Source organism: Mycobacterium simiae (assembly GCF_010727605.1).
Classification (GTDB): Bacteria; Actinomycetota; Actinomycetes; order Mycobacteriales; family Mycobacteriaceae; genus Mycobacterium; species Mycobacterium simiae.
The window spans coordinates 514697-570199 of record NZ_AP022568.1 but is presented as its reverse complement, the minus strand read 5'-3'; the positions used below and the strand labels follow the sequence as shown (position 1 = coordinate 570199).

At 67.9% G+C, this 55503-nt stretch carries 59 protein-coding genes (2 of these 59 only partly in view); 31 read left to right on the top strand and 28 right to left on the bottom strand.

The features are described from left to right. Positions 1 to 1243: the 5' portion of a DUF349 domain-containing protein gene (locus tag G6N33_RS02580; protein ID WP_081662254.1), read on the bottom strand. The gene continues 98 nt to the left of window position 1, outside the view; only the first 1243 of its 1341 coding nucleotides appear in the window; its start codon is at positions 1241 to 1243; its stop codon lies off the left edge, out of view. A 411-nt stretch (positions 1244 to 1654) separates the two neighbouring features. On the opposite strand from G6N33_RS02580, the gene G6N33_RS27940 reads away from it, so the two are divergent. From G6N33_RS27940 to G6N33_RS02540, 9 genes are all read left to right on the top strand, one after another. Then, on the top strand, positions 1655 to 1807 hold the full coding sequence (locus tag G6N33_RS27940) for a hypothetical protein (protein WP_408632814.1): 153 nt from the start codon (positions 1655 to 1657) through the stop codon (positions 1805 to 1807). Positions 1808 to 1815: 8 nt separating this feature from the next. Further along, the gene (locus tag G6N33_RS27935) at positions 1816 to 1944 is read left to right on the top strand and encodes a hypothetical protein (RefSeq protein WP_408632782.1); all 129 of its coding nucleotides are present in this window, start codon (positions 1816 to 1818) and stop codon (positions 1942 to 1944) included. A 480-nt stretch (positions 1945 to 2424) separates the two neighbouring features. Beyond that, positions 2425 to 3360: a DMT family transporter gene (locus G6N33_RS02570; RefSeq protein ID WP_044511023.1), complete on the top strand. Its 936-nt coding sequence runs from the start codon at positions 2425 to 2427 to the stop codon at positions 3358 to 3360. 84 nt (positions 3361 to 3444) lie between these two features. Then, complete coding sequence (locus G6N33_RS02565) at positions 3445 to 4140, top strand: class III extradiol ring-cleavage dioxygenase family protein (protein WP_101528234.1); 696 nt, start codon at positions 3445 to 3447, stop codon at positions 4138 to 4140. A gap of 7 nt (positions 4141 to 4147) precedes the next feature. Beyond that, on the top strand, positions 4148 to 5089 hold the full coding sequence (gene miaA / locus G6N33_RS02560; protein ID WP_044513200.1) for a tRNA (adenosine(37)-N6)-dimethylallyltransferase MiaA: 942 nt from the start codon (positions 4148 to 4150) through the stop codon (positions 5087 to 5089). A gap of 15 nt (positions 5090 to 5104) precedes the next feature. Beyond that, positions 5105 to 5971: a diaminopimelate epimerase gene (dapF, locus tag G6N33_RS02555; RefSeq protein ID WP_044511025.1), complete on the top strand. Its 867-nt coding sequence runs from the start codon at positions 5105 to 5107 to the stop codon at positions 5969 to 5971. Positions 5972 to 6017: 46 nt separating this feature from the next. Next, positions 6018 to 7451: a GTPase HflX gene (hflX, locus tag G6N33_RS02550; RefSeq protein ID WP_044511027.1), complete on the top strand. Its 1434-nt coding sequence runs from the start codon at positions 6018 to 6020 to the stop codon at positions 7449 to 7451. 73 nt (positions 7452 to 7524) lie between these two features. Further along, positions 7525 to 8685, top strand: a complete 1161-nt coding sequence (locus G6N33_RS02545) for an acyl-CoA dehydrogenase family protein (RefSeq protein WP_044511030.1) — start codon at positions 7525 to 7527, stop codon at positions 8683 to 8685. A gap of 458 nt (positions 8686 to 9143) precedes the next feature. After that, entirely contained in the window at positions 9144 to 11411 is a 2268-nt protein-coding gene (locus G6N33_RS02540; RefSeq protein ID WP_408632760.1) for a sunset domain-containing protein, read from the top strand. Positions 11412 to 11450: 39 nt separating this feature from the next. Here the strand turns inward: G6N33_RS02540 and lexA are convergent, their stop codons facing one another. Further along, the gene (gene lexA / locus G6N33_RS02535; RefSeq protein WP_044511034.1) at positions 11451 to 12152 is read right to left on the bottom strand and encodes a transcriptional repressor LexA; all 702 of its coding nucleotides are present in this window, start codon (positions 12150 to 12152) and stop codon (positions 11451 to 11453) included. Positions 12153 to 12454: 302 nt separating this feature from the next. Between lexA and G6N33_RS02530 the strand changes: the two genes are divergently transcribed. The 3 genes from G6N33_RS02530 to G6N33_RS02520 all read left to right on the top strand — a co-directional run bounded on the left by G6N33_RS02530 (position 12455) and on the right by G6N33_RS02520 (position 14016). Then, positions 12455 to 12916 (top strand): LysM peptidoglycan-binding domain-containing protein, encoded by a 462-nt coding sequence (locus G6N33_RS02530; protein ID WP_101528233.1) that lies wholly within the window; start codon positions 12455 to 12457, stop codon positions 12914 to 12916. 149 nt (positions 12917 to 13065) lie between these two features. Next, a complete protein-coding gene (nrdR, locus tag G6N33_RS02525; RefSeq protein ID WP_044511035.1) occupies positions 13066 to 13530 on the top strand; it encodes a transcriptional regulator NrdR in 465 nt (154 codons plus the stop codon). Between the two features lie 3 nt (positions 13531 to 13533). Next, complete coding sequence (locus tag G6N33_RS02520; RefSeq protein ID WP_044511037.1) at positions 13534 to 14016, top strand: peroxynitrite isomerase; 483 nt, start codon at positions 13534 to 13536, stop codon at positions 14014 to 14016. 16 nt (positions 14017 to 14032) lie between these two features. Here the strand turns inward: G6N33_RS02520 and G6N33_RS02515 are convergent, their stop codons facing one another. The 3 genes from G6N33_RS02515 to G6N33_RS02505 are packed head-to-tail and all read right to left on the bottom strand — an operon-like array spanning position 14033 to position 16794. Then, positions 14033 to 14716 (bottom strand): PhzF family phenazine biosynthesis protein, encoded by a 684-nt coding sequence (locus G6N33_RS02515; protein ID WP_044511038.1) that lies wholly within the window; start codon positions 14714 to 14716, stop codon positions 14033 to 14035. Between the two features lie 33 nt (positions 14717 to 14749). Further along, positions 14750 to 15781: an alpha/beta fold hydrolase gene (locus G6N33_RS02510; protein WP_044511039.1), complete on the bottom strand. Its 1032-nt coding sequence runs from the start codon at positions 15779 to 15781 to the stop codon at positions 14750 to 14752. Positions 15782 to 15822: 41 nt separating this feature from the next. Next, positions 15823 to 16794, bottom strand: a complete 972-nt coding sequence (locus G6N33_RS02505; RefSeq protein WP_044511041.1) for a proteasome assembly chaperone family protein — start codon at positions 16792 to 16794, stop codon at positions 15823 to 15825. Between the two features lie 208 nt (positions 16795 to 17002). Between G6N33_RS02505 and G6N33_RS02500 the strand changes: the two genes are divergently transcribed. Beyond that, on the top strand, positions 17003 to 17818 hold the full coding sequence (locus tag G6N33_RS02500) for a trypsin-like serine peptidase (RefSeq protein WP_044511043.1): 816 nt from the start codon (positions 17003 to 17005) through the stop codon (positions 17816 to 17818). Positions 17819 to 17820: 2 nt separating this feature from the next. On the opposite strand, the gene sthA is transcribed toward G6N33_RS02500, so the two are convergent. After that, positions 17821 to 19236, bottom strand: coding sequence for a Si-specific NAD(P)(+) transhydrogenase (sthA, locus tag G6N33_RS02495; RefSeq protein ID WP_044511044.1), 1416 nt, complete (start codon positions 19234 to 19236; stop codon positions 17821 to 17823). 267 nt (positions 19237 to 19503) lie between these two features. On the opposite strand from sthA, the gene G6N33_RS02490 reads away from it, so the two are divergent. Then, positions 19504 to 20562 (top strand): DUF4192 domain-containing protein, encoded by a 1059-nt coding sequence (locus tag G6N33_RS02490; RefSeq protein WP_044513202.1) that lies wholly within the window; start codon positions 19504 to 19506, stop codon positions 20560 to 20562. Between the two features lie 4 nt (positions 20563 to 20566). Here the strand turns inward: G6N33_RS02490 and G6N33_RS02485 are convergent, their stop codons facing one another. From G6N33_RS02485 to G6N33_RS02475, 3 genes are all read right to left on the bottom strand, one after another. Then, the gene (locus G6N33_RS02485; RefSeq protein WP_044511046.1) at positions 20567 to 21256 is read right to left on the bottom strand and encodes a metal-dependent transcriptional regulator; all 690 of its coding nucleotides are present in this window, start codon (positions 21254 to 21256) and stop codon (positions 20567 to 20569) included. 144 nt (positions 21257 to 21400) lie between these two features. Further along, positions 21401 to 22360, bottom strand: a complete 960-nt coding sequence (sigB, locus tag G6N33_RS02480) for a sigma-70 family RNA polymerase sigma factor SigB (protein WP_044511047.1) — start codon at positions 22358 to 22360, stop codon at positions 21401 to 21403. A gap of 139 nt (positions 22361 to 22499) precedes the next feature. After that, complete coding sequence (locus G6N33_RS02475) at positions 22500 to 22964, bottom strand: DUF3099 domain-containing protein (protein ID WP_408632759.1); 465 nt, start codon at positions 22962 to 22964, stop codon at positions 22500 to 22502. A 56-nt stretch (positions 22965 to 23020) separates the two neighbouring features. On the opposite strand from G6N33_RS02475, the gene G6N33_RS02470 reads away from it, so the two are divergent. Further along, a complete protein-coding gene (locus tag G6N33_RS02470; protein WP_044511051.1) occupies positions 23021 to 23260 on the top strand; it encodes a DUF3039 domain-containing protein in 240 nt (79 codons plus the stop codon). Here G6N33_RS02470 and G6N33_RS02465 read toward each other — a convergent pair whose 3' ends face one another. Both G6N33_RS02465 and G6N33_RS02460 read right to left on the bottom strand, forming a co-directional pair. Next, a complete protein-coding gene (locus tag G6N33_RS02465) occupies positions 23261 to 24262 on the bottom strand; it encodes a YihY/virulence factor BrkB family protein (RefSeq protein ID WP_044511052.1) in 1002 nt (333 codons plus the stop codon). A 66-nt stretch (positions 24263 to 24328) separates the two neighbouring features. After that, positions 24329 to 24514, bottom strand: a complete 186-nt coding sequence (locus tag G6N33_RS02460; protein ID WP_044511054.1) for a DUF7455 domain-containing protein — start codon at positions 24512 to 24514, stop codon at positions 24329 to 24331. 167 nt (positions 24515 to 24681) lie between these two features. On the opposite strand from G6N33_RS02460, the gene G6N33_RS02455 reads away from it, so the two are divergent. Beyond that, positions 24682 to 25041 carry a DUF952 domain-containing protein gene (locus G6N33_RS02455; protein WP_044513204.1) on the top strand — a complete coding sequence of 120 codons (360 nt, stop codon included), beginning with the start codon at positions 24682 to 24684 and terminating at the stop codon, positions 25039 to 25041. A 253-nt stretch (positions 25042 to 25294) separates the two neighbouring features. Here the strand turns inward: G6N33_RS02455 and G6N33_RS02450 are convergent, their stop codons facing one another. From G6N33_RS02450 to ppgK, 3 genes are all read right to left on the bottom strand, one after another. Continuing rightward, positions 25295 to 25675 (bottom strand): RidA family protein, encoded by a 381-nt coding sequence (locus G6N33_RS02450; RefSeq protein WP_044511055.1) that lies wholly within the window; start codon positions 25673 to 25675, stop codon positions 25295 to 25297. A 6-nt stretch (positions 25676 to 25681) separates the two neighbouring features. Next, the gene (locus tag G6N33_RS02445; RefSeq protein ID WP_163771450.1) at positions 25682 to 27217 is read right to left on the bottom strand and encodes an RNA polymerase sigma factor; all 1536 of its coding nucleotides are present in this window, start codon (positions 27215 to 27217) and stop codon (positions 25682 to 25684) included. Between the two features lie 177 nt (positions 27218 to 27394). Beyond that, complete coding sequence (gene ppgK, locus G6N33_RS02440) at positions 27395 to 28204, bottom strand: polyphosphate--glucose phosphotransferase (RefSeq protein WP_044511057.1); 810 nt, start codon at positions 28202 to 28204, stop codon at positions 27395 to 27397. A gap of 127 nt (positions 28205 to 28331) precedes the next feature. Here ppgK and G6N33_RS02435 point away from each other — a divergent pair, with 127 nt between their 5' ends. After that, the gene (locus G6N33_RS02435; RefSeq protein WP_044511059.1) at positions 28332 to 29204 is read left to right on the top strand and encodes an inositol monophosphatase family protein; all 873 of its coding nucleotides are present in this window, start codon (positions 28332 to 28334) and stop codon (positions 29202 to 29204) included. A gap of 1 nt (position 29205) precedes the next feature. Here G6N33_RS02435 and cei read toward each other — a convergent pair whose 3' ends face one another. Further along, positions 29206 to 29859 carry an envelope integrity protein Cei gene (cei, locus tag G6N33_RS02430; RefSeq protein ID WP_061559106.1) on the bottom strand — a complete coding sequence of 218 codons (654 nt, stop codon included), beginning with the start codon at positions 29857 to 29859 and terminating at the stop codon, positions 29206 to 29208. Positions 29860 to 30041: 182 nt separating this feature from the next. Here cei and G6N33_RS02425 point away from each other — a divergent pair, with 182 nt between their 5' ends. Continuing rightward, a complete protein-coding gene (locus G6N33_RS02425; protein ID WP_036468275.1) occupies positions 30042 to 30344 on the top strand; it encodes a DUF4193 domain-containing protein in 303 nt (100 codons plus the stop codon). A 27-nt stretch (positions 30345 to 30371) separates the two neighbouring features. Here the strand turns inward: G6N33_RS02425 and G6N33_RS02420 are convergent, their stop codons facing one another. Next, on the bottom strand, positions 30372 to 30854 hold the full coding sequence (locus G6N33_RS02420; RefSeq protein WP_044511062.1) for a DUF3093 domain-containing protein: 483 nt from the start codon (positions 30852 to 30854) through the stop codon (positions 30372 to 30374). 25 nt (positions 30855 to 30879) lie between these two features. Here G6N33_RS02420 and dut point away from each other — a divergent pair, with 25 nt between their 5' ends. Together dut and G6N33_RS02410 are read left to right on the top strand one after the other, a co-directional pair. Next, on the top strand, positions 30880 to 31344 hold the full coding sequence (dut, locus tag G6N33_RS02415) for a dUTP diphosphatase (protein WP_044511064.1): 465 nt from the start codon (positions 30880 to 30882) through the stop codon (positions 31342 to 31344). A gap of 47 nt (positions 31345 to 31391) precedes the next feature. After that, on the top strand, positions 31392 to 32135 hold the full coding sequence (locus tag G6N33_RS02410) for a DUF3710 domain-containing protein (RefSeq protein ID WP_044511066.1): 744 nt from the start codon (positions 31392 to 31394) through the stop codon (positions 32133 to 32135). Positions 32136 to 32232: 97 nt separating this feature from the next. Here the strand turns inward: G6N33_RS02410 and G6N33_RS02405 are convergent, their stop codons facing one another. Further along, a complete protein-coding gene (locus G6N33_RS02405; protein ID WP_101528232.1) occupies positions 32233 to 32931 on the bottom strand; it encodes a hypothetical protein in 699 nt (232 codons plus the stop codon). A 137-nt stretch (positions 32932 to 33068) separates the two neighbouring features. On the opposite strand from G6N33_RS02405, the gene G6N33_RS02400 reads away from it, so the two are divergent. Both G6N33_RS02400 and G6N33_RS02395 read left to right on the top strand, forming a co-directional pair. Beyond that, positions 33069 to 33437: an OB-fold nucleic acid binding domain-containing protein gene (locus G6N33_RS02400; protein ID WP_044511067.1), complete on the top strand. Its 369-nt coding sequence runs from the start codon at positions 33069 to 33071 to the stop codon at positions 33435 to 33437. Beyond that, the gene (locus G6N33_RS02395; protein WP_044511069.1) at positions 33434 to 34108 is read left to right on the top strand and encodes a DUF3159 domain-containing protein; all 675 of its coding nucleotides are present in this window, start codon (positions 33434 to 33436) and stop codon (positions 34106 to 34108) included. Before G6N33_RS02400 ends, G6N33_RS02395 begins: the two co-directional genes overlap by 4 nt. Here G6N33_RS02395 and G6N33_RS02390 read toward each other — a convergent pair. After that, entirely contained in the window at positions 34105 to 34779 is a 675-nt protein-coding gene (locus tag G6N33_RS02390; RefSeq protein WP_044511071.1) for a potassium channel family protein, read from the bottom strand. The genes G6N33_RS02395 and G6N33_RS02390 overlap by 4 nt on opposite strands. 37 nt (positions 34780 to 34816) lie before the next feature. Further along, a complete protein-coding gene (locus G6N33_RS02385) occupies positions 34817 to 35500 on the bottom strand; it encodes a potassium channel family protein (RefSeq protein WP_101528231.1) in 684 nt (227 codons plus the stop codon). 133 nt (positions 35501 to 35633) lie between these two features. Between G6N33_RS02385 and G6N33_RS02380 the strand changes: the two genes are divergently transcribed. The 4 genes from G6N33_RS02380 to dxs are packed head-to-tail and all read left to right on the top strand — an operon-like array spanning position 35634 to position 42300. Then, positions 35634 to 37628, top strand: coding sequence for an APC family permease (locus G6N33_RS02380; protein ID WP_044511072.1), 1995 nt, complete (start codon positions 35634 to 35636; stop codon positions 37626 to 37628). A 23-nt stretch (positions 37629 to 37651) separates the two neighbouring features. Beyond that, complete coding sequence (locus tag G6N33_RS02375; RefSeq protein ID WP_044511074.1) at positions 37652 to 38878, top strand: class I SAM-dependent RNA methyltransferase; 1227 nt, start codon at positions 37652 to 37654, stop codon at positions 38876 to 38878. Beyond that, positions 38875 to 40338: a cation:proton antiporter domain-containing protein gene (locus G6N33_RS02370; protein ID WP_044513209.1), complete on the top strand. Its 1464-nt coding sequence runs from the start codon at positions 38875 to 38877 to the stop codon at positions 40336 to 40338. The genes G6N33_RS02375 and G6N33_RS02370 overlap by 4 nt, the downstream gene beginning before the upstream one ends. 48 nt (positions 40339 to 40386) lie before the next feature. Beyond that, complete coding sequence (gene dxs / locus G6N33_RS02365) at positions 40387 to 42300, top strand: 1-deoxy-D-xylulose-5-phosphate synthase (protein WP_044511075.1); 1914 nt, start codon at positions 40387 to 40389, stop codon at positions 42298 to 42300. Here the strand turns inward: dxs and G6N33_RS02360 are convergent. The 3 genes from G6N33_RS02360 to G6N33_RS02350 form a co-directional block, all read right to left on the bottom strand. Next, on the bottom strand, positions 42297 to 43610 hold the full coding sequence (locus G6N33_RS02360) for a ribonuclease D (RefSeq protein WP_101528230.1): 1314 nt from the start codon (positions 43608 to 43610) through the stop codon (positions 42297 to 42299). The two genes, dxs and G6N33_RS02360, sit on opposite strands and share 4 nt — an antisense overlap. A gap of 1 nt (position 43611) precedes the next feature. Beyond that, positions 43612 to 44244, bottom strand: a complete 633-nt coding sequence (locus tag G6N33_RS02355; protein ID WP_408632758.1) for a DUF3000 domain-containing protein — start codon at positions 44242 to 44244, stop codon at positions 43612 to 43614. 131 nt (positions 44245 to 44375) lie between these two features. Further along, complete coding sequence (locus G6N33_RS02350) at positions 44376 to 45197, bottom strand: enoyl-CoA hydratase/isomerase family protein (protein WP_044511078.1); 822 nt, start codon at positions 45195 to 45197, stop codon at positions 44376 to 44378. 82 nt (positions 45198 to 45279) lie between these two features. Here G6N33_RS02350 and hemE point away from each other — a divergent pair, with 82 nt between their 5' ends. The 4 genes from hemE (at position 45280) to G6N33_RS02325 (ending at position 49256) form a co-directional block, all read left to right on the top strand. Continuing rightward, positions 45280 to 46329, top strand: coding sequence for a uroporphyrinogen decarboxylase (hemE, locus tag G6N33_RS02345; RefSeq protein ID WP_044511080.1), 1050 nt, complete (start codon positions 45280 to 45282; stop codon positions 46327 to 46329). Then, positions 46326 to 47702, top strand: coding sequence for a protoporphyrinogen oxidase (locus G6N33_RS02340; protein WP_101528229.1), 1377 nt, complete (start codon positions 46326 to 46328; stop codon positions 47700 to 47702). The genes hemE and G6N33_RS02340 overlap by 4 nt, the downstream gene beginning before the upstream one ends. A gap of 5 nt (positions 47703 to 47707) precedes the next feature. Further along, the gene (hemQ, locus tag G6N33_RS02335) at positions 47708 to 48403 is read left to right on the top strand and encodes a hydrogen peroxide-dependent heme synthase (protein ID WP_044511084.1); all 696 of its coding nucleotides are present in this window, start codon (positions 47708 to 47710) and stop codon (positions 48401 to 48403) included. Positions 48404 to 48503: 100 nt separating this feature from the next. Then, positions 48504 to 49256 (top strand): class I SAM-dependent methyltransferase, encoded by a 753-nt coding sequence (locus G6N33_RS02325; protein ID WP_044511086.1) that lies wholly within the window; start codon positions 48504 to 48506, stop codon positions 49254 to 49256. 81 nt (positions 49257 to 49337) lie between these two features. Here G6N33_RS02325 and msrB read toward each other — a convergent pair whose 3' ends face one another. The 4 genes from msrB to G6N33_RS02305 all read right to left on the bottom strand — a co-directional run bounded on the left by msrB (position 49338) and on the right by G6N33_RS02305 (position 53606). Beyond that, positions 49338 to 49763 (bottom strand): peptide-methionine (R)-S-oxide reductase MsrB, encoded by a 426-nt coding sequence (msrB, locus tag G6N33_RS02320; RefSeq protein ID WP_044511088.1) that lies wholly within the window; start codon positions 49761 to 49763, stop codon positions 49338 to 49340. 73 nt (positions 49764 to 49836) lie between these two features. After that, positions 49837 to 51147, bottom strand: coding sequence for an arabinofuranan 3-O-arabinosyltransferase (gene aftC / locus G6N33_RS02315; RefSeq protein ID WP_044511089.1), 1311 nt, complete (start codon positions 51145 to 51147; stop codon positions 49837 to 49839). A gap of 37 nt (positions 51148 to 51184) precedes the next feature. After that, entirely contained in the window at positions 51185 to 52789 is a 1605-nt protein-coding gene (locus G6N33_RS02310; protein WP_044511091.1) for an alpha/beta hydrolase, read from the bottom strand. Between the two features lie 37 nt (positions 52790 to 52826). Next, positions 52827 to 53606, bottom strand: coding sequence for a pyrimidine reductase family protein (locus G6N33_RS02305; protein WP_101528228.1), 780 nt, complete (start codon positions 53604 to 53606; stop codon positions 52827 to 52829). 34 nt (positions 53607 to 53640) lie between these two features. Here G6N33_RS02305 and zapE point away from each other — a divergent pair, with 34 nt between their 5' ends. Continuing rightward, positions 53641 to 54717, top strand: coding sequence for a cell division protein ZapE (gene zapE / locus G6N33_RS02300; RefSeq protein WP_101528227.1), 1077 nt, complete (start codon positions 53641 to 53643; stop codon positions 54715 to 54717). On the opposite strand, the gene G6N33_RS02295 is transcribed toward zapE, so the two are convergent. Next, entirely contained in the window at positions 54614 to 55162 is a 549-nt protein-coding gene (locus tag G6N33_RS02295) for a GNAT family N-acetyltransferase (protein WP_231382717.1), read from the bottom strand. The two genes, zapE and G6N33_RS02295, sit on opposite strands and share 104 nt — an antisense overlap. A 47-nt stretch (positions 55163 to 55209) precedes the next feature. Beyond that, positions 55210 to 55503 carry the 3' portion of a hypothetical protein gene (locus tag G6N33_RS02290; RefSeq protein ID WP_044511094.1) on the bottom strand. 231 nt of this gene lie beyond the right edge of the window, so the window shows 294 of its 525 coding nt (coding positions 232-525); its start codon lies beyond the right edge, outside the window — the gene reads right to left on this strand; the stop codon is at positions 55210 to 55212.

Below are 55503 nucleotides of genomic sequence, written 5' to 3'. Positions count from 1 at the left end.
CCGTGGCCGCCTTGCGGGCCTGCTGCTCGTAATGCTCGGCGCGGGCGGCGAACTGTTCGGCGCGGGCCTGCGCCTCGGGGTCCGACCGATTCGCGTCGCCGGCGTCGCGCACCTTCTTCTCGATCGCGCGCAGCCGTCGCTCCAGGTCGGCGGACTTCTCCCGGGGGACCTTGCCGATCGCATCCCACTTGTCGGCGATCGCACGCAGTGCGGCCCGAGCCGCCTCGTGATTGCCGGTGTCGATCTTCTCGGCCTCGGCCAGCAGCGCCTCCTTGGCGGTGGCGTTCGCTTGCAACTCGGCGTCCTTCTCGGCCGTCGCGGCATTGCGCGCGCTGAAGAACGAATCCTGGGCGGCCTTGAAGCGCCGCCACAAGGCATCGTCAACCTCGCGGCTCGCCCGTCCGGCGGCCTTCCACTCGGTGAGCAGTTTGCGGAATTCCGCGCTCGTGCCGGCCCAATCCGTCGAGTCCGACATCTCCTCGGCGCGCTCGCAGAGCCGCTCCTTGGCCTGCCGCACGCCGGCGCGTTCGCGGTCCAGCTCGGCGAAATGCGACCCGCGCCGCCGATTGAACGCTTCCCGCGCGGCCGAGTAACGCTTCCACAACGCGTCGTCGACCTTGCGGTCCAGGCCGGTGATCGTCTTCCACTCGTCGAGGATCTCGCGCAGCCGGTCGCCGGCGACTTTCCAGTGCGTCGAGTTGGCGGCCAGGTCCTCGGCCTCGGCGGCCAGCGCCTCCTTACGGGCGGTCTGCGCGGCACGATGCTCGTCGCGCCGGGTCCGCTCGGCCGCGACCGTGGCCTCGGCGCGCTCTACCAGCGTGGCCAGTCGGCCGGCGAGGACGTCGATGTCGCCCAGCACGGAGGCCGTCGGCAACGTCTCGGCCAGCGCCGCCGCGTTGGTCTTGATTTTGCGGGCATCACCGCTGCCGGATGCCAGACGCTCCTCCATCAGCGTGACTTCGGTGTTCAGGTCGTCGAACCGCCGGCCGAAGTGGGCAAACGCCGCCTCCGCGTCGCCCGCCTGCCAGGAGCCGATGACGCGTTCGCCGGCCGAGCTGATCAACCAGATGGTGCCGTCGTCGTCGACGCGCCCGAACCGATGCGGATCGCTGGCCGGCGGCAACACCACCGCGTGCGCGCTGGGACGCGGTGTGGGCCCGGGGCCGGGACGAGGACCCGGACGTGGTCCGGGCCGGGGAGTGGGCTTGGGAGCATCGCTGGCGCGGGGCTCGTCATCGGTCATGTGCTCGTCACCTACCCTTCGCGCGGTCCATGTCCCGCGCACCTGCCGCGCGTAGCGGCACCCATACGGCCAGGAGAGCTGCTGCGGGTCTGCCGCGTCGACAGCTGCTCCGTCACCGATTCCACCAGTATTCAAGCAGCTTGGCGGGCCGAGCGCCGCAACCTTATGATCGCCGCTCGAGTAGCAACCGTCGAAACCGAGAGAACCGGATGGACACGGTGGATGATGCCGCGTTGCTCGCGTTGGGTTCGGCGCTATGGGTGGCGATCGGCGACGCGCTTCAGCAACGCGCGACGCATCGCCTCACCGACGCCTCGCTTAGCGGCGCGCAGCTGTTGGCGAGGCTGGCCCGCAACCCGCGCTGGTGCTGCGGCCCGCCGCGGTGCTGTTCGCCTTCATCTCCGGTTCGTTATGGGGGTTTTCGCCGTGCTCACCAAGGGCGTCGTGCATCGGCTGAGCGACGGCGGCTGGGGAGTGTTCGCCAGCGCGGAGCTATATGCCTGGCTGGCGGTCGCGATCGGGAAATCGGATGGCAACAGTCGGCGTTCCGGGCCGGCGCGCTGACGGCCTCCATGCCGACGCTGCAGGTTTCCCAGCAGGTCGTGGCGGGTTTGCTGGGTGTGGTTGTCCTCGGCGAGACGCTCGACACCGGGCGAGGCGGCAGATCGCGCTGGCGGTGGCGGCGTCGCTGGTGGTGGTAGCGGCCGCCGAGCGCGCCAGGGTGGACACCGTCGCGACTGGCCGGCGTGTCGCGGCGGCGCTCGGTGATGCCGCGGTGCAGACCGCCCCGCCGAGGCTGGGTCACAGTTCGATTCCACCGTTGCCCAGGCCATATTGCGACGTCGTATCCAGCGGGTACGGTTGTCGAGACGTGGGGGAATTGAGGCTGGAGGGGCCTTGAGGCACGTCAACGACGACGGGTCGGTGCCGGGGAAGCGTCCGGAGGGGCTTCTGTGACACCATTGGACGCGGGTTCGACGGTCCTACCGGATGTCACCGACCGGCCATAGCCGCGACACAGGTTGTACATAGGTTCGTGAACTTAGGTATTGCGCAGGGCCGTTTTCCGCAAGTAGCGCGGGGTAGTTGCTCCGTATCAGCGGGAGGCCCCGACAACGGGCAATGATTGCCCGGCGCAGGTCAGGGCCGATGTACTGTTGCGCCGGGGGAGGGGATCGCAGATGAATAAGACGGATGTCGCGGTTCTCCTAGCCCTGCTGGCCGCGTTTGCGTCGGCGCTGGGCAATGTCGTGCGTCAGCGGTCCGCGCAGGAGATCACGGACAAGCCGGTGGGCCATCTCGAGCTGTTCCGGCTGTCGGTACGGGACGCAAAGTGGTGGCTGGGCGCCGGCGGGGCGATCGCCAACTACGCGCTGCAGGCCGCCGCCTTGACGCTGGGCTCCGTCATGCTCGTCACCGCGCTGCAGGTCACTGCGCTGCTGTTCGCGTTGCCGATCTATGCCCGCATGACGCGGCGTGCGGTCAGCCGCTGGGAGTGGACCTGGGCGCTGCTGTTGGCCGCCGCACTGGCGGTGGTGGTCACTGTCGGCGACCCCGATGCCGGGGCCTCGCGCGGCAGCTGGCAGACGTGGTTGGTGGTGGCGTTGGTGATGGGCCCGGCCATGGTGTTCTGCGTGGTGGGCGCCCGGATCTGGTCTGGGGCGGTGGCCGCGGTGCTGCTGGCCATCGTCGCCGGGTCGTCGCTGGCACTGTTCGCGGTGCTCACCAAGGCGGTCGTCGAGGTGGTCGGGGATGGCGTCGGTGCGTTGCTGCAGACCCCCGAGTTCTACGCGTGGATCGCTGCCGCGCTGGCCGGAATGATCTTCCAGCAGTCCTCCTTCCGGGCTGGTTCGTTGACCGCGTCCCTGCCCACATCGGTCGTCGCCAAGCCGGTCGTTGGCTCGATTCTCGGCGTGGCGGTGCTCGGTGAGTACCTGGACTGCAACGGCCCGGCCAAGTTGGTGCTGGCCGCCGGCGTGGTGGTGGTGGTCGTCGCCACCGTGGCGCTGGCCCGCGGTGAAGCCGCGACCATGTCGAGCAAGGTCGCGGAGAAGCTGGCGAAAAAGGCACTGAAGAAATCCGCCGAGATGCGGCTTGCCGAGGTGGAGTGCCGCTGACCGCTGAGGTCGGCGGGTGTCTCCGAGGATCGGCGGGCGCGGCGTTCGGCCCGCGGCCCAACGGCCGTCGGTTAGTTTGGTGGCGTGTTGAGCGCCATCGCGATCGTGCCGTGCCCGCCGGTGCTGGTGCCCGAGCTCTCCGGTGCGGCGACGGTCGAGATCGCCGACCTGACCACCGCGGCGCTGGCCGCCGCGGCGCTGCTGCCGCCCCGGTGGATCGTCATCGGAACCGGCAGCGCGGATGCCGTGGTGGGACCCGACGGGGTCGGGACTTTCGCCGGGTACGGCGCCGATGTCCGGGTTCGGCTGGCACCCCGAGTCGGCGAAGTGACCGAGTCGCTGGCGGACTTCCCAATCTGTGCGTTGATCGCGGCCTGGCTACGCGGCCAGGCCCGTCCGGAGGCCAGCGCCGAGGTCCGCATCTACCGCGCCGATCGCGACCCTCGGGCCGCGCTGGTCCTGGGGCGGCAGCTGCGCGCCGAGATCGAGCAACTGCCCGAGCCGGTTGGCGTGCTGGTCGCCGCGGACGGCGCGAACACCCTGACCGCCAGCGCGCCCGGCGGTCACGACCCCGGCAGCGTAGCGGTGCAGCGGGTGCTGGACGACGCCCTGGCAGACGGGGATATCGCCGCGCTGACGCGGCTGCCGGCGGGAATCCTCGGCCGGGTTGGGTTTGCGGTGCTGGCCGGGCTGGCCGAGCCCGGCCCCCGTTCGGCCAAGGAGCTCTATCGCGGAGCGCCCTACGGCGTGGGGTACTTCGCGGGGGCCTGGCAGCTCTGAGGTGGCCGTGCGACCACTGGCGATCATCGGCCCCACCGGAACCGGCAAGTCGCAACTGGCTCTCGACGTCGCCGAGCGACTCAGCGGCGAGCGCGGCGCCGAGGTCGTCAACGCCGACGCCATGCAGCTGTATCGGGGCATGGACATCGGGACGGCGAAGCTGCCCGTCGACGAGCGTCGCGGCGTCCCACACCACCAACTCGACGTCCTGCACGTCACCCAGACCGCGACCGTCGCCCGCTATCAGCGGGCGGCCGCGACGGACGTCGAGGCGATCGCGGCGCGCGGCGCGGTGCCGATCATCGTGGGCGGGTCGATGCTCTACGTGCAGTCGCTGCTCGACGATTGGTCGTTCCCGGCGACCGATCCGGCGGTGCGGGCGCGCTGGGAGCAGCGACTCGCCGAGTCCGGGGTGGGCGAGCTGCACGCCGAGTTGGCCCGCCGCGACCCGGCCGCGGCTGCGGCCATCCTGCCCACCGACAGCCGCCGCACGGTCCGGGCCCTCGAGGTCGTTGAGCTCACCGGCCAGCCGTTCGCCGCCTCCGCGCCACGCATCGGCACTCCGCGCTGGGACACCGCCATCATCGGATTAGATTGCGACACAAGAATTCTGGACGAGCGGCTGGCCCAGCGCACCGACACCATGTTCGCCCGCGGCCTGGTCGAGGAGGTGCGCGCGCTGGTGGCCGAAGGCCTGCGCGAGGGGGTTACCGCAGCGCGCGCCCTCGGCTACGCCCAGGTGCTGGCCGCGCTCGACGCGGCCGACCCCGACGCCTTGCGCGATGCGCGCGAGCTGACCTACATCGGCACCCGGCGCTATGTGCGTCGGCAGCGGTCGTGGTTTCGCCGCGACCACCGGGTGCACTGGCTCGATGTCGGTACCGCCACCGAATCCGACCGCGCCCGCGTCGTCGCGGACAGCCTGCGGGCGTGGCGGCACGTAACCTGAACAGGTGATCCGCCCATGATCTTCGGTAAAGGGCACGGCACCCAGAACGACTTCGTCCTGCTGCCCGACGTCGATGCCGCGCTGTCGCTCACGCCGCAGCGGGTAGCCGCGCTGTGCGATCGGCGTCGGGGACTGGGCGCCGACGGAGTACTGCGGATCACCACCGCGAGTGCGGCGGTGGCGCTCGGCGTGCTCGACCGGCTGCCCGACGGCGTCGACGCGGGCGACTGGTACATGGATTACCGCAATGCCGACGGCTCGATCGCCCAAATGTGCGGCAACGGGGTCCGAGTGTTCGCGCACTACCTGCGCGCCAGTGGCATGGAATCCCGCGACGAGTTCGTCGTCGGCTCGATGGCGGGACCGCGGACGGTCACCCTGCACCACGCGGATGCCACCAACGCCGACGTCACCGTCGACATGGGGAAGGCGAACCGGCTGGGGAGCGGTGAGGCGGTGGTAGGCGGCCGGCGGCTGAGCGGGCTGGCGATCGACGTCGGCAACCCCCACCTGGCGTGCGTCGATCCGCAGCTTTCCGGTGACGAGCTGGCCACCCTGGACATCGCCGCACCGGTGCAATTCGATCCCGCGCAATTCCCGGAAGGGGTCAACGTCGAAGTGCTCACCGCGGCCACCGACGGTGTGGTGAGGATGCGCGTCCACGAGCGCGGCGTCGGTGAAACCCGGTCCTGCGGAACGGGAACGGTCGCGGCAGCGGTGGCCGCACTCGCCGACGCCGGGGCAGACACCGGGACGCTGACGGTACGCGTGCCCGGCGGTGATGTGGTGGTCACCATCACCGATGCGACCAGCTATCTGCGCGGCCCCTCGGTGCTGGTGGCACACGGCGAAGTGAGCGAGGCGTGGTGGCACGCCCAATAATTCGGATGCACGTCACGGACCTGGCGTGCACTATTGCTAGTTGGCTATGACATACCCAGATACCCCCAATGACCGTCCGCCGGTCGACACGCCGGAACCCAGCGTCGGTGAACTTGCTCTCGAGGACCGGTCGGCATTGCGTCGCGTCGCCGGGCTGTCGACCGAACTCGCCGACATCTCCGAGGTCGAGTATCGCCAGCTGCGCCTGGAACGTGTCGTGTTGGTCGGCGTGTGGACCGAAGGCAGCGCCGCCGACAACCAGGCCAGCCTGGCCGAACTCGCGGCGCTGGCCGAAACCGCCGGCTCGCAGGTGCTGGAGGGCCTGATCCAGCGTCGCGACAAGCCCGACCCGTCGACCTATATCGGCTCGGGTAAGGCGCAGGAGCTGCGAGACGTCGTCGTGGCGACCGGCGCGGACACCGTCATCTGCGACGGCGAGCTGTCCCCGGCGCAGCTCACCGCGCTGGAAAAGGCCGTCAAGGTCAAGGTGATCGACCGCACCGCGCTGATTCTGGACATTTTCGCCCAGCACGCCACCAGCCGGGAGGGCAAGGCGCAGGTGTCGCTGGCGCAAATGGAGTACATGCTGCCGCGGCTGCGCGGCTGGGGCGAGTCGATGTCTCGGCAGGCCGGTGGTCGCGCCGGCGGCAGCGGCGGTGGTGTCGGTTTGCGCGGCCCCGGTGAGACGAAGATCGAGACCGACCGGCGCCGCATCCGCGAGCGGATGTCCAAGCTGCGTCGCGAGATCAAGGACATGAAGCAGGCGCGCGACACCCAGCGCAGTCGCCGGTTGCACAGCGACATGCCGTCCATCGCGATCGTCGGCTACACCAACGCCGGCAAGTCCAGCGTGCTCAACGCGCTGACCGGCGCCGGGGTGCTGGTGCAGGACGCGTTGTTCGCCACCCTGGAACCCACCACGCGGCGCGCCGAATTCGAGGACGGTCGGCCGTTCGTGCTCACCGACACCGTCGGATTCGTCCGGCATCTGCCCACCCAGCTGGTCGAGGCGTTCCGTTCGACGCTGGAGGAGGTCGTCGACGCCGACCTGCTGGTGCACGTCGTGGACGGCTCCGACGTCAACCCGGTGGCGCAGATCAACGCGGTGCGCCAGGTGATCTCCGAAGTCATCGCCGACCACCAGGGGGATCCGCCGCCGGAGCTGCTGGTGGTGAACAAGGTCGACGCGGCCAGCGATCTGACCCTGGCCCAGCTTCGGCACGGGTTGCCCGGCGCGGTTTTCGTGTCCGCGCGCACCGGCGAGGGCATCGACGCGTTGCGCCGTCGCATGGCCGAACTCGCCGCGCCCGCCGACACCGCGGTCGACGTGGTCATTCCCTACGATCGTGGCGACCTGGTCTCCCGCGTGCACGCCGACGGTCGCGTGCAGCAGGCCGAACACAGCGCGGAGGGCACGCACATCAAGGCCCGGGTCCCGGTCGGCCTGGCCGCGAGCCTGCGGCAATTCGCCGCGGACTGACGCGGGGCCGCCGCCGACCAACCGTCTGGTTGGTATATGTTGGGCGGCAGAGTCGATGTCGCCGGAGGTAGTCATGAGCAGTGCCATCAGGTACCAGCGCACCCTGTTCGAACCCGAGCATGAATTGTTTCGCGAGTCCTATCGGGCATTTCTCGAGCGCCACGTCGCGCCGTACCACGACGAGTGGGAGAAGGCGAAGATCGTCGACCGCGGCGTGTGGCTCGAGGCCGGCAAGCAGGGCTTCCTGGGCATGGCGGTGCCCGAAGAGTACGGCGGCGGCGGCAACCCCGATTTCCGCTACAACACGATCATCACCGAGGAGACCACCGTCGGCCGGTACAGCGGTATCGGTTTCGGCCTGCACAACGACATCGTCGCCCCGTACCTACTGGAGCTGGCCAGCGACGAGCAGAAGCAGCGCTGGTTGCCCAAGTTCTGCACCGGGGAACTGATCACCGCCATCGCGATGACCGAGCCGGGCACCGGAAGTGACTTGCAGGGCATCAAGACTCGCGCGGTCAAGCAGGGCGACCACTACATCCTCAACGGTGCGAAGACGTTCATCACCAACGGCATCAACTCCGACCTGGTGATCGTGGTGGCTCAGACCGACCCCGAGAAGGGCGCGCAGGGGTTTTCGCTGCTGGTCGTTGAACGCGGCATGGAAGGCTTTGAGCGCGGCCGGCATTTGGACAAGATCGGTCTGGACGCGCAGGACACCGCGGAGCTGTCCTTCACCGACGTCAAGGTTCCGGTCGAGAACCTGTTGGGGGAGGAGGGCAAGGGCTTCATTTACCTGATGCAGAACTTGCCGCAGGAGCGCATCTCGATCGCGGTGATGGCGGCCGCGGCGATGGAGCAGGTTCTCAACCAGACCCTGCAATACACCAAGGAACGCAAGGCCTTTGGCAAGCCGATCGGCAGCTTCCAGAACAGCCGCTTCGTGCTGGCCGAGCTGGCGACCGAGGCCACGGTGGTGCGGATCATGGTCGACGAGTTCCTCCGCTTGCATTTGGACAAGAAGCTGACGGCCGAGCAAGCGGCGATGGCCAAGTGGTACTCCACCGAAAAGCAGGTACACCTCATCGACCGGTGCCTGCAGCTGCACGGCGGCTACGGCTACATGCGCGAATACCCGGTCGCGCGTTCCTATCTCGACGCCCGAGTCCAGACGATTTACGGCGGCACCACCGAGATCATGAAAGAAATCATCGGTCGGGGCCTCGGCGTTTAGCCGTCGATCGGCCCCTCGCCAATCGGCGCGACGGCGGTCAACCAATTCCGGTGCCACGCAACACCCGTCGCGGCGACGCGATGTTTGTGACACGACCGCCGCATAAATTGCCGGCTTACCCTGCGGTGGCCCGGGTATGGGGCAAGATGATCGGTGCCCATGAATTGCTTCTGCGAGCGAGTTCAGCGTCGGCGAACTGTTGGCGTCGAACAGGGCCAGCGCGTGGCTGGCTGGTCGCGACACGGTCGTCCGCCCGCATCATTTCGACATCAAAGCGGTATCCGTTTTCGTAATATTCGCGAATTGCCTTCGTATTTCTTGTTCGCTAGAGCAAAGTTGTGCGAGCCCGGCGATAATACGAACCCTGGTGGGGTTTGTGTCCCGCGTTCGGGCTATGCCCGCGCGCACGGTACGGGCACGGCCATGCGCAAGGGCATGTCCGCCGGCTGGGAGGCTTGGTGAACGGAGGAGGAGGTCAATTGCGCAGGCTCGCCGGGCGGGCGCTGATCAGCGTGGCGACCACAGCGTTGGCCGTCGTGCTGCTCGCACCTACCGCCTCAGCGTCTCCGATCGGCGACGCCGAAGCCGCCATCATGGCCGCGTGGGACAAGGCCGGCGGCGACACCTCACCCCTGGGACCTCGTAAGGGCGATGTCTATCCGGTCGCCGACGGCTTCGCCTGCGACTTCGACGGCGGAAAAATGTTCTTCACCACGGCCACGGGCGCGAAATTCGTGTACGGGCCGATTCTGGAAAAGTACGACATGCTGGGCGGTCCGGCAGGCAGCGATCTAGGTTTCCCGACCATCAATGAAGTGCCCGGACTGGCGGGGCCCGACAGCCGAGTGGTGACCTTATCGGCTAGCGACAAACCCGTGATCTTCTGGACGCCCGATCACGGTGCGTTCGTCGTGCGCGGAGCCCTGAACGCCGCGTGGGACAAGCTCGGCAGTTCGGGCGGCGTGCTCGGCCCGCCGGTCGGCGACGAGACCTACGACGGCGAGGTGTCCGCGCAGAAGTTCGCCGCTGGGCAGATCTCCTGGAACCGCAAGACCAAGGAATTCACCACTGAGCCAGCGGGATTGGCCGACCAGTTGAAGGGCCTGCAGGTGGCGATCGACCCCACCGCGGCGATCAACATGGCCTGGCGCGCGGCCGGCGGCGCCGGCGGTCCGCTGGGCGCCAAGCAGGGCGGTCAATACCCGATCGGCGGCGATGGCATCGTCCAGAACTTCGCCGGGGGCAAGGTGTTCTTCACCCCGGCGACCGGTGCGAACGCCGTCGAGAGCAACATCCTGGCGAAGTACGAATCGCTCGGCGGCCCGGTCAGCAGCGACCTGGGTTTCCCCATCACCAACGAGTCCGACGGCGGCGTCGGGCCGAACAGCCGCATCGTCACGTTCTCCGCGGCCGACAAGCCGGTGATCTTCTGGACCTCTGACCACGGTGCGTTCGTCGTGCGCGGCGCGATGAAGGCCGCCTGGGACAAGTTGCGCGGCCCGACCGGGAAGCTGGGCGCGCCGGTCGCCGATCAGACCGTCGACGGCGACGTGATCTCGCAGAAGTTCACCGGCGGCAAGATCTCGTGGAACCGCGCGAAGAACACCTTCTCCACCGATCCGGCCAATCTGGCTCCGTTGTTGTCCGGTCTGCAGGTGTCCGGCCAGAACCAGCCGAGCAGTTCGGTGGCGGCGCCGCACGCCAAGAATTGGTACACCTTCAACTGGTGGTATCTGCTGGCGCTGGTCCCGCTGCTGGTCTTGGTGCTGCTGGCGGTGTTCATGGCATTGCGGTGGCGACGCAACCGCGCCGAACGTAAGGCCGCCGCCCCCTACGGTTTCGACCGCGATGCCGATGTGGGCGGTTACGACGACGCCGGCGAACCGCGTTGGGAATCGGATTACCCGCCCGAATACACCGACGCCACAACCGAGCACCTGTCCTACGGTGACGTGCACCGACAGGACCACCCAGGTGGCCCGACCGCCGACGCGCCGCGGGTTCGGTGGCCGCACTCACCAGAAACGGCCGAGCCGGACGATGATGGTGGACTTGCCGTGGGTTACGACGATCGCTCGTCGCCCGAAGCGGAGGGGCAGTGGACGGGGGCGGAGGCCGACGAGCGCGACCCGGACACGGTCGACACCGATTCCATCCCCAAGGTGTCGGCGCAGGATCTGCGGGAGGCGGGCTACGACGACGAGCCCCCGGACGCCGGCTATCCGGACGTGGCCCAGGAAGTTGTCGTCCCGGAGGGCGCCTATCCGCACGGCACCGGCACCGAATACCTCGACGTCGCCGATCCGGATGCTATTGCCGAGGCCGGGTATCCGGCCGTCGCCGACGAGGATGCCGCGTATCCCGAGCCGGGTTATCCGATCGCCGAGGAGGAGGCGGCGGAACCCGAATATCCGGACGTCGCGGTGCGGCACACGCCTCCGGATGTCGAGGGCGCGCGCGGCGCGGCGGCGTCGAGAAGCGGGCGACACGCGGCCGCCGACGACGATGCCGACTTCGCGCCGGCCCTGGGGCCGGCTGGGCGGCCCACCATCCACATGCCGCTCGACGATCCGTACGAAATGCCCGACGGTTACCCCATCAAGGCCAGCGCCCGCTTCGGGTTGTACTACACGCCGGACAGCGATCTCTACCACGACACCCTCGCCGAAATCTGGCTGTCTAGCGAGGAGGCCGCGCTGGTCAACGGCTTCACGAAAGCCGACTAGCGCGCCGATTAGGGTCGGGTCGGCAGCGCAGCTTCGTCGCTACACCTTGCGGATCACGGTGACGACCTTGCCGAGCACGGTCGCCTCGTTGCCGGGAATGGGGTCGAACGCGGGGTTGTGCGGCATCAACCACACCTGGCCGTTGGCCCGCTTGAACGTCTTGACGGTCGCTTCGCCGTCGAGCATCGCGGCGACGATGTCGCCGTTGTCGGCGACATTCTGCTGTCGCACCACCACCCAGTCGCCGTCGCAGATCGCGGCCTCGACCATCGAGTCGCCGACCACTTTGAGCAGAAACAGCGTGCCCTCGCCGACCAGCTCGCGGGGGAGTGGGAAGACGTCCTCGACGGCCTCTTCGGCCAGGATCGGTCCACCGGCCGCGATGCGCCCGAGCACGGGCACGAACGTGGGTTCCGGCAACGTGTCGGAGCCGGCGACCTCGGTGACCGGCGCGGCAGGCGCGCCGTCGTCGGCGCCGCGCACATCCACCGCGCGCGGGCGGTTGGGGTCGCGGCGCAGATAACCTTTGCGTTCCAGGGTGCGCAGCTGATGAGCCACCGAGGAAGTCGACGTCAGGCCGACGGCGTCGCCGATCTCCCTGATACTCGGCGGGTATCCGCGGCTGGTCACCGATTCCCGGATGACGTTGAGGATGGTGCGCTGCCGCTGGGTAAGCGATGAATCCACGGATTGCAACCGATCTGCGGGGCCGGCTGCGGCGGGGTCGTTGCTGTCGCTCATGGGACGAATGTAGCCGCCCGCCGGTCGATAATCAAACATGTGTTCGACTGGCGTGTCGGGGTCTGCCGGCCCGGAAGCGACGCGGGAATAAATCGCATCACCTCGCGAATAACAATGGTGTAACTCTCGATCGGATCGGGTATTTGGGGCTCATGTCAGTGGTAGCGGCCAGCGGAACTTGTCGGTGGCGTGCCCTAGCGTTTTGCTCGTGCGACACGCTTCGCTCAAATGTTCGGAGTTCGAACACACGAGCGATAGTGTCGAACACACGAGCGAGGATTTAGTCGACCGGAGGAACGCACATGACGCTCATGCACACAGTCACACCGCGCACCGGCGGCGTCCGACGCCCCGTCGACGGGCTGGTCGCACGTCCTCGTTACAGCCACGAACGGCCGGCCGGCGCGCCGATGCGCTACCGCGGCACGGGCGTCACGATGTCCATGGCGCCGCACCGGCGGCGGCCGGTCACCGTGAAGACGACGCTGGGCCTGGCGTTGATGGCCGGGATCATCACGCTCTGGTTGGGCCTGATGGCCAACCTCGGGCAGATCGCCAACGGGGAACCCGCCAACGCAGCTGCTCCCGTCCCGGATCGGCTGTCGGTCGTGCAGGTCGAGCCCGGCGAGTCCCTGCAGGACCTCGCGCACCGGGTGGCACCGGCGGCCTCGGTCCGCCAGGTTGCCGACCGCATCCGCCAACTCAACAACCTCAGCTCCCCGGCGCTGGCCGCCGGCCAGACGCTGATCGCGCCCGTCGGCTGACGCCGGCGAAAGCTGCTGCGCGCCAGAGCGTCTCCACGCTCGACGCGCGGCGAGCGCGGGTACCGCAGCTGCATTGGCCGGGCGGCAGAGCACCCGGGTACGCTCGGAGTGTTCGCCGAGAGGCTGGCACAACGAAGGAGCGGCGGCCCATGCACTGTCCGTTCTGCCGCCATCCCGACTCGCGGGTGATCGATTCGCGCGAAACCGATGAAGGCCAAGCCATTCGGCGCCGCAGATCATGTCCGGAGTGCGGGCGCCGGTTCACCACCGTGGAAACCGCTGTTTTGGCCGTAGTCAAACGTAGCGGCGTTACCGAGCCGTTCAGCCGCGAAAAGGTCATCCGGGGGGTCCGCCGCGCCTGCCAGGGCCGCCAGGTCGACGAGGACGCCCTGAACCTGCTGGCCCAGCAGGTCGAGGACACGGTGCGTGCCGCCGGCTCACCCGAAGTCCCTAGCCACGAGGTCGGCCTGGCGATCCTGGGGCCGTTGCGCGATCTGGACGAGGTGGCCTACCTGCGGTTTGCGTCGGTGTACCGATCCTTTTCCTCGGCCGAGGATTTCGAACGCGAGATCGCGTCGCTGCGTCAGCACCGCAAGGTATCGACGCCCGGCTGATCGATGCCCGACCTGCATCCGGACCTCGAGGCGCTCGCGCCGCTGCTCGGCACCTGGGCCGGCCGTGGGGCGGGTGAATACCCGACGATCCAGCCCTTCGAGTACCTCGAAGAGGTGGTGTTCTCCCATGTGGGCAAGCCGTTTCTGGCCTACGCGCAAAAGACCAAGGCGGTGGCCGACGGCATGCCGCTGCACGCCGAGACCGGCTATCTGCGGGTGCCCGAACCCGGTCGCCTCGAATTGGTGCTTGCCCACCCCAGCGGCGTCACCGAGATCGAAGTCGGCTCCTACCAGGTGCGCGACGGTGTGATCGATATCGAGCTGGCCACCACGTCGGTGGGGCTGACACCCAGCGCCAAAGAGGTTTCCGCGCTGGAGCGTTCCTTGCGCATCGACGGCGACGAACTGTCGTACTCGATGCGGATGGGTGCGGTCGGTCAGCCCCTGCAGCATCATCTCGCCGCGGTACTGCGGCGCAAACCCTGACCCGCGCGCTGGTTTCCTACAGGTGTGTCACGCCGTCGGTGACGACCCGGCCACCGACGCGGACCCAGCCCTCGGGGCTCCATGTGGTTTGCAGTAACGAGCCCTTGCCCTGGATGATGCTCAGGTCGCGGCTGAGGTGGTCGGTGATGCGTATCGCCGCGGAGCCGGTCGCCTCGTCTTCGGGCACGCCGAGATGGGCCGCGAACATGCGTGAGCGCAGCGCACCGGCGGACCGGTCCAGCCATGTCCACAGATAATGCGCGGTGTTGTCGGCATATTCGCCGGGATCCTGGGCCAGAAGGTCATCGACAGAGTCGAATTCGTGCAGGGCGAATTCCGGCGCCCATTCCGATCGACCGCTGACGGCCACCACCTCGCCGTCGTCATGCACTTGCACGATTCCGGCGGGCACCGCAAGGGTGTTGACCGGCGTGCCGTTGGCTCGCAGCAACCACGCCGCGCCGACGCAGGGGTGCCCGGCGAACGGGATTTCGGTGCGCGGCGTATAGATGGCTGCGCGTGCGGTGGGCGAACCACCGATCGGCAGATTGACGAATATTGTTTCGCTATACCCTAATTCGCTTGCCAATCGCTGGCGATCGGCGGGCGCCACCTGGCTGGCATCCACCACGCCGAGCGGATTGCCGAATCTGCCGTCTTGGTCGGTGAAGACCCGCAACACCGTGACGTCGATGCCCATGAGCCGACTGTATCGACTCGGCCGCACGGCAGATTAGGTGGCGCTGCGCTCGTCGGAACCTATCGCGTTGAGCACCGCGACGCGTGTGTCATCCGAGCCGGTGACCGCGCGCTGAGCGCTGCCCGCACGCAGCAAGGCGCGCAGCGCCTCCTGGTCGTATGCCGCCGGCGCGGTGGTGTCGATGAACCGCTGTACGACTTCGATGAAGCGCGCGGGATCGTCGTGGAAGGGAAAATGGCCTGAACCTTCGAAGATCTCCAGACGCGAGCCGGGCATCGCGGCGTGGGCCATCCACGCGTGCCGGACCGGGACCACCACGTCCTTGGTGCCCCAGATGATCTGCGCCGGAATGGCTTCGGCCAAATAACATCGATCCAGGAAGGTGACGATCTGGCCGCGCCAATCCACCACGGCGCGCAGGGTGCGGCTGAACGCCGAGGAGGCCGTCGGTTCCGGCAGGTCGTCGAGGATGCGCAGCACGTTCGGTAAGTCCATGCCCAGCCCGGTCGAACCGATCGCCAGGCCTGCCAGCCGCCCGGCAAGCTGTACCGCCGGCAGCACCAGGGGCAACCGCAGTAGCGCCAGCGCCTCGCTGCCCATCGGCAGGGAGGCCAGCCGGAAGGCGACGTTGACGTCCTTGGTGACACCGCCGGCGGCGACCAGAATCAGCCGCTCGACCAGATGCGGGAACTGATAGGCGAATTGCATCGCCACACCACCGCCGAGGGAATGGCCGATGATGGTCACCCGCTCGATGTCGAGCACGGACAGCAGATCGCGCATGCCGTTGGCGTAGCCGGCCACCGAATAGTCCGCGCGCGGCTTGTCCGATCGGCCATGTCCGAGCAGGTCGGGGGCGATCACCGTGAAGCGCTGAGCGAGCTTGGCCTGCACCGTATTCCATGTGGTGGAGTTGTCGCCGATGCCGTGGATCAGCAGGATCGCCGGCCCGGAGCCGGCGATGCGGAACGCGCGCTTGTACCCGTGGATGGTGCGAAATTCCAGACGGGGGGCGGTCACTTCCCGCACCGGGCGCAGGTTGCTCTTGCGCTTTCGCTCGGTCATCTCGCCACCCTTGTTGTCTGCGCCGGCTGAGGCGTTGGCGTTTAAGCCGGATCGCCGTCGTCGCGCTTCTTTTCCGCCTGCTGCGCCAGAAAACGCTCAAACTCGGCGCCTAGCTCGTCGCCGCTGGGGAGGTCCTCGTCGTGGGTTAGTAACGACCTGTTCTCCTGAGCGTCGATGAAGGCATCGTACTGGCGCTCGAGGGCGGCCACCACTTGAGCGACCTCCGCGCTCGCCTGGACCTGCTCGTCGATTTTGGCCCGAATTTCCGCCGCCGCCTCAGTCAACGCCGACAGCGGCAAATCCAGCGCCGCCGTCTTGGCCACCTGCTCGAGCAGCGCCTGCGCGGCGGCCGGGTAGTCGGTCTGGGTTAGGTAGTGCGGGACGTGGACGGTGAAACCGACCACCTCGTGTCCATGTTGAGCCATCCGGTATTCCAGCAAATTCGATGCGCTGCCGGGGACTTGAATCTCGGAGATCCACGGCTGGAAATCGGCGATCAGGTCGCGGTTGTTGGAGTGCGCGGTCAGCGTGATCGGGCGGGTGTGCGGCACCGCCATCGGCACCGTGCCCAGCCCGATCGTTTGCCGCACTCCCAGCCGCTCGGCCAGCAGCCGCACCGCAGTGATGAAACGCTCCCATTTCAGGTCGGGCTCCAAGCCGGCCAGCAATAGGAACGGGGTGCCGACGCTGTCGCGCAGCGCGTACAGGCTCAGCTCCGGGTCGTCGTAGTTGGTGAAATGATCGGTCTTGAACGTCATCAGCGGGCGCCGGGAGCGGTAGTCCAGCAGCTCGTCGATCGCGAAGGACGCGACCAGCTCGGTGTCCAGGGCCGCTTTGAGGTGGTTCGTGGCCAGCCGTATCGCATGGCCGGCGTCGGAGAAGCCTTCCAACGCGTGCACCAGCACCGGACCACGTCCGTCCGACGTCACCAGCTGGGGCGCCGGAAACTCCAGCTCGTAGATGCCGGATTGCCCTGGCTCGTAGTACAGGTCGTCCTTGTGTTCGTCGGCCACCGGGTTCCCCTCCTCTCGCCGAGTTCTCCAGGGTGCCCTAACCAGTCTGCTCCGAATCGTCGGGCACCCATATCCGAAACAGGTTGACGCACGAACGTAATCCGGGCGGAATATTGCCGCGCGCACCGGATCTGCCAGCAAATCTACCGGCCCGGCGCCGGGCGCCGACTTCGGCTTCCACCGCCGCGGTCAGGCATGATGGGACCCGATGCGCGTCTCGATGCTGCTGCTCTGCCCGATTGTCGGCCTCGCGACGCTGCTGGCGTCGTGTGGCCGACCGGTGCTGCACGGTTCGGGGCAAACCACCCCGCCGCCGAAAACTAGCAAACCCGTACAGCATCTGGGCCAGCCCGATCCGCCGGCAGTGGCAACCCCGGTGGACCCGGACCGCCGGGTGGGTGCCATTTTCCTGGACGGCAGCACTCAGCACGTGTGCACTGGCTCGGTGCTGCATTCCACCACTGGAAACCTGGTACTGACCGCCGCGCATTGCTTGGCGGGCGCGGCACAGATCACCTTCGTGCCGGGCCTGTCCGGTGACGGGGCACCGCCGGATCTGTTCACGGCAGACAACGTCTACCTGGACCCGCGCTGGGTGGCCAGCAAAGATCCGCATGCCGATTACGCGATCGCACGGGTCAACGGGAAGCACGGTTCGGTGGAGGCGTCCGCGGGCTTGGCGCTGACCTTGGGCACGGCGCCGCCGCCGAGCAGTCGGGTCACCGTGGTGGGCTATCCGAGCGGCGTCGGTGGCTCGCCGATCGGCTGTCAGGGCAGGACCACGATGGCCGACGGTGGGTTCCCCGCACTGGCCTGCCAAGGGCTGGTTGGCGGTACCAGCGGTGCGCCCTGGGTCAGCGGTACCACCGTCGTCGGGCTGATCGGCGGGCTGGAACGCGGCGGGTGTGCCGAGGACGTGTCCTACTCGGCGCCGTTCGATGGACACATCGCCGAGCTGCTGACCCGCGCCGAGGCCGGCGGTCCGGGCGATCCGGTGCCCGTCGACATCGACGACACCTGTTGATTTCAGCGCCGGAACTGGTTGAGTGCCCGCACTTTGTTCATCACGTCCAGTGCGGCCACTTTGTAGGCCTCGGAGAACGTCGGGTAGTTGAACACTGCGTCGACCAGATAGTCCACGGTGCCGCCGCAGCCCATTACGGCTTGGCCGATGTGCACCATCTCGGTGGCGCTGGTGCCGAAGATGTGGACGCCGAGCAGCTTGAGATCGTCGGTGGACACCAGCAGCTTGAGCATGCCGTAGGAGTCGCCGGCGATCTGACCGCGGGCCAGCTCCCGGTACCGGGCCACGCCGACCTCGTAGGGGATCGAGTCTTTCGTCAGCTCCACCTCGGTGGCGCCCACGTAGGACACCTCGGGAATCGAGTAGATACCGATGGGCTGCAGCTCGGTGATGCCGTCGGTCGGTTCCCCGAAGGCGTGGTAGGCCGCCAGCCGCCCCTGTTCCATGGACGTGGCGGCCAGCGCTGGGAACCCGATGACATCGCCGACGGCATAGATGTGGGGCACCTTGGTCTGAAAGAAGTCGTCGACGTAGATCCGGCCCCGATTGTCGGCCTCGAGCTCGGCCTTGTGCAGATCGAGATGGTCGGTTTGGCCTTGCCGCCCAGCCGAATACATGACCGTCTCGGCGGGAATCTGCTTGCCGCTGGCCAACGTGGTGACGGTGCCCGCCGATCCGACGTCGACGGCGGTCACTTCCTCACCGAACCGGAACGTCACCGCCAGGTCACGCAGGTGGAACTTCAGCGCCTCGACAACTTCAGGGTCGCAGAAATCCAGCATGTCGTCGTGCTTTTCGACGACGGTCACCTTGGTGCCCAGTGCGGCGAACATCGAGGCGTATTCGATCCCGATCACACCGGCGCCGACGACCACCATCGAGGCCGGCAGTGACTTGAGATCGAGGATCCCGTCCGAGTCGAGCACCCGGTTCTCGTCGAACTCGACGCCGGACGGTCGCGCCGGACGGGTGCCAGTGGCGATGACGATGTATTTGCCACTGATGGTTAGTTTTTCGCGCCGCGTCGGGTCTTCGACCTCGATGGTGTGCGGATCGACGAAACGCCCGTGGCCGATCAGCAGGTCGATGCGGTTACGCATCAACTGATTGCGCACCACGTCGACTTCCTTGCCGATCACGTGTTGGGTGCGCGCCAGCAGATCGGCCGGGGTGATCTTCTGTTTGACGCGGTAGCTCGCGCCGTACAGTTCGCGTTGGCTCATCCCGGTCAGGTAGAGGACCGCCTCCCGCAAGGTCTTTGACGGGATGGTGCCGGTCTGGACGCACACGCCGCCGAGCATTTGGCCCCGTTCGACGACCGCGACCGATTTGCCCAACTTGGCCGAGGCGATGGCGGCCTTCTGGCCGCCGGGCCCCGAACCGATGACCACCATGTCGTACTCTTGCGCCGACCCCATGAGATAGACGATAAGGCTCGCAGCGCAGACTTTCTCGGCAGACGGTCCGCGCAGGCAACGTCCGCTCGGTGCGTGAGGGAACCGGCCGAGACGACGGACGGGTTGACGACCCCGTGTGCGCACCCGCAAACCCTGCTGCGACAGCGCCTTAACGTAGAACGCGACCGAATCGTCGGCTCCTCACAGTCGGGACTTTCTCCACAATCGGATGGGTCGATGGCGTCGCGCGTGCATAACCTGACGGTGGCGGCCAGCAGCGTTGGCCGCATGACGCCGCATTCACCCGATTTCGTACTTAACCGCCCCGGGGCACTGATCGCCGCCCTGCCTGCCGTCCTCGGCTTCGTTCCGGAGAATTCACTGGTCTTGGTGTCGGTGGATGCCGGCGAGCTGGGCGCGGTGCTGAGGGCCGATCTGTCCGAGGAACTCCTTGCCGGGGTCGATCACCTTGCCGAGGTCGCCGCCGCGGCCCAACCGCAGGCCGTGATCGTCGTGATCGTCAGCGAAGAGGGCGCGCGGTGTCCATGTTGCAACGACGAGTACCGACATTTGTGCGCGGCGCTAGTAGAAGCGTTGGCGCAACACCACATTGAACTGTATGCGGCGCACGTGGTGGACCGGGTGGCGCGCGGCGGGCGCTGGCATTGCGCGGACGGTTGCGGCTCGGTCGGCACGGTCGACGATCCGTCGGCCTCACCGCTGGCCGCCGCGGCCGTGCTGGAAGGGCGGCGGCTTTATCCGCGTCGCGCTGATCTGCAGGCCGTGGTCGCCGTCGAGGATTCGGGTCGCAGCGCAGCGCTGGCCGGTGCCCTGGCCCGTCAGGCGGCCACCCGGCAGCAGGCGCAGGACGCCGATCCCACCGGCTGCGCCCGTCGCGACGTGCGCAGCGCGCTGGCCGCCGCCGCTCGTGTCGGTCGGGGAGACGTGCTGTCCGACGCCGAGGTAGTCGCCGTGGGCTGTGCACTAACGGACGCGGCGGTTCGCGACACGTTGTACGCCCTGGCGATCGGCGAGACCGCCGGGGAGGCCGAGGCGCTGTGGGCAACGCTGGCACGCACCCTGCCGCCGCCGTGGCGGGTCGAGGCGCTGGTATTGCTGGCGTTCAGTGCGTATGTCCGCGGCGATGGCCCGCTGGCCGGGGTGTCGCTGGAGGCCGCGCTCCACTGCGACTCCGATCACCGCATGGCTTGCATGTTAGACACCGCGCTGCAGTCCGGCATGCGACCGGAGCAGATCCGGGAACTCGCGGTGACCGGCCGCCGACTGGCTCGACGCCTCGGCGTACGGCTGCCGCCGCAGCGAGCCTTCCGGCGTCGGGCGGGATAGGCGGTTAGACCTTCTCGACCTTGACCGCGTGTGCCATCTCGTGGGGCAGCGTGACGTTCTCGTGGCCCGGGATCAGGATGGTGACACCCGCGGGCCCGGTCTCGACGGTGACCCGGGCGTTGGGCACCACACCGGCGTCTTTGAGCCGTGAGATCAGGTCGATGTCGCCCTGCACGTGCTCGGTTAGCTGGCGGACGACGACCGCGACCGGTGAACCCGCCGGCAACTCGGTCAGCCGCACCAGGTTCACGTCCTCGGCGCCCGAGTCCGGACCCACGCCCAGATCCAGCAAACCGGGGATCGGGTTGCCGAACGGCGACGTGGTGGGGTTGTTGAGCACCTTCATCAGCCGGCGCTCGACGTCCTCGCTCATCACGTGCTCCCACCGGCAAGCTTCGGCGTGCACTTCCTCCCACGGCAGACCGATGACGTCGACGAGCAGCCGCTCGGCGAGGCGGTGTTTGCGCATCACGGAGATTGCCAGCGCCCTGCCCTTGTCGGTCAGTTCCAGGTGGCGGTCCCCGGCGACGTGGAGCAGTCCATCCCGCTCCATCCGCGAGACGGTCTGGCTGACGGTCGGCCCGCTCTGGTCGAGCCGTTCGGCGATCCTGGCACGCAGCGGCGTCACGCCCTCTTCCTCGAGGTCGTAGATGGTCCGCAGGTACATTTCGGTGGTATCAACCAGGTCGTTCATTCAGCACCCTCCATTGACGCCGAGTCTACTTGGCCAGCTGCCGAAACGGGCTTAACGCCTCCTAGGCAGAACAGTATGCCCGCCGCGGAACCGCGGCGGGCATACTGTCGTGTTTGTCGGCTGGTGGGCCGCCTGCTCGGCGGCTCAGCTGGCGTAGGAGCGCAGCCGGTCGGCGCGCTCGCCGTTGCGCAGTTTGGCCATCACATCGCGCTCGATCTGGCGAACCCGTTCGCGGGACAGACCAAACAGCTTGCCGATCTGATCCAGCGTCCGCGGCTGGCCGTCATCCAAACCGAAACGCAACCGGATCACCTGGTGCTCGCGCTCGTCGAGCGTGGCCAGCACGCTTCGAATGTCGGTGTGCAGCAGCTCGGCGATCACCGCGTTCTCCGCGGACATCGCCTCGGCGTCCTCGATGAAGTCGCCCAGCGGCGCCTCCTCCTCGGAACCGACGGGCATGTCCAGGCTTACCGGGTCGCGGCTGTGCTCGAGCAAGTCGTTGATCTTGTCGACCGGGATGCCCGACTCGGCGGCCAGCTCCTCGTCGGTTGCTTCACGTCCGAGGTTCTGGTGCATCTCGCGCTTGATCCGCGCCAGCTTGTTGACCTGCTCGACGAGGTGGACGGGCAGCCGGATGGTGCGGCTCTGGTCGGCCATGCCCCGGGTGATGGCCTGCCGGATCCACCAGGTGGCGTAGGTGGAGAACTTGAATCCCTTTGTGTAGTCGAACTTTTCCATCGCACGGATCAGCCCGAGGTTGCCTTCCTGGATCAGGTCCAGCAGCGGCATCCCGCGACCGGTGTAGCGCTTGGCCAGCGACACGACCAGTCGCAGGTTCGCTTCCAGCAGGTGCCGGCGCGCCGCCTGCCCGTCCCGTACGACGGCCGCGAGGTCGCGTTTGCGGTTGTCGCCGAGGCGCTTCCGCGTTGCGAGTAGATGCTCGGCATACAACCCGGCCTCGATACGCTTGGCAAGTTCGACCTCGTCTGCGGCGCTCAGCAACGCCGTCTTTCCGATGCCGTTCAGATATACGCGCACGAGATCCGCTGCGGGGCTCTGAGCATCTAGATCGCTGTCGATCCTGCCTGTGAAAGCGTTCGCCATGGCGGCCTCCCGGTTGGCTTGTAACTGTCATGGTGTTAAACGACAGATCAGCCCTGAGAGTTCCCACCGCTCCGTGATCTCACACGCCTTGACGTGCAGAAATGTCGCGACGACCTGAGAATGTCCTGAGAAGTGCGTCTTATGGCCAATTGGCCCGAGCAGACCCCGAACCGCTGTCGTAGCCGCGGCCCTTCGAGCCCGGGTGCGGTTGCGGCGGGTGGTGCGCCTCGATGGCGGGCCGTTCGGCCGTCGGGAACAAGGGGGTGCGGCGCACATTGTCGAATCGGCGGGGTTCGTCCGAGCGGCGGGGTGGCCGATCGTTGGCGATCAGCACGGCCATCCACGGCAGTGGCACCGACGCGCCGACGATCAGAAGTGAGATCAGGCCGTTGTGCCAGGCGCCGTAGGCGAGCGCCGCCAGGATCAGCGCGGGAATCCGGAATGCCATCAAAGTGAGGTACTTACGCACCCGCGCTCGATGTTGTTCTTCGTACGAAGGTTCGGCGGCCGTGATCAGTACCGGCCGGCCATGGTTGTGGTCGAAGTCGTCGAACCTGTCGAACCCCGAATCGGAGCCGCGCCTCATTCCTCCACTGTCCCACACCCGACGGATTCCGGCCCAGCCGGTTTTCGCCGCGCGGGCAGTGCACAATGTGACGTATGCAGACCCAGACGATCGAACGCACCGACACCGACGAACGCGTCGACGACGGGACCGGCAGCGATACCCCTAAGTACTTCCACTACGTCAAGAAGGACAAGATCGCCGAGAGTGCGGTCATGGGAACTCATGTCGTGGCGTTGTGTGGTGAGGTTTTTCCGGTGACGAAGGCCGCCAAACCGGGTTCGCCGGTCTGCCCGGAATGCAAGAAGATCTACGAGCGGCTCAAGAAGGGCTGATCAACTCGGTGGCTTCGCCGGCGCCGTGCCGCGTTCCTGCGTCGCGGGATTGGCGATCGGCGCCGACAGCGTCTCCACTGTGCGTTTGAGCCGCGGCGAGCGAGAGAACAGCCAGGCGCGCAGCCGGTGGGCGTGTGTGCGGGGCGCGGGGAACTCTTCCTGAATGGCGGCGTTGAGTTCGGCGCCCAGCATGATCGCGAAGCCGCCGAAGAATGCGAACAACAAGAACGCGATCGGGGTCGACAACGCGCCGTAGGTGTATCCCGTGCTGGTTATCCATCGCAGGTACACCCGCAGACCGAGCGTCGCGATCACGAATACGGCGGTCGCCAACACTGCGCCGACGATCAGCCGATGCGTCGGGAGCGGTTCCGGCAGCGCCACTCGGTACAGCACGACAATCCCGATCATCAGTCCCACGATCAGCGCGGGGTAGTAGCCGTAGCGCAGCATGTTGGCCAGGTTGTCGGGAATGTGTTCAGACACCGTGCGCGGGCCCACGACCAACACCGGCGCCGTCACCACTGCGGCAACTAGCCCTACCACGTAGAGGAACAGCGCAAAGAACCGCTGGCGCACTGGGTGACGCAACGGGGTCTGGTCATGCGCCTCGACCACCGAATCGACGAACGACGAGATGGCCGACGAGCCGGCCCACAACGACAGTACGAACCCGAGTGACACCACGTCGCCGCGCGCATGCGCGGTGATGTCGCGGACCGTCGGTTCGATGATCTCGGTGACCACGCTGCTCGAAAACAGTTTGTGCGCCGCCGAAATCGCGCTCTTCTCGATGCTGGGCAGTGCGTCCGGCCCGAATAGTGGGGCCACATAGGCCAGACTGCCCAGCATCCCCAACAACAAGGGGGGCGTCGACAGCGCTGACCAAAATCCGGCTTGTGCGGACTCGGCGAAAATCGAGTCGTCCCAACTCTTACTGAGGGCTCGGCGAATAATTCGCCAAATGTGATGGCGCGACGGTTTGGCGGTCTGCTCGCTCATATTGGTCCAGCATTACCGACGACTGCACCCACACCTCACATTCTGGATGGGTGAGTCCGGCTGGACCTAGCTCCCGCTGACCTCCAGCACCGCGGCTAGCTCAACCAGCTTTGCCTCGTGCTCGTTCGCGTGGTGTTGGCAGAAGAGGAGTTCGGCGCCAGAAGGCAGCTTGGCGCGCACACGAGCTGCTGCACCGCAGCGGTCGCAGCGGTCATGTTTAGTCAGCTCGGGACTTGTCAGAGTTGCATTCACTGGCTTCTCCGTTCTCGATGTATCCACTGTCTCAGACGTTTGGCGTTTTCGCGTTGTTCCCCGATCGTTATCGGGTGTGTCGTTTCTCACGGACTTCTCACGGGCGTAGTACCCCTTTATTCGGCCGCCTAAAGTGGGCCTTCGTGGCCTCGGCTTCGGACGTTTTGATGCATATCTGTTCGGTCGACGAGTGGTGTCGCGCCCGCGAACTAGGTGCGATCGAACCCTTGTCGCGTGGTGCAGGCGGCGACGAGGCCTTCATCCACTTGTCGGCACCCGAGCAGGTCCACCTTCCGGCCAACCGGCTCTTCCACGGCCGCCGGGACCTAGTTCTGCTACACGTCGACCCCGCGTTGCTGGACGCTCCCGTGCGCTGGGAGCAAGGCGTGCCGACCGATCCCACTGCAATGCTGTTCCCGCATCTGTACGGACCACTGCCGGTGCATGCTGTGAAAACCGTCACCGTTTATCTGCCGGGGCCCGACGGGTCCTTCGCCCCACTGACCGGCGCCGCGGACCCGACCTAGCCGCCGCGCCCAGTGTGGTGAGGCGGGCGAGACCGGTGAGCGGTTGGCTGGCATGCGCCTCACCGTACGGCGCCCGCGCGATCGGCGCAGCTGAATTTTCGGCGGCCGCCCGCAGTTGTCCGATGCGATGCAGCCGATGGCTGGCCGCCGCGAAAGTACTTGTGCAGCCGGTGCTTTCGCATCTATGCGGCCGGCTGCCGCGGCCGCGGTGCTGAGCGCGTCCCCAGCACCCACCGGAGCAGGACAGGCAGTGTCAGCCAGTTGACTCTTCGACGTAGGCGTCAGCTTCGATCTCAACCAGAAAATCCGGTTCGATGAGCGCCGCGACCTCGACCATGGTGGCCGCCGGGCGGACCGCCCCGAAGAACTCTTGGTGCACAACACCGACCTCCCGCCACTGCGAGATGTCCGTGACGAAGATCCGAGTACGGATCACATCGGACAGGTCGGCACCCGCCTCCTGCAGCGCTTTTTGTATGCGCTGCAACACATTTCGGGTCTGCTCGGCGATGTTGCCGCCAGCGGCCGTGGTGCCCGACACCGCAACGTTGTTTCCGGTGCGCACCGCGCGCGAATAGCCGACCAGCGCCTCGAACTCCGAGCCCGACGAGATCTTCACCCGCCGCGACGACATGGCGGACTAGTCCAGGTAGTCGCGCAGTACCTGAGAGCGGCTGGGGTGGCGCAACTTCGACATCGTCTTGGACTCGATCTGTCGGATGCGTTCCCGGGTCACGCCGTACACCTGGCCGATCTCGTCGAGGGTGCGAGGCTGGCCGTCGGTGAGGCCGAAGCGCAGCCGTACCACGCCGGCTTCGCGCTCCGAGAGCGTCTCGAGCACCGACTGCAGCTGGTCCTGCAGCAACGTGAAGGACACGGCATCCACCGCCACCACGGCCTCGGAATCCTCGATGAAGTCACCGAGCTGGCTGTCGCCCTCATCGCCGATGGTCTGGTCCAGCGAGATCGGCTCGCGGGCGTACTGCTGGATCTCCAGCACCTTCTCCGGCGTGATGTCCATTTCCTTGGCCAGCTCCTCAGGGGTGGGCTCGCGGCCCAGATCCTGCAGCAGCTCGCGCTGAATGCGGCCCAGCTTGTTGATCACCTCGACCATGTGCACCGGGATCCGGATGGTGCGCGCTTGGTCGGCCATCGCGCGGGTGATCGCCTGACGAATCCACCACGTGGCATAGGTGGAGAACTTGTAGCCCTTGGTGTAGTCGAACTTCTCGACCGCACGGATCAGGCCCAGGTTCCCTTCCTGGATCAGGTCCAGGAAGGCCATGCCGCGACCGGTGTAGCGCTTGGCCAGCGACACCACCAGCCGCAGGTTGGCCTCCAGCAGATGGTTTTTGGCCCGGTCGCCGTCGCGGCAGATCCACATCATGTCGCGCCGCTGGGCCGCGGGTAGCTTGTCCCCGCGCTCGGCCAGCTCGGCCATCAGTTGGGTGGCGTACAGGCCGGCCTCGATCCGCTTGGCCAGCTCGACCTCTTCCTCGGCGTTGAGCAGTGCCACCTTGCCGATCTGCTTGAGGTACGCGCGAACCGAGTCCGCCGACGCGGTGAGTTCGGCATCCTTGCGGGCCTGGCGCAGCGCTTCGGATTCGTCTTCGTCCCACACGAAATCGCCGGATGCTTTGTCCTTTTCGGACGGCTCGGCGATCTCCTCGTCGTCATCAGCGGGCGCCTTGGCCGCCGCTGGCTTCGCCGCAACGGCGCCTTCCTCGGCGTCGTCGGTGTCCTCGTCGCCCGCTTCGAGGTCGGCGTCGTCGGCGGCGACGTCTTCGTCTTCGAGGTCGTCGAGAACGAGGTCAGTGTCGATGTCGAGATCCTCACCGGGCTCACCTTCGAGATCGGGCTCGCCGTCCAAGTCCTCGGCGATGCCGTCGTCGACGGTGTCTAGATTCTCGTCGTCCTTGCCCTTACCGGCGGCCTTGGTACCGCGGCCGGAGGATGCCTTGGCGGCGGTCCGGGCCTTCTTCGCGGCGCCGGCCTCGATGCCGTCGTCGCCGGCGTCGAGGTCATCGGACTTGGTGGTCCGGCCTGCCGACTTCGTGGTGCGCTTCGCTGGTGCGGTGCCGTTGGCGGCTTTTGCCGCCGGCCGCTTGGCGGGAGCTTTCGTGGCGGTGCGCTTCACCGGCTCTTCGGTTGCCGGGCTGGTCTTAGTCGCTGCCACTTACACCCCTTCGGTTTGGACTCACTTTCGGTGGGTTTGGGCATGGTGAAACCGAAAGTGTCTGCTATGTCGAATGTCGGCGTTGGTATCAGCGTGACTCTCGCACGCTTTGTGTCGGGCGGTCGCCGTGACCCATTGTAACGACACTGCGCGCTTGTACCGGCCTAGCGGGCAAAATCAGTGCGTTACGTCGGCCGTCGCGGCCATCGCTGCGCCGACGATTCCCGCGGTATTGAGTAGCGCCGCCGGCACCACCGGGGTCCGGTTTGCCAGCAGCGGCACCCACTGATCGGCCTTTCGGCTGATTCCGCCGCCCGCGATGAACAGGTCCGGCCAAATCGCATTCTCGATTGCGATCAGCACCTTGGTCACCTCTTTGGTCCAGCGCCGGTAGCTCCATTCGTTCTTTTCTTTGACCGACGACGCCGCGCGCTTCTCGGCCTCTTTGCCGCCGACTTCCAGGTGCCCGAATTCGGTGTTGGGAATCAGCTTCCCGTTGTGGATCAGGGCCGATCCGATTCCGGTTCCGAAGGTGAGCAGCACTACCAGGCCGGAGTTGTTCTTACCGGCGCCGTAGCGTTCCTCGGCGAGTCCGGCGGCGTCGGCGTCGTTGAGGACGGTGACCTCCTGGCCGTCCAGGTTCGCGGTAATCACATCGCGGGCGTTGGTGCCGATCCATTGCTGGTCCACGTTGGCGGCGGTCTGCACGATGCCGTTGGTGACAACGCCGGGGTAGGTCACCCCGAGCGGGCCGGTCCAGCCGAATTCGCGCACGACCATGGCGATGGTCTTGGCGACGGCCGACGGGGTGGCCGGTTGCGGAGTCGGCAGTTTGACCCGGTCGCCGATCAGCATTCCGGTGTCCAGATCGACGATTCCGCCTTTGATTCCGCTGCCGCCGACGTCGATACCGAATCCGCGGCGCTGCGGCGGCCCGGCGGCCGCCTCGGGTACGGGCGTGTCCGTGGCCGAGTCGGTGCTGGTCATCGACGGCTCCTTGGTGAGATCTGGGCTGGTTCACACCTTAACCGGCGGCGGCGCGGTTGCGATCGTGGCAAAGCCGCGCGATGTGCGGTCTCTGCGGTGAGACCCGTCGTTGTGGTGCGATAGAGCGGTGACGCGACCCGAGGACCAAGCGGCGCCGCTGCGCTCGGTAGCCGAAACGCTGGCCGTCGAAGCCGCCCAATTCGTGCTGTCCCGGCGGGCCGAGGTGTTCGGTGCGGATGCGGGCCGGGCCGGCGATCCGGCGGTGCGCTCCAAGAGCACGCCGACCGACCCGGTCACCGTGGTTGACACCGAGACCGAACGGCTGCTGCGCGCTCGGCTGGCCGAATTGCGCCCTGGTGACCCGGTTCTCGGCGAAGAGGGCGGCGGGCCGGCCGAGGGCAGCACCGAGGCGGTCACCTGGGTGCTCGACCCGATCGACGGCACGGTGAATTTCGTCTACGGCATCCCCGCCTACTCGGTGTCGGTCGCCGCGCAGCGCAACGGCGTCTCGGTGGCGGGCGCGGTCGCCGACGTCGCTGGGGGCCGCGTCTATTCGGCCGCCCAGGGTCTGGGTGCGCACGTTCGGGACGGGCGGGGCACGCATGCGCTGCGCTGCTCCGCCGTCGACAAGTTGTCAATGGCCTTGCTGGGCACCGGGTTTGGGTATTCGCCTGCGCGGCGTGCCAAGCAGGCGGGCCTGTTGGCGGCGATACTGCCGGTGGTTCGCGACGTGCGCCGCATCGGTTCGGCGGCGCTGGACTTGTGCATGGTCGCGGCGGGCCGGCTGGACGCCTACTACGAGCACGGGTTGCAGGTGTGGGACTGTGCGGCGGGCGGGCTGATCGCCGCGGAGGCCGGGGCGCGGGTGGTGGTGCCACCGCCCGACGGGGCGGCGCCCGGATCGGCGGCCGCGCTGGTGCTCGCCGCCGCGCCCGGAATTTTCGACGAGCTGCTGGCGGCCTTGCAGCGCTACGGCGGGCTGGCTCCGATCGAAGACTGACTCAGCAGCTGCTGGCGTGAATCTTCTGCAGTAGCGAGGGATCTGGGGAACCGGTCGCTCCCGGACGCAGGCTCGCGAGCACCGAGTCGATGTCGTCGTTGTGGGCCAGCGCGGTGAACTCCGTGCCGATGGCCAAATCGACCGAGTCGTCGGCCCGGTTGTCGTTGAACAGCTCGCTGCACGGAGCGACCAGCCAGACCGCGGCGGCGGCGGCCTGTCCGGCCGTGCCGAACCGGATCTGGCCCTGACAGGTGAGCCGGGTGCCGGCGTAGATCGGGTCGTTGGCGGCGGTGGGCTGCGCGAAGCCGAGGTCCTTCATCGCCCCGGCGACGTCACCGGCCTGCCCGCCGCGGCCGCTGGCGTTGAGCACCCGGACCTTGGTGTCGCTGAGTTTGGCGGGGGTCACGTCGGCCATCGCGCTGCGCGACATTTGTTCGCCGAGTTGGGCCGGTGCCGCGCTGCCGGTCGGCTGGGGCGGTGGATTGCACACTTCGGCTTCACGCACTTTTGCGGGCCGCGTGAGCGCCACCGTCCATGCGGTAGCGGTGACCACAACGAGGAGAACGAGCACGATGATGGCCGGCCGGGGATTGCGGCGCCGAAACGGCCGACCGTGCTTGTCAAAGGCTGTACCCTCGGTGATTTGTGCGACCACAGCTGCACTCTAGCCGCACACTAAATCCACTGTTTAAAGGCAAATACGGGGGTTAATCCGGGGGTGTGAGGTAAATCACAACTCATCCAACCGGGATCCGGGCACGAATCGTTTGGTGGATGCGTTCGACGCTGGTACAAAGCGTTGCTTGAGGTAACGCAGGCATGTGAGGGGATTGGACAATGCCTACCGACTATGACGCTCCACGGCGTACCGAGACCGACGATGTTTCGGAGGACTCGCTCGAGGAGCTCAAGGCACGGCGGAACGAAGCCGCGTCGGCTGTCGTCGACGTGGACGAATCCGAATCCGCCGAGAATTTCGAACTGCCTGGCGCCGACCTGTCCGGGGAAGAGCTGTCTGTTCGGGTCATTCCGAAACAAGCCGACGAGTTCACCTGCTCCAGCTGCTTTTTGGTGCAACACCGGAGCCGGCTCGCCAGCGAGAAGAACGGCGTGATGATCTGCACCGACTGCGCGGCCTGACAGCTGCGCCGGCTTGTCATCGCCTTGTCAGGGGCCTGTCAGGGCCGACAGCACCCGATCGGGGTGCCGGCAGCTCACCAACCAGTACGGCGTGGGATCGTCGGGGTCGTCGAGGACAAGCAGAATCAACGGTGCCACCCATGCCCGATGGACGACGTAAGCCGCGGGATCGAGTTGACGTCCTAATGCCGCCGACTTGGCCGTCGGCGCTATCTCCGCGGATCGGGAGATCACGGTGACCGGCAGGTGGGCGTCGCCGGCCCACAGCTGGGCCGTACCGTCTTCGTCGGCGGTGACGCGGATTTCGACGCGGCCCAGCCACAGCAGCGCCCCGGCTGCCACGACGTACAGCAGCACGAACGGCAACCAGTCGGGGAGGGCACTGACGCCGAGATTGACCTCGACGGCGATCAGTGTTGCCAGCGCGAAGGCGGGCGGCCACCACCACCAGGGCACCCACAGCCGTTCGCGATATCGCACGTTGTGCGGCGCGATGCGCGTACTGGACACGCGGTCAAGGGTAGTCTGTGGCCCCGTGTCGACCAGTCTGGCGGTTATCCGCCTCGACCCCGAGCTTCCGCTGCCCAGCCGCGCCCACGACGGCGACGCGGGGGTTGACCTGTTCAGTGCCGAAGACGTCACGCTGGATCCCGGGCGCCGCGCCCTGGTCCGGACGGGCGTTGCGGTGGCCATTCCCTTCGGGATGGTCGGCCTGGTTCATCCCCGCTCGGGATTGGCTGCGCGCGTTGGCCTTTCGATCGTCAACAGTCCCGGCACCATCGACGCGGGCTATCGCGGCGAGATCAAGGTTTCGCTGATCAACCTCGATCCGACCGAGCCGATCGTCGTGCACCGCGGTGACCGCATCGCCCAGTTGCTGGTGCAGCGGGTCGAACTGGTCGAGCTGGTCGAGGTGTCTTCGTTCGACGAGGCCGGGCTGGCGGAGACATCCCGCGGCGACGGTGGTCACGGTTCCTCCGGCGGACACGCGAGTTTGTGAGGCGCCGGCGACGATGCACTGTGAAGCGATGAGAAGGGGCGGCGCCGATGGCTGCATTGGGTAAACGTTCGGGCGACGACGCGTCCGGCAGCGAGCCGGTCACCGAAGCGGCCGCCGACCCGGTCGACGACGAGTTCGAGGAAGAGCTGGAAGGCCCGTTCGACATCGACGACTTCGACGATCCAGCGGTCGCGGAGCTGGCGCGCCTGGATCTCGGTTCGGTGCTCATCCCGATGCCGGAAGCGGGGCAGCTGCAGGTCGAGCTGACTGAGGCCGGGGTGCCGAGCGCGGTGTGGGTGGTGACGCCGAACGGGCGGTTCACCATCGCGGCGTATGCCGCGCCCAAGACCGGCGGCCTGTGGCGGGAGGTGGCCGCCGAGCTCGCCGAATCGCTGCGCAAAGACTCCGCTCAGGTCAGCATCAAGGACGGCCCGTGGGGCCGCGAGGTGGTCGGCACGGCGTCCGGGGTGGTGCGCTTCATCGGGGTCGACGGCTATCGCTGGATGATCCGCTGCGTCATCAACGGCGCGCACGAGACCATGGAGGCGCTCGAGGCGGAGGCGCGAGCGGCGTTGGCCGACACCGTGGTTCGCCGCGGCGAGACCCCGCTGCCGGTCCGCACACCGTTGCCGGTACAGCTGCCCGAGCCGATGGCTGAGCAGCTACGCCAGGCCGCCATGCAGCAGGTCGCCCAGCAGGCCGGCACCGAGCAGCCGCCCAGTGAGCCGGCCGCTCGCCGTAGCGCGGAGGGCTCGGCGATGCAGCAGCTGCGCACCACCACCGGCGGCTAGCCCGCAGCAGTGTGCGTCCGCGGCTTTGACCGTGCGTTCACGTTGACGACACGCCGGGGAATGGCGCGGTGGGTGCACACCGAAGGCCGGCGGAGCACTACGCGTCGGCCAGGGCGGCCAGGCAGGTCGCCCCGAGCGTGGCGCTGTCCGCGCCGATCTGATCCAGCGTCACCGTGCGCAGGGCCGCGTGCGGCGCGGCGGCTACCCAATCCAGCCCGACCTGCAGCGGGTGAATCGGGTCGTCGACGGCGGCGACCACCCCCAAAGGGGCCGCGAGACTGTGTAGTTCGTCACAACTGGGCGCGATGTAGGCGGCCGCTTCGTCCATCGCGTCGGGCAAGGACGGCCACTGCGCCCGCCAGGACCGGGTAAGTTCCTCGGCCAGCCAGGACGGGCTGGACGCGCGCATCTGCGCGGTCGTCGCGGCCAGCCCGTCGACGCGCAGCGCCGACGCCGAATACCGCGCCGCGAGCGCGGCCGGCGCCGTGCCGGAAGGCCCGGTCCAGGCGGGCAGCGCGGCCAGTACGGCGACCGTGCGGTCGGGGTGTGCCAGCGCCCACGCTGCGGCGACGGCCGCGCCGAGGGAGATGCCGCCGACCGCGATGGGGCCTTCGCGGGCCGCGGCGTCCAGGGCCGACAGGTAACCGTCGACCAGTCGTTGCGGCCGCGGGGCAGGGGTTACCGGACGCGCTCCAGCGGCGCGCAGCGGGGCGCTGAATGCCCGCTCGACGTAGACGTCGTCGGACCCGGTTCCGGGTAACAGCACGGTCGTCACACCGCGCAGATCGACAGTCACGCTTCGATCCTGCCCGGGCCGCCGGGCGCCCGCGAATCCGAGTTTGGTTCGGTTGGCGGCGGGGAACCAACAGGTCTACGGTGTCCGTTGGCATAGATGAAAGCACCGCAGCTTTATCGGAATTGTCAGGAGTAGCCATGGGGGCTCAAGGGTATTTGCGCCGCCTCACTCGTCGGTTGACAGAGGACCCGGAGCAACGCGATTCCGAAGAGCTGTCCGACGAAGTCGCCAGTACCGGCGCGCAGCGGGTGATCGATTGCGAACGCGGCCAGGAGGTCACGATGGTCGGCACTTTGCGCAGCGTGGAATGTAACGGCAAGAACTGCGCGGGCGGAGTCAAGGCCGAGCTGTTCGACGGCAGCGACACCGTGACCCTGGTCTGGCTGGGCCAGCGCCGCATCCCCGGCATTGATTCGGGCCGCACTTTGCGGGTCCGCGGGCGGATGGGCAAGCTGGAGAACGGAACCAAGGCCATCTACAACCCGCACTACGAAATTCAGCGTTGAGTCTTCCCGATAACCCGTCTAATCGCTTCAGTCCGGATCGCCTGCTCAATCAGCTGGGCGGAGTGAGTGGTGTCGTCTACTCGTCGCTGCCCGTCGTCGTCTTCGTCGCCGTGTCCAGCGCCGCGGGTCTGGTGCCCGCGATCGGGTCGGCATTGGGCGTGGCCGGACTTGTGTTGGTGTGGCGGCTGATTCGACGTGATTCGACGCAACCGGCGTTCTCCGGATTCGTCGGCGTCGCGGTCTGCGCGCTGATCGCCTACGTCGTCGGCGCATCCAAGGGCTACTTCCTGCTCGGCATCTGGATCTCGCTGCTGTGGGCGCTGGTGTTCGCGGTATCCGTGGCGATCCGCCGGCCGCTGGTCGGCTACGCCTGGAGCTGGGCGGGCGGCCGTGACCGACGCTGGCGCAAAGTGCCGCGAGCCGTGTACGCGTTCGACGTCGCCTCGCTGTGCTGGGTGCTGGTCTTCGGCGCGCGGTTCGTGGTGCAGCGGCTGCTGTACGACGCCGATCAGACCGGCTGGCTGGCGGCCGCGCGTATCGGGATGGGTTGGCCGTTGACCGCCCTGGCGGGGCTGGTGACCTACGCGGCGATCAAAGCCGCTCAGCGGGCCCTGGCCGCCGCCGACACCGTCTTGGATCCGGCGGTTGAGGCCGACACCTTCGGCGATTAAGTCGCGGGCGGCGCGGACGGCAGCAGCAGCTTGCGCAGGTCCTCTTCGACCTCGGTGACCGCGACGAAGAGCAATTCGTCGCCGCCTTCCAACGGCTCGTCGTCCTCCGGCACGATGACCCGCGATCCTCGCAGGATGGTGACCAGCGCGGCGTCGCGCGGCAGATCGAGCCGGCGCACCGGCTTGCCACCCCACGGCGTGTCGTCGGGCAGGGTGATCTCGACCAGGTTGGCCTGACCCCGCCGGAATTCCATCAGACGCACCAAATCGCCTACGGCGACGGCCTCTTCGATCAGCGACGCCAGCATCCGCGGTGTCGACACCGCCACATCGACACCCCACGCGTCGGTGAACAGCCATTCGTTGCGGGGGTCGTTGACCCGGGCCACCACCCGCGGCACCGCAAACTCCGTCTTGGCCAGCAACGACAGCACCACGTTGGCCTTGTCGTCACCGGTCGCGGCGACCACCACGTCGAAACCCTCGAGGTGCACCGACTCCAGCAGGCTCAATTCACAGGCATCGCCGAGACGCCAGTGTGCGGCCGGAATCGCGTCCACATCGACGTGATCGGGATTGCGTTCAATCAGCGTCACGTCATGGTTGTTCTCGAGCAGCTCCCGGGTGACCGAGCGGCCGACCGCACCCGCCCCGGCGACAACTACCTTCATCTGCGCCGCTCCTTAGTCGCGGTCGGCCCGCCGGGGCTCAATGCCCCGCCCCCGAATCGATGTCCTCTGCGGGTGGCAGCGCCGCGATGGCCACCGCCTCGGCCGCACGGCCGGAGATCGCGGCGATGTAGACCTGATCACCGGCCTGAATGACCGTCTTGGGCTCCGGCAGGACGCCGGTGCCGAACCGGATCAAGAACGCCACTCGGGCGCCGGTGGCCTGCTCGAGATCAGTCGCGCGGCGCCCGACCCAGTCCTCGTGCAGGACGACCTCGGACACCGCGACGGTGCCGGTGGGGTCGCGCCACTTGGCGGTCTCGCTCTCCCGGGTCAGCGCATTGAGCAGGCGATCGGTGGTCCACGGCACGGTGGCGATCGTCGGAATGCCCAGCCGCTCGTACACCTCGGCGCGTTTGGCGTCGTAGATGCGGGCCACGACGCGCTTGACGCCGAACGTTTCGCGAGCCAGCCGCGCCGAGATGATGTTGGAGTTGTCGCCGGACGACACCGCCGCGAACGCGTCGGCCTCCTCGATGCGCGCCTTCAGCAGCACATCACGGTCGAATCCCTGACCCAGCACTCGCTCGCCGGCGAACTCGGGGCTCAACCGGTTGAACGCGGCACTGTCGCGGTCGATCACGGCCACATCGTGACCGATGCGGGACAAGCCGTCGGCCAAGGACGAGCCCACTCGGCCGCAACCCATCACAACCACCCGCACGTAAGGTCCTCTCGGCTGGGTCCTGTCTGTGTCATTCCATCGGCAAACTCAATTGGCCAGCCGATTTCCGTTGGGAACATTCTCGCTCACGGAACGCTACCGGCACGGCCCGTTACGCTTACTCTTGGCTCTCGTGTCCAAACTTTCAACCGCAGCGCGCCGGTTGCTGATCGGTCGGCCGCAGCGTAGCGACCGGCTGAGCCACACCCTGCTGCCCAAGCGCATCGCCTTGCCGGTGTTCGCCTCGGACGCGCTGTCCTCGGTGGCCTATGCGCCTGAGGAAATCTTTCTGATGCTCTCGGTCGCGGGGGCGGCCGCCTACGCGCTGACGCCGTGGATCGGGCTCGCGGTGGCCGCGGTCATGCTGGTCGTGGTGGCCAGCTACCGGCAGAATGTGCACGCCTACCCGTCCGGGGGTGGTGACTACGAGGTGGTCACCACCAACCTCGGCGAGACCGCCGGCCTGGTCGTGGCCAGTGCGCTAATGGTGGATTACGTTCTCACCGTTGCTGTTTCGACCTCATCGGCGATGGCGAACATCGGTTCGGCAGTTCCGACTGTGGCGAACAACAAAGTGTGGTTCTGCGTGGGCGCCATCCTGTTGGTGATGGCGCTGAACCTGCGCGGCATCCGCGAGTCCGGGGTGGCTTTCGCAATCCCCACCTACGCCTTCATCGTCGGCGTCGTGGTGATGATCGGCTGGGGTTTGTTCCGGATTTTCGTGCTGGGCAACCCGTTGCGCGCCGCCTCCGCGGGTTTTCAGATGCATGCCGAGCACGGCCAGATTGTCGGGTTTGCGTTTGCGTTCTTGCTGGCCCGTTCGTTCTCGTCGGGCTGCGCGGCGCTGACCGGTGTGGAGGCCATCAGCAACGGGGTGCCGGCTTTTGAAAAACCCAAGTCGCGCAACGCCGCAACGACATTGCTGATGCTCGGCGGGATCGCGGTGACGCTGCTGATGGGCATCATCGTGCTGGCTCAGCAGATACATGTGCAGGTGGTCGACGATCCCGCCACCCAGCTGAGCGGCATCCCGGCCGGCTACTTGCAGAAGACTCTGGTGACGCAGCTGGCGGAGACGGTGTTCGGCGACTTTCGCATCGGATTCCTGCTGATCGCCACGGTGACGGCGCTGATCCTGGTGCTGGCGGCCAACACCGCGTTCAACGGATTCCCGGTACTCGGGTCGGTGCTGGCGCAGCACAGCTACCTGCCTCGCCAACTGCACACCCGCGGTGACCGGCTGGCGTTCTCCAACGGCATCTTGTTCCTGTCGGCGGCGGCGCTGTCGTTCGTCATCGCCTTCCGCGGTGAGGTCACCGCGCTGATCCAGCTCTACATCGTCGGGGTGTTCATCTCCTTCACGCTGAGCCAAATCGGCATGGTCCGGCATTGGAGCCGGATGTTGCGCACCGAGACCGACCCCGCGGTGCGGCGCAAGATGATGCGCTCGCGCGTGGTCAACACGGTTGGCTTGCTGTCCACCGGTGCGGTGCTGTTGGTGGTCCTGGTCACGAAGTTCCTTGCCGGGGCGTGGATCGCGATCGTCGCGATGGGCGCACTGTTCGTCGTCATGAAGCTGATCCGCAAGCACTACGACACCGTCAACCGGGAGCTGGAAGAGCAAGCCGCCACCCAGCGCGACGTGGTGTTGCCCAGCCGCAACCACGCGCTGGTGCTGGTGTCGAAGTTGCACTTGCCGACGCTGCGGGCACTGGCGTACGCGCGCGCGACCCGGCCTGACGTGCTCGAGGCATTGACCGTCAGCGTCGACGACGCGGAAACCCGTAAGCTGGTGCACGATTGGGAGGAAAGCGAAGTCAGTGTGCCGCTCAAGGTGATTGCCTCGCCCTACCGTGAAATCACTAGGCCCATCCTTGATTACGTGAAACGGGTCGCCAAGGAATCCCCACGCACGGTGGTGACGGTGTTCATCCCGGAGTATGTCGTCGGGCACTGGTGGGAGCAGCTGCTGCACAACCAGAGCGCGTTGCGGCTCAAAGGCCGGTTACTGTTCATGCCCAACGTGATGGTCACTTCCGTTCCGTGGCAACTTAATTCGTCGGAGCGACTCAAGACGCTGCAACCGCATGCCGCGCCCGGCGACGCCCGCCGCGGGATCTTCGACTGACTCGGCTCGGCGAGGGATACGTAGTGCGGTCCGAAGGGTCAGTAGCGGAGCTTTCGCTGGTCACCGGCGCGCCCGCCAACGGCGGCAGCTGTGTGGCGCACCACGAAGGTCGGGTGGTGTTCGTGCGTTACGCCCTGCCCAACGAGCGGGTGCGGGTGCGAGTCACCGCGGACCGCGGATCCTATTGGCACGCAGAGGTTCTCGAGGTGATCGAACCGTCGGCGGATCGGATCGACTCGCTGTGTCCGATCGCCGGGGTGCACGGCGCCGGCTGTTGCGATCTGGCGTTCGCCAGGCCCGAGGCGGTCCGCGCGCTCAAAGCGCAGATCGTGGCCAACCAGCTGGAGCGGTTGGCCGCCCATCGCTGGAGCGGTGAAGCCGAACCGCTCTCGGACGGTGGCGCGACCGGCTGGCGCACCCGGGTGCGTCTGGAAGTCGGAGCGGACGCGCGGCCCGGCTTCCACCGTTACCACAGCGAGGAATTGGTCGCCGATCTGCGCTGCGCGCAACTGGTGCCGGGGATGCTGGACGGGCTGGTGCAGGCGTGCACGGCGGCGGATCTGACGCCTACCGCCCAGCTGCATGTCGCCGTCGACGACGACGACCGGCGCCATGTGGTGCGCACGCTGCGCCAGGGCGGGCGGACGGTGACCAATGTGGTGCAAGGCGACTACGAGGCAACCCAGCGGGTGAGCCAGCGGAGCTGGCAGGTCCCGGTGACCGCCTTCTGGCAGGCGCACCGCCACGCACCGCGGGTCTATAGCGGGCTGGTCGCCCAGTGGGCGCAGCCCGGCACCGGCATGCGGGTGTGGGATCTCTACGGCGGCGTCGGGGTCTTCGCCGCCACGTTGGCCGACGCAGTCGGGGAGTCCGGACGGGTGCTCACCGTCGACACCTCGCGAGCGTCGACCCGGGCGGCGCGGGCAGCGCTGGCCGATCTGCCGCAGGTGGACGTCGTCACCGACTCGGTGCGCCGTGCGATCTCGACGCAACCGGCCGGTGCCGACGTCGCAGTCCTCGACCCGCCCCGGTCGGGTGCCGGCCGCGACGTGATCGGCCTACTCGCCGCGTCCGGTATTCCACGGGTGGTCCACATCGGTTGCGAGGCAGCGTCTTTCGCCCGCGACATCGGCATCTACCTGGGTCACGGTTACACGGTCGAACGGATCAAGGTGTTCGATGCGTTCCCGCTGACCCACCACATCGAGTGCGTGGCGCTGCTCACCCGAGCACGGGTGTCCGCACCATGAATGAGACGCTGCGCTACGCGGCGCTCGTATTGTTCTGCAGTGCCGTCGGTTTGGCCGCTGTGCTGGCGAACCGCCTGACCGAGCGGGTGAAAATCCCAGTGCCGCTGCTGGTTCTCATCGGGGCCGCCGTCGCGGTGCACGCGCTGCCCGCCGTGCAAGCCCCGTCCGAGCTGGCGGTGGAGCGGGTCATGACCATCGCGCTGGTGTTGGTGTTGTTCGACGGGGGAATGCACATCGGGCCGTCGCGGTTTCGTGCGGCCGCCGTCCCGATCCTCTCGGTCGGCGTCGTGGGCACCGCGCTGACCGCCGCGGGGGCGGCGTTGATCGTCCATTACGTCTGCGGCATCGGCTGGTTTCCCGCGGTGCTGGTGGCCACAGCAGTGGCGCCCACCGACCCGGCCGTGGTGTTCTCGGTGTTGGGCAAACGGGAGATCAGGGGCCGCAGCAGCACCATCCTGGAGGGCGAGTCCGGCGCCAACGATCCGGTCGGCATCGCGTTGATGTCCAGCCTGATCGCCGCCGGCGGGCTGAGCGTGGCCGGATTCGCCAGTGTGGGAACGCAATTCCTCGCGCAGATGGTGGTGGGCCTGGCCGTCGGGGTACTCGGCGGGCGCGCGCTGCTTGTGTTCATGCGTCGGGTGGCACTGCCGAGCGAAGGCCTCTACGCGCTGCGCACGTTGGCGTCGTGTCTGATGCTCTACGGCATTGCCACGCTGGCGCACGGGTCGGGATACCTGGCGGTGTTCGTCGCCGGCATCGTCATCGGCGACGCCCGCGCGCCCTACAAGCCGGAAATCAAGCGGTTCCACGCCGCGTTGGCCGGGCTGGCCGAGATTGTCGCGTTCGCCGTGCTGGGGTTGACCGTCGACCTCACGGTGCTGGGCCGGCCGGACGTCTGGGTGCCCGGGGTCATCCTCGGCGTGGCCCTGACGGTGGTGATCCGGCCGTTGGCGGTGGGCGCCTGCCTGCTTCCGGTGCGGCTGCAGCGCAACGAACGCATCTTCGTTCTGCTCGCCGGGCTCAAAGGGGCGGTGCCGATTCTGCTCGGTGAGTTTCTGCGGGCCGCCCACATCGCCGACGCGGACCGGCTGTACGGGATCGTGGTGGTGGTCGTCATCTTTTCGGTGCTGGTGCAGGGCAGTTCGGTGCCGGGGCTGGCGCGACTGTTGCGGCTGCCCATGCGCACCGTGCAGACCCGGCCCTGGCAGATCGGTGTGCGCCTCGCCGACGAACCGGAAGGGGTCCATCGGTTCAGCGTGGCCCGGGGGTCGGCCGCCGAGCGGTGCACGGTGCAGGGTCTGGGCGACCGCGTCGGCGACATCTGGGTGAGCATTGTGGTCCGCACCACCGGGCTGGTGCCGGTGCGCGGCGACACCGAACTGCAGGCCGGGGACGAGGTCGTCGTCCTGGCCGATCCCGAGCTGCACGACACCCTGGCCGAACTCTTCGGCGGCCGGTAGGCCCCGCGCTTACCCGATGTTCCGGCGGGCGCTGCGTACACTGACGAGATGCTCGAACAGATCCGCGGGCCTGCTGATTTGCAGCACCTGTCGCAGCGGCAGCTTCGCGATCTGGCCCAGGAGATTCGCGACTTTCTCATCCACAAGGTGGCGGCTACCGGCGGCCACCTGGGTCCCAACCTCGGTGTGGTCGAGCTGACGCTGGCGCTGCATCGGGTGTTCGACTCGCCGCACGATCCGATCATTTTCGACACCGGCCACCAGGCCTACGTGCACAAGATGCTGACCGGGCGCTGCCAGGACTTCGAGACGCTGCGCAAAAAGGGCGGGTTGTCGGGGTATCCGTCGCGGGCCGAAAGCGAGCACGACTGGGTGGAGTCCAGCCACGCCAGCGCCGCGCTGTCTTACGCCGACGGCCTGGCCAAGGCGTTCGAGCTGACCGGGCACCGCAACCGGCACGTCGTTGCGGTGGTCGGCGACGGCGCGCTGACCGGCGGCATGTGTTGGGAGGCGCTGAACAACATCGCGGCCTCCCGTCGCCCGGTGATCGTCGTGGTCAACGACAACGGGCGCAGCTACGCGCCCACGATCGGCGGTGTCGCCGACCACCTGGCGATGCTCCGGCTGCAACCGGCCTACGAGCAGATGCTGGAAAAAGGCCGCGACGTGATGCGCGCGGTGCCGCTGATCGGTGAGATCTGCTACCACTTCATGCACAGCGTCAAGGCGGGCATCAAGGACTCGCTGGCGCCACAGTTGCTGTTCACCGACCTCGGGCTGAAGTACGTCGGCCCGGTCGACGGCCATGACGAACGCGCGGTGGAGGCCGCGCTGCGGCGGGCCCGCGGCTTCGGCGGCCCGGTGATCGTGCATGTCGCCACCCGCAAGGGCATGGGTTACCCGCCGGCCGAGGCCGACGAGGCCGAGCAGATGCACTCGACGGTGCCGATCGACCCGGCCACCGGGCAGGCGACCAAGATTCCCGGCCCGGGTTGGACGGCGACGTTCTCCGAGGCGCTGATCAACTACGCGAGGAAGCGTCGCGACATCGTGGCGATCACCGCGGCGATGCCCGGCCCCACCGGGCTGACGGCGTTCGGGCAGCGGTTCCCCGATCGGTTGTTCGACGTCGGCATCGCCGAGCAGCACGCGATCACCTCGGCGGCGGGGCTGGCGATGGGTGGAATGCACCCGGTGGTGGCCATCTACTCGACGTTCCTCAACCGGGCGTTCGACCAGATCATGATGGACGTCGCGTTGCACAAACTGCCGGTCACCTTCGTGCTCGATCGCGCCGGCATCACCGGGTCCGACGGCCCCAGCCACAACGGCATGTGGGACATGTCGATGCTGAACATTGTTCCCGGCATGCGGGTGGCCGCCCCGCGGGACGGCGCCCGGCTGCGTGAGGAACTCGGCGAGGCGCTCGACGTGAATGACGGCCCGACCGCGATACGGTTCCCTAAAGGCGATGTGGGCGAAGACATTCCGGCCCTCGAGCAGCGCTCGGGAGTCGACGTGCTTGCCGTGCCCGCCGAGGGGCTGAACCACGATGTGCTGTTGGTGGCAGTCGGCGCGTTCGCGTCGATGGGACTGCAGGTGGCCAAGCGGTTGCACAACCAGGGGATCGGCGTGACCGTGATCGACCCGCGGTGGGTGTTGCCGGTGTCGGACGGTGTCCTCGAACTGGCGGCGCAGCACAAGCTGCTCGTCACCTGTGAGGACAACGGCGTCAATGGCGGTGTGGGGTCGGCGGTTTCGGCCGCGCTACGCCGTGCCGAGATCGACATGCCGTGCCGTGACGTCGGCCTGAGCCAGGAGTTCTACGAGCACGCCTCACGCGGTGAGGTGCTCGCCGACCTCGGGCTGACCGACCAGGACGTGGCCCGCCGGATCACGGGTTGGGTTGCGGCACTGGGCAGTTGCGAATCTGAGACGGAGATCCGCGAACACCTCGACTAGGAGTCTTTGGCGTTGCGGGGCGGCTGCAGCGCGGTCGCCAGCACGGGGTCGACCAGTCCGCGTTGCCAGGCCCGCGCCTGGCCCGCACACAGGAATTCGTCGACGGCCTCGACCGGATCCGAAGCGTCCTCCCAGTCCCAGCACAGCCGTCGCACCAGGTCGGGTGCCACCAGGTTCTCGGTCGGCACGTGCACCCGCTCCGACAGCTTCGACAGCCCGGCCCTTGCCGCGTCCAGCCGGGCGGCCGCCTCGGGTTTGCGCCGGCTCCAGCGTGCCGGCGGGGGCGGCCCGTTCGGCGGTTCGGCGTCTTCCGGCGGCTCCGGGCTCTCGCGCGCGGCCTGCAGCGCGGCCAGCCACATCGCGGCGCTGCGCCGCTGGTTGCGCCCGCCGAACACCGGCAGGGCGATCAGGTCGTCGACCGTCTTCGGGTCGGCCAGCGCGGCGTCGATGATGGCCGAATCCGGCAGGATGCGGCGCGGCGCAATGTCGCGGCGCGCGGCGATGTTGTCGCGGGCCGTCCACAATTCGCGCACTGCCGCCAGGCCGCGACGGTCGCGGACCCGGTGGATGCCCGACGTGCGTCGCCAGCGGTCGCGCCGGGGTGCCGCCTCCCTGTCTGCGACGCTGCGCAGGTAGTCGAATTCCTGTGCAGCCCAATCGCTTTTGCCCTGTTCGGCCAACGCGGCCGCGACCGCCGCGCGCAACTCCACCAGCAGTTCGACATCCAGCGCCGCGTAGTTGAGCCACTCGGTCGGCAGCGGACGTTTGGACCAGTCGGCGGCGCCGTGGCCCTTGACCAAGCCGTGGCCCAGCAGCCGTTCGGTCATCGCCGCCAGGTTCACCCGCTCGAACCCGGCCAGCCGGCCGGCCAGCTCGGTGTCGTAGAGCGCGGGCGGGCGCATGCCGACCTCGGCCAGGCAGGGCAGGTCTTGATCGGCGGCGTGCAGGATCCACTCGTCGGTGCCCAGCACCTCGGCGACGGGCCGCAGCGCGGCCAGCGGATCGACACCGTGGCTGACCGGGTCGATCAGCACGGTGCCGGCGCCGGCCCGCCGGATCTGGATTAGGTAGGCCCGATTGGAATAGCGAAAGCCGGATGCCCGTTCGGCATCCACCGCGAACGGGCCGTGCCCGCGGTCCAGCTGGCGTGCGGCATCGGCTATCTGGTCGACGGTGACCGATAGCTCGGGTATCCCGTCGGCCGGGTGCAGCAGGGGAGCGGCCCCCGGTTCGAGCGCCGGCTCGAGCACGGTGTCGCCGGGGTCATCGGGCGCGGTGCCGTCGGGCCCGGGGGCCTCCGGTTCCCGCATGTCAGGCGCGTGACCGCGAGCTCAGGTCGGTGACCCCGGCCGGCGGTAGGCCTGCGGCATGCTCGAGCACCTCGCAGAACGCCTCGACATGCACCCCGACGGCCGGTGTGGTCGCCGTCCAGGAGGCTCGGAGTTCGAGTTGGTGGGCTCGTGGCGGCCCGGAGATGTCGCCGTAGCGCACGGACGTGGTCGCGGTGACGGTGCCGCCGAGCGCGGTCATCTGGTCGGTGCGCGATTCCAGCGCCTCGACCAACCAGCTCCACGCCACCTCGGGCAGCAGCGGGTCGACGGCCTCGTGCGAGTCCAGATCGGCCTGGATGTAGGCGACCAGGCGGATGGTGCCGTCCCAGGCGTCGGCGCCGTCCGGGTCGTGCAGCAGGATCAACCGGCCGAACGCGTCGCCCTCGGACCGTTCGGGCACGATGTCGAGATCGGGGTGCTTGACCTCGGCGCCCAGGGCGTAGCTGAACGGTGCCAGGCGCTGTGGGGGGCGGATGGGGCCCAGCTCGATCTCCGGGCGGGCGTGCACGGCGTTCATCGCCGCTACCGCCTCGCGGAACGGGGCCGGTTCGACTGAGGTCACTGCCGCCCCTCCTCTTCGCCTCCGGTCCGCATCGTCGTATGCGCGGGTCACAGGCATCGACGCTAGACCCATCGTCTGACCCGCCGCGACAGGCGCGCCGCTTTCAAACCCCGCGCGACCAAGCTGTTACCGGGGCTCCGCCGGTCCGTGACCAAACGCTGATGACCCTGATCAGACGGCATTCAGCTGGTAAACCGCGCCGGGCGTTTCTCGCGATGGGCGGCCAATCCTTCCTGCACGTCGGGGCCGCTGAAACTGAGGAATTCCAGGCCCAGCGACGTCTCGAAGGCCGGTGCGAACATGCGATACCAGTGGTTGAGGCTGTGTTTGGTCCAGCGGATGGCGTTCTGCGCGCCCTGGGCCAGGTCGCCGGCGATGCGGCTCGCGGTCGCCAGCACCTCGTCGTCGTCGACGCACACCGATACCAGGCCGATGCGTTCGGCTTCCTCGCCCAGCAACGTGTCGCAGGTCATCAGGTAGTACTTGGCCTTGGCCATGCCGACCAGCAGCGGCCAGCAGATCGCGGCGTGGTCGCCGGCCGCCACCCCGAGTTTGGTGTGCCCGTCGATGAGTCTGGCGGTCCGCCCGGCCACCGAGATATCGGCCAGCAGGGCCACCACCAGGCCGGCGCCGACGGCGGGGCCGCGGATGGCCGAAACCACCGGTTTGTCGAAGTTGACGATGTTGAGCACCAGGTCGCGGGCTTCGCGCATGATGCGCAGCCGGCCCTCGTAGTCGCCGATGGTCTCCGCGATCAGATCGAAGCTGCCGCCGGAGGAGAAGGCCTTGCCCTCGCCGCGGACCAGGACCGCGCGCACGGTGGGATCGCGATCGATCACCGGCCAGACATCGGCCAGGTCGCGGTGCATCTGCGGGCCGACCGAATTGAGCCCCGGGGCGTCCAGGACCAGCGTCAGCACACCGTCCAGGCCGGTGTCGTCGGCCGTCTCGAAGCGAAGGCTGGGGAATTCGTCGTAATTCACGGGGACAGGCGCTACGGGCACGGGCTCGATGTTACGCAGCGGGTCTGGGCCCGGGCGGCCGCCGCCGGGGCACCAAACCGGCAGCGTGGCAGCATTGTCTCCGATGAGTACGCGTCGTGAACTTCCCGAGTCGCCCTATCTGGCGGCGGTCACCGGCCGCAAACCCGGCCGGGTGCCGGTGTGGTTCATGCGGCAGGCGGGCCGCTCGCTGCCCGAGTACCGGGCGCTGCGCCAGCACCACACCATGCTGGCGGCCTGTCTCGAGCCCGATGTGGTCTGCGAGATCACCCTGCAGCCCGTTCGCCGCCACGACGTGGACGCCGCGATCCTGTTCTCCGACATCGTCGTACCGCTGCGCGCCGCCGGCGTCGACCTGGATATCGTTGCCGACGTCGGACCGGTGATCGCTCACCCGATCCGCACCGACGCTGACATTGCCGCTATGAAACCCGTTGATCCGCAAGCGATTCAGCCGGTCTGCCGGGCGGTCTCGTTGCTGGTCGACGCGCTGGGTGACGTCCCGCTGATCGGTTTCGCCGGTGCTCCGTTCACGCTGGCGTCGTATCTGGTCGAGGGCGGTCCCAGCCGCAATCACGCCCGTACCAAGGCGATGATGCTGGCCGCGCCGGCGAGCTGGCACGCGCTGATGTCGAAACTGACCGACCTCACGGTGGAGTTCCTGCGTGGACAGATCCACGCGGGGGTGGATGCCATCCAGGTATTCGACTCGTGGGCGGGGACGCTGTCGCTGGCCGACTACCGCCAATACGTGTTGCCGCACAGTTCCCGCGTCTTTGCGACACTGGCCGAATACGGCTTGCCGATGACGCATTTCGGAGTCGGGACGGCCGAGTTGCTGGGCGCGATGGGCGAAGCGGGCGCCACCGTCGTCGGTGTGGACTGGCGAACCTCGCTCACCGACGCGGCCGCCCGGGTGGGGGCCGGCACCGCATTGCAGGGCAACCTCGATCCGGTGGTGGCGCTGGCCGGTTGGCCGGTGGTGGAACGCGCGGCTCGCGCCGTCGTCGACGATGGCCGCCGCGCCGTGGATGCCGGAGCCGCGGGCCACGTCTTCAACCTCGGTCACGGAGTGTTGCCCGAGACCGATCCCGGTGTACTCACCGACCTGGTGTCGTTGGTCCACTCGCTATGACCGCTCGCTCGTATTGCGTTGTGGGCGGCGGGATTTCCGGCTTGACGGCGGCTTACCGGCTGCGCATGGCGGCCGGCGCCGATGCGAACATCGTGCTGTTCGATCCGGGCGAGAAGCTGGGCGGGATCTTGCGCACCGAACGGGTCGGCGGACGGCCGATGGATCTGGGCGCCGAGGCGTTCGTGCTGCGCCGGCCGGAGATGCCGGCGCTGCTGGCCGAGCTGGGCCTGTCCGACCGCCAACTCGGCACCACCGGGGCCCGGCCGCTGCTCTACAGCCAGCGGCGGCTGCATCCGCTGCCGGCGGGCACGGTGGTCGGGATCCCGTCGTCGTCGGCGGCGGTGGCCGCACTCGTCGACGACGCCACGGTCGCGCGGATCGACGCCGAGCCGGGCCGGCCGCTGGACTGGCGACCCGGAAGTGATCCCGCCACAGCCAATTTGGTCGGCGAACGGTTCGGCGAGCAGACTGTGGCCCGGTCGGTGGACCCGCTGCTGAGCGGGGTGTACGCGGGCTCGGCGGCCACCATCGGGCTGCGCGCCGCGGCCCCCAGTGTGGCGGCCGCGCTGGATCGCGGCGCCGCCAGCCTGACCGACGCGGTCCGCCAGGGGCTGCCGCCGGCGACGGGTGCTCCGGTGTTCGGCGCGCTGGACGGCGGCTACCGGGTGCTGGTCGACGAACTCGCCGCCCGCTCCGGGGCGCGCTGGGTGCCGGCGGCTGTCGACCGGCTCGACCGCGGCGAGCGGGGTTGGGTGCTGCGCGACGGTACCAGCGCGCACTGGGACGCCGACGCGGTGGTCCTGGCCGTTCCGGCTCCGCGCCTGGCGGGTCTGCTCGACGGGGTCGCCGCGCAGAGCTGCGCGGCCGCGCGGCGGATCGCCAGCGCATCGTCGGTGGTGGTCGCCCTGGCGGTGCCGGGTGACACGGCGTTTCCGGAATGTTCGGGTGTGCTGGTGGCCACCGGGGAAGCGTTGCGCGGCAAGGCGATCACGTTGTCGTCACGCAAGTGGGGGGTGCCGGGCGAGGTGCAATACCTGCGGTTGTCCTTCGGGCGGTTCGGCGACGATCTGGCCGTCACCGCGTCCGACGAGGAGCTGCTGGCGTGGGCGGCCGAGGACTTGGCCACGGTGTTCGGCCTGTACGTCGAGCCCGTCGATGCGCGCGTGCAGCGATGGGTCGACGCGATGCCGCAGTACGGCCCGGGGCATGCCGCGGTGGTCGACGAGCTGCGGGCCGGGCTGCCGCCGACGATCGCCGTGGCCGGCAGTTTCCTGGACGGGATCGGCGTGCCGGCCTGTATCGGCGCGGCGGGCAAGGCCGCCGAGCGGGTGATCAGGGCCACCGAGGGTTCGGACGCGGAAGTGGCACGATAGGTCTCATGGCCAAGATCGACTTTGACGCCCTGAACTCGACGATCCGTTACCTGATGTTCTCGGTGTTCTCGGTGGAGCCCGGCGAGTTGGGTGACCAGCGCGACGCCGTTATCGACGAGACCACCCGATTTCTCAAGCAGCAAGAAGAACGCGGCGTCGTGGTGCGCGGCCTCTACGATGTCGCCGGCCTGCGCGCCGACGCCGATTTTATGATCTGGACGCATGCCGAGCGTGTCGAGGCGCTGCAGGCGACCTACGCCGATTTCCGCCGGACCACCACGCTGGGGCAGCTCAGCTCGCCGGTGTGGAGCAGCGTGGCGTTGCACCGGCCGGCGGAGTTCAACAAGAGCCACATCCCGGCGTTCCTGGCGGGCGAGGAACCGGGCAATTACATCTGCGTCTATCCATTCGTGCGGTCCTACGAGTGGTACCTGCTACCCGACGAGGAGCGCCGCCGCATGCTCGCCGAGCACGGCATGGCCGCCCGCGAATACAAGGATGTGCGCGCCAATACGGTGCCGGCCTTCGCGCTAGGTGACTACGAGTGGATCCTGGCCTTCGAAGCGCCCGAGTTGCACCGGATCGTCGACTTGATGCGGGAACTTCGCGCCACCGATGCCCGCCGGCACACCCGCGAGGAGACACCGTTTTTCACCGGCCCCCGGGTGGCCGTCGAGCAGTTGGTGAATGCCCTGCCATGATCGCGCCGGCGACGATGCAGAGCGAAGCGATGGGGAGGAGTGGCGCCATGTCCGCGCCGGCGACGATGCAGAGCGAAGCGATGGGCAGGAGTGGCGCCAGGTGACGACCCCGTTCGATCCCCGCGACCCTGCCCGATTCGAGGAGGCGTACCGCGACGAGCGGACGTCGCGCGGTCTGCCCATCGCCACCCCGTGGGACATCGGCGGTCCGCAGCCCGTGGTTCAGCAACTCGTCGCGCTCGGCGCGATCAAAGGCGAGGTGCTCGACCCGGGCACCGGCCCGGGCCATCACGCGATTTACTATGCGTCCAAAGGCTATTCGGCGACCGGCATCGACGGGTCGGCGGCGGCGCTGGAGCGGGCCCGTGCGAATGCCCAAAAGGCCGGTGTGTCGGTCACTTTCGAGTTGGCCGACGCCACCAAGCTGGACGGGCTGGAGAACCGGTTCGACACCGTCGTCGACTGCGCCTTCTACCACACCTTCAGCACCGAGCCCGAGCTTCGGCAGTCCTACGTGCAGGCGTTGCACCGTGCGACCAAGCCGGGCGCACGGTTGTACATGTTCGAGTTCGGCGAACACAGCGTCAACGGCTTCAAGATGCTGCGGTCGTTGTCCGAGAACGACTTTCGCGACGTGCTGCCGTCCGGGGGGTGGGAGATCACGTATCTGGGCACCACGACCTACCGGGTCAACGTGAGCGTGGAGAGCATCGAGCTGATGGTCGCCCGCAATCCCGACATGGCCGAGCAGGCCGAGCAGTTGCTGGAGCGATTCCGGGTGATCGAGCCGTGGCTCGACGGTGCGCCGGCACACGCGCCGTTCTGGGAAGTGCACGCCACCCGCATCGACTGACGGCGCGGGCCCCGCCACACCACGCGACTTTCGGGCGGCGTGTCGTCGCAACTGGTTAAGGGTCGCGGCGGAACAAGAAAGCTAGCCTTCCGTCGGTACCAGGCGCAGCGAGATCGAGTTGATGCAGTACCGCTGGTCGGTCGGCGTCGGGTAGCCCTCACCGGCAAACACGTGACCGAGATGACTGTGGCAGTTCGCGCACAGCACCTCGGTGCGGGTGGTGCCGAACGAGTGATCGGGACGCAGGATCACCGCGTCGGATTTCGCCGGGTCGAAGAACGACGGCCAGCCGCAGTGTGAATCGAACTTCTCGGTGCTGCGGAAGAGTTCGGCCCCGCAGGCCCGGCATTGGTAGACGCCTTGAGTTTTGGTGTCGGTGTACTCGCCGGTGAACGGCCGCTCGGTGCCGGCGCGGCGTAACACCTGGAACTCCTCGGCGGTGAGCTTCTTGCGCCACTCGTCATCGGTCAGCTGGACCTTGGGCTGCGACAAGTCTGAGGAAGTCATCAGTCCACGCTAGCGCGAATGCCGGTGGCCCGCTGCGCCCGGCTCCGACGCGCTGGTGATCACCGCGTCGCGCTCAGGCTGCGCCGTCAACCACGTCGGGTTCACGCCGGAGCCAGAGCGGATCCAGGCCGTCGGCCAGCCGGTCGTCCGCCTTGGCGTCCAGGTACCGGAACAGCAGGACGGTGAACGCGACGATCAGCAGCAGCGACCAGCCGTAGGTGATCTTCAGATAGTGCAGTGCCCGCCCGTACCGCATGAACCGGTAGATCAGCCAGTCGTCCAGTGTCAGGAAGCCGTAGACACCCAGCCAGGCCGGCCAGTTGCGGATCAGCGAGTTCTGCAGCACCACCGTCATCAGGAACGGGAACAGCATCATCGAGTAGTAGCCCTGGGCCAGCGGCAGCACCAGCCAGGAACACAGCAGCAGCACACCCGAGGAGCTGGTGAACCAGAACAGTGGATCCCGGGTGCGGTAGTAGCGGTACAGCAGCCACAGTGCGCCGATCGTGAGCAGAACGAACAGAATTCGCAGGAACATGATCAGCCAAGTGGGCAGCCCGAAGTACACGCCGTTGCCCTCGATCGAGCTGTTGAAGTAGTCCCGGGTGCCACCGATGTACGGCAGTGTCTTGGTGACAAAGTCCATCGGATCGCTGACCAGTGGCCAGGCGACGACGTTGACGACCACGGGCACGACCAGAGCCGGGACCAGTGCCCGCCACTGCCGGTTGAGCAGGGGCAGCAGCAGCAGCGGACCCAGCACGGGTTTGAGGGTCAGGGTCAGACCGATTGCCAGCCCGGCCCACCACTGATGCCCGACCTTCCCGTCCAGCAGCCAGCGCAGGAACAACACCTCGGCCAGCAGGACGCAGCCGTTGATGTTGGTGAACACCAATGTGCTGGTCACGCTTTCAGTGCAGAACATGGCCAGCAGCAGGGCCGGCGCGGCCACCGACGAGAGCGTGTAGTTGAACAACCGCAGCAGCAGGTACCAGGCGATCAGGATGGCCACGGTGTTGATCAGGATGAACAGATACCGCGACGGGTTGAACGACAGATAGCCGAAGGGCGCCATCAGCAGGGTGCCGCCGGGCGGGTACAGGTAGTGCGGGTCGACGTAGTCGAAGTGCTCGTTGTAGATGTCCCAGCCGCGGCGGAAGTTGAGGACCGCCCGGTAGACCGGCTTGAAGTCGTCGGTGATGTTGCCGTTGAGCGTCAAGATGATGCTGCGGTGCAGGACCGAAAAGATGGCGATCGGCCACAGCGCGGACCGCAAAACCGTCGCCGCGCTGGGCGGTCCGGAGCGGGGACGGAAGGCGGCCAGCACCGAATCACGCAAGCCGGCCCGGGTCGAATCAGCTGCCGTCACCAGCGCACCGTACACCGCAGCGAGGCCGCGCCGACGAAACCCCCCGACCGTGTCAGGCGGGACAGTACGTGTCGGTTCCGGGTAGCTTGCCGCTGTTGAGATAGCCGACGAGCGGCGGAACCGCGCAGGGCGTGTAGATGCTGGCGCCGTGCCCGATGCCCTGCCACATCACCCGCCGGCTGGCCGCGCCGGCGTTGATGACGGTGGCCGCGGTCTGGGCGACGCCTTCGTTGCCGACGATCGGGTCGTTCTGCACGCCCAGCAGGACGACGTCCACTTTGAGGTCCTTCGGCGGCGCCGGCGGCGAGATGGTGGGCCAGTGTACGCACTTGACCAGGTTGAGTGCGGCCACGGTGCCGAACTGCGGATAGAGCTTGGCCCAGGCGACGACGAGTTCGCGGATCCGGTCCGGGGTCGGACGGTTGATCGTGTCGCTGCAGGAGTTGACGAACTGACCGTCGGTGTCGCGGGTGGCATCGGCGTGGTTGATCAGGCTGGTCAGCTGGTTGACATCGCCGGAGCGGGCGGCGGCCAGCGCGTTGGCCAGGCTGGTCGTCGCGTTCACCCGCGCGCCGGACGGGAAGCCCAGCGCGATGGTGATGGCGTTGACGAGCTCGGCCAGCGAGGCGCCGCCGGGGCCCCGGCCGGCCCGGGCGTCGGACAGCAGGTCGTTGACGGCGCCCTTGGGGTCGGCGCCCAGCGCGCAGTTCACCGCCACACACTGGGCGGCGAACGCGTCGAGCGCCGCCTGCTGGCCCTTGACTTGCTGCTCGGCCGCCGCTTCGGCATTGACTCCCAACGCGACCGGGGAGTCGAGGATTAGTCGGGCGACCTTGTCGGGCCGGGACGAGGCGTACGCCAGCGCGACCTGAGCGCCGTTGCCGATGCCCAGCAACGCCACCGACGGCACGTCCCACAGGCTGCGCAGCCGTTCGATGTCGGAGGCGGCGTGGGAATTGTCGTAAGCACTGTCGCCGGGCGCGATCGCGTCGGTGCAGTTGGTCGTCGCGGTGTTGGAGATGTCGGACAGATTGGCGACGGGGTCGTCGCCGCTTTGGAATTGCGCCTGATCGCGCATCGCCTGACGGTCGAAGTGGTCCCGGCAGTCGATCGGGCTGGACATGCCGATGCCGCGGCGGTCCACGGCGACGATCGGGTGGGCAGCCAACACGTCGCCGCCGGCCTGGGACAGCCACACCGGCAGCTGCTGCGACGACGGCAGGTCGGAGCCGGTGGTGAAGACGACGGGTCCGGCGTCCTTGGGTGTCTGACCGGACCGGGCGCGCACCACGCCGATGCTCACGGTTCCCGAGCCGCCGTTGACCGGATCGAGGTCGGCGTCGTAGTTGGCGCAGTCCAGTTGTATCCCGCCGGGTGCGGGCCGGATGCCGGCGTCGGTGAACACCTTCGAGGTGCAGTCGCGCCAGGGCAGATCGTTTTTGGGCGCGGCGATCGGCGGCGGGCCGGCCGGCGGCGGTTTGGTGGGGGCCGCGCCCTGGGGCCGTGCGCCGGAATTGGTCACGAAGCGCGGATCGGCGGGCAGCACCGGGATGCAGGCGCTCAGCAGCGTGGTCGCGACGACGGTCAACACGACGGTCAACGGGAGCAGCGCCGCTGCGGACCTGTTGTGCCGACTCATGCCGACTACAGTAGCCATCCCGCGTGGTCTGGCCCGGTAGGGCACGATGGCCCGGCTAACCCCGCATGTAGCGCGTGTACAGGTAGCCGGCCGCATCGGTCAGGATGTGGCTGCGGCTCATGGACGTGAGCGCGTGACCGGGACCCGTCGCGATGCGGGGTGCCTGCCCGCCGACGAGGTAGGGCGCGATGGTCAGGCACAACTCGTCGAGCATGCCGCGCCGCATCAGCGAGCCGAGCAGCATCGGGCCCCCCTCGGTCAGCACCCGGCGCATGCCGCGGTCCCGCAGCACGGCCAGCACGGCGGCCTCGTCGACCTTGCCTGGGTCCACGCCGGAGCAGTCGACGACCACGGCCAGGTCGCCGAGCAGCCGGCGGCTCTCCTGCGCCGCCGCCCTGCAGGTGAGCACCAGCGGGGGCACCTCGGTCCGGGTGAAGACGCCCATATCCCGTTCCAGCCGGCCGGATTTGCTGACGATGGCCAATTGCGGCACCTCGCTCTGCCCGCGGGCCTGCCGGCGCTGGCGTTCGGCGATGCCGGCGTGCGCGCCGGAATAGCCCTCTACCCGCACGGTGCCCGCGCCTACGACGATGACGTCGGCGAGTTCGCGCAGCAGGAAGAAGATCAGCCGGTCGCCGGGTCCGGCCATGGGGCCGGTCTTGCCGTCGGCGGCGGCCCCGCCATCGATGCTGGTGATGAAATTCGCCCGCAGCCACATGTCGTCGCCGTCCGGATAGGCGTAGAGCTGGGGGAGTTCGCCGTCGCCGACCGCGCGCCCCGATTCGAGCAGGGTCAGTACGGTCTCGACGGCTCTGCCGGTGCCGGAATCGGCCATGAGGACGATTGCAGCACGCCGTTAGGATTTTCGCATGCACGGGTCCACCTCGACGGGCGACAGCGCGCGTGTACAACATCTGGTGGACCGGCATCCGAGCGTGTCGCCGGAACGGCTCATCTCCCAATTACGGCCGCCCCCAACGTTTTCCGATGTGAGCTTTGCCACCTATCGCCCCGACCCGGCCGAGCCGACCCAGGCTGCCGCGTTGCAGGCATGTCAGGACTTCTGCCGCGCGGCCGAACAGCGGCGGGCTGGGCGGCGGAAGTTTTTCGGCCGCCGCGAGGCGTTGCCCGGCGTGGGCATCTACCTGGACGGCGGGTTCGGCGTGGGCAAGACGCATCTGCTGGCCTCGGTCTACTACCAGCTGCCCGGGTCGGGGCCCGGCGTCCCGGATCAACCGAAGGCGTTCGCCACGTTCGGCGAGTTGACCCAACTGGCCGGGGTGTTCGGTTTCACCGAATGCATCGAGCTGTTGGCCGATTACACGGCGGTGTGCATCGACGAGTTCGAGCTGGACGACCCGGGCAACACCACGCTTGTGTCGCGGCTGCTGTCGGCGTTGGTCGAGCGGGGTGTGTCGGTGGCGGCCACCTCCAACACGTTGCCCGAGCAGCTCGGCGAGGGCCGCTTCGCCGCGCAAGATTTCCTACGCGAAATCAATACGCTGGCAAGCATTTTCACCACGGTGCGGATCGACGGCCCGGACTACCGGCATCGGGGTCTGCCCCCGGCACCACCGGCGGTGTCGGACGAAGAGGTCGCCACCCGGGCCGCCGGAACCGACGGCGCGACGCTGGACGACTTCGACGCACTGTGCGCGCATTTGGCGACCATGCATCCGTCGCGCTACCTGACCTTGATCGAGGGCGTGACGGCGGTGTTCCTCACCGGCGTACACGGCATCGACGATCAGAACGTGGCGCTGCGGCTGGTGGCGCTGACGGACCGGCTCTACGACGCCGGCATCCCGGTGTTGGCCTCGGGGGCGAAGTTGGACACCATCTTCAGCGGGGAGATGCTGGCGGGCGGCTACCGGAAGAAGTATCTGCGGGCCACGTCGCGCCTATTGGCGCTGACCGCTGCCGCTCATCGAGTTCCCGAACCATGACGTAGTCGTTTTCGATCTGGGCGCCGACCTGAAATGTTCTGGTGCCGTTGATCCTGAATCCGCATTTAGCGTAAAAGCGTTGTGCTCGTTGGTTTTCCCGGTTCACTCCGAGCCAGATGCGACGAACGCGCCAGTCCCGGGCGATGTCCAGGGCTCGCTGCATCAGCGCCCAGGCGATTCCCGAGCCGTGCTGGTCGGGTAACACGTAGATCTTCGACAGTTCGGCACATGCATCGGCGTTGTCGTGAATGATCATGGCGTAACCCACCATTCGTCCGGACTGCGCCGCGGTGATGACGGCCCGGTCGGGGTCGGTGAGGTACTGCGCAAAACGCTCAGTCGAGAGGTTCGCAGCGATGAACGACGCGATGTTCTCCGCGGCCGCCGTGGGCGGGCACGCCAGCGGAAACGTCAGGGCGGCAACTCGGGCCAGTTCGTGGGCCAATTCGTCGGCCTGACCGGGCTCGGCCGTGGCGAGCTGGACGTCTGGTTTCAGAGGTTCCACTGTGCCAGGTGATGGCCCGTCTTGCGGTCCAGCAACACCACATTGGAGACCGGGTCGCGATAGGCGTCCCAGTACACCCCGCCGCGCACGATCGCTCCGTTCGGAGCGTTGACAAGCACGTTGTCCAAGTCGTCGGGGGCGTCAGTGGTTCGCGGTTTGTAGGCGTCGGCGTAAGGAGTCACCCCGGTGAAGCTGAACGCGGTGGCCATGATGAACGGATTGGGCACCCGGACCGCGCGCACGGTCACGTCGGCGCGGTTTGGGGTGCTGCCGGGGAAGCT

Coding starts and splice junctions, on each gene's coding strand:
- G6N33_RS27940 (WP_408632814.1), top strand. CDS start 1,655: ATGGGGGTTTTCGCCGTGCTCACCAAGGGCGTCGTGCATCGGCTGAGC.
- G6N33_RS27935 (WP_408632782.1), top strand. CDS start 1,816: ATGCCGACGCTGCAGGTTTCCCAGCAGGTCGTGGCGGGTTTGCTGGGT.
- G6N33_RS02570 (WP_044511023.1), top strand. CDS start 2,425: ATGAATAAGACGGATGTCGCGGTTCTCCTAGCCCTGCTGGCCGCGTTT.
- dapF (WP_044511025.1), top strand. CDS start 5,105: ATGATCTTCGGTAAAGGGCACGGCACCCAGAACGACTTCGTCCTGCTG.
- hflX (WP_044511027.1), top strand. CDS start 6,018: ATGACATACCCAGATACCCCCAATGACCGTCCGCCGGTCGACACGCCG.
- G6N33_RS02545 (WP_044511030.1), top strand. CDS start 7,525: ATGAGCAGTGCCATCAGGTACCAGCGCACCCTGTTCGAACCCGAGCAT.
- lexA (WP_044511034.1), bottom strand. CDS start 12,152: ATGAGCGACAGCAACGACCCCGCCGCAGCCGGCCCCGCAGATCGGTTG.
- G6N33_RS02530 (WP_101528233.1), top strand. CDS start 12,455: ATGACGCTCATGCACACAGTCACACCGCGCACCGGCGGCGTCCGACGC.
- nrdR (WP_044511035.1), top strand. CDS start 13,066: ATGCACTGTCCGTTCTGCCGCCATCCCGACTCGCGGGTGATCGATTCG.
- G6N33_RS02520 (WP_044511037.1), top strand. CDS start 13,534: ATGCCCGACCTGCATCCGGACCTCGAGGCGCTCGCGCCGCTGCTCGGC.
- G6N33_RS02515 (WP_044511038.1), bottom strand. CDS start 14,716: ATGGGCATCGACGTCACGGTGTTGCGGGTCTTCACCGACCAAGACGGC.
- G6N33_RS02510 (WP_044511039.1), bottom strand. CDS start 15,781: ATGACCGAGCGAAAGCGCAAGAGCAACCTGCGCCCGGTGCGGGAAGTG.
- G6N33_RS02500 (WP_044511043.1), top strand. CDS start 17,003: ATGCGCGTCTCGATGCTGCTGCTCTGCCCGATTGTCGGCCTCGCGACG.
- sthA (WP_044511044.1), bottom strand. CDS start 19,236: ATGGGGTCGGCGCAAGAGTACGACATGGTGGTCATCGGTTCGGGGCCC.
- G6N33_RS02490 (WP_044513202.1), top strand. CDS start 19,504: ATGACGCCGCATTCACCCGATTTCGTACTTAACCGCCCCGGGGCACTG.
- G6N33_RS02485 (WP_044511046.1), bottom strand. CDS start 21,256: ATGAACGACCTGGTTGATACCACCGAAATGTACCTGCGGACCATCTAC.
- sigB (WP_044511047.1), bottom strand. CDS start 22,360: ATGGCGAACGCTTTCACAGGCAGGATCGACAGCGATCTAGATGCTCAG.
- G6N33_RS02470 (WP_044511051.1), top strand. CDS start 23,021: ATGCAGACCCAGACGATCGAACGCACCGACACCGACGAACGCGTCGAC.
- G6N33_RS02465 (WP_044511052.1), bottom strand. CDS start 24,262: ATGAGCGAGCAGACCGCCAAACCGTCGCGCCATCACATTTGGCGAATT.
- G6N33_RS02455 (WP_044513204.1), top strand. CDS start 24,682: ATGCATATCTGTTCGGTCGACGAGTGGTGTCGCGCCCGCGAACTAGGT.
- G6N33_RS02450 (WP_044511055.1), bottom strand. CDS start 25,675: ATGTCGTCGCGGCGGGTGAAGATCTCGTCGGGCTCGGAGTTCGAGGCG.
- ppgK (WP_044511057.1), bottom strand. CDS start 28,204: ATGACCAGCACCGACTCGGCCACGGACACGCCCGTACCCGAGGCGGCC.
- G6N33_RS02425 (WP_036468275.1), top strand. CDS start 30,042: ATGCCTACCGACTATGACGCTCCACGGCGTACCGAGACCGACGATGTT.
- G6N33_RS02410 (WP_044511066.1), top strand. CDS start 31,392: ATGGCTGCATTGGGTAAACGTTCGGGCGACGACGCGTCCGGCAGCGAG.
- G6N33_RS02400 (WP_044511067.1), top strand. CDS start 33,069: ATGGGGGCTCAAGGGTATTTGCGCCGCCTCACTCGTCGGTTGACAGAG.
- G6N33_RS02390 (WP_044511071.1), bottom strand. CDS start 34,779: ATGAAGGTAGTTGTCGCCGGGGCGGGTGCGGTCGGCCGCTCGGTCACC.
- G6N33_RS02370 (WP_044513209.1), top strand. CDS start 38,875: ATGAATGAGACGCTGCGCTACGCGGCGCTCGTATTGTTCTGCAGTGCC.
- dxs (WP_044511075.1), top strand. CDS start 40,387: ATGCTCGAACAGATCCGCGGGCCTGCTGATTTGCAGCACCTGTCGCAG.
- G6N33_RS02360 (WP_101528230.1), bottom strand. CDS start 43,610: ATGCGGGAACCGGAGGCCCCCGGGCCCGACGGCACCGCGCCCGATGAC.
- hemE (WP_044511080.1), top strand. CDS start 45,280: ATGAGTACGCGTCGTGAACTTCCCGAGTCGCCCTATCTGGCGGCGGTC.
- G6N33_RS02340 (WP_101528229.1), top strand. CDS start 46,326: ATGACCGCTCGCTCGTATTGCGTTGTGGGCGGCGGGATTTCCGGCTTG.
- hemQ (WP_044511084.1), top strand. CDS start 47,708: ATGGCCAAGATCGACTTTGACGCCCTGAACTCGACGATCCGTTACCTG.
- msrB (WP_044511088.1), bottom strand. CDS start 49,763: ATGACTTCCTCAGACTTGTCGCAGCCCAAGGTCCAGCTGACCGATGAC.
- G6N33_RS02310 (WP_044511091.1), bottom strand. CDS start 52,789: ATGGCTACTGTAGTCGGCATGAGTCGGCACAACAGGTCCGCAGCGGCG.
- G6N33_RS02305 (WP_101528228.1), bottom strand. CDS start 53,606: ATGGCCGATTCCGGCACCGGCAGAGCCGTCGAGACCGTACTGACCCTG.
- zapE (WP_101528227.1), top strand. CDS start 53,641: ATGCACGGGTCCACCTCGACGGGCGACAGCGCGCGTGTACAACATCTG.